The sequence below is a fragment of the Pseudomonas sp. LB3P14 genome (genome assembly GCF_054898045.1).
In genome coordinates this window covers 7,028,888-7,086,558 of sequence record NZ_CM142714.1, presented here as the reverse complement: position 1 = coordinate 7,086,558, position 57,671 = coordinate 7,028,888, and the positions used below count along the sequence as shown (strand labels likewise).

Below are 57,671 nucleotides of genomic sequence, written 5' to 3'. Positions count from 1 at the left end.
GAATCATTGGGCTTGAGGGTGCTGGCGTTCCAGAAGCCCGAAACCGAATTGCCCCACCCTCGCGTGCTGCAAGCAACCGTCAACGTTCTGGATATGATGACCTTCAGCGGGGATGCCAAAACACTTGTTGACCTGTGGCCGTACATTGCACTCAAACAGCGGCTCTGGCTACGACTGGAAGGCAAGACAACTTCGGGGGTCGATTACATCATCAAGCTGCTCGACGGCGTGGAAATTACCGCAGCGCAAGTCGCCATCGGCCTTGACGAAACGCTGCTCAGAACCGAATTGATGAAACTGGGCCACTCCACACCGGCGATAGTGGTTTGCAAAATCGCGTTCGATGGCGGTGAGAAAGAAGGCGAGGCCATCACCTTTCCACAGCTTCAATTGACGATCAGAACCCGCTACGACTACGTGACACCTAAGATCACCGGGGTGACCGACTCTCGTGGCGACGTCGATGAGGGCGGTAAAACCCGCGATAAAGAAGTCACCGTCAAGGGCACCGCAACCCGCGGAGAAACCGTCGAGCTGTTCGATGCACTTTTGACACCTCTTGGCACCGCCCGCGTGGGTGATGACAACGTCTGGACCCGCATAATCAGCGGCTTGACCGAAAAAACCTATAGCATCACCGCCAAAGCGCTGTATGACGCCGATCCGGTGACCAGCGACCCCAGAACCTTTGAGGTCAAGTTCGCTGAAACACCGGAGATTCTCAAAGTCAGCGACTCCAGAGGCATCGTCAAACCCGGAACAACTACTTACGACAACAGCGTTCAGATAGAAGGCATCGCGACACCGAACGAAAGGATTCGGCTTCTGGATAGCAAATCCCCGGTCATCGAGCTGCCTGTCAACGCCGACGGTAACTGGCGGCATACCCTGTCCGGGTTAACGGTAAAGCCTTATGTACTCAATGCCGAAGCGCTGTATGACATCGAGCCACCATTGAGTCCGCGCTACGCCTTCGATGTCGCCCAAGCCGTCACCCCGACGATTTCTCGTGTGGCCGACATCAGAGGCGATGTCGACGCAGACGGTACGACCTATTACAAGACCGTCACCCTGTACGGCAAAGCCAGTCCGAACGAAAAGATCACACTTAGGAATGGGGCCAGTCCGATAAATACGGTGGACGTCAAAGCAAGCGGTGACTGGGAATACGTCTTCAACAATCTGTTGCTACAACGCTACAGCGTGACAGCCAAGGGCGAGTACGGCAGCGAACCAGTGTCTGACCCGCCTCGGGTCTTCACGCCCGCCGCCCACATTTCCCCGACCATCACTTCAGTGAATGACTCGGTCGGGACGGTGGCTCCCAGTGGAACCACCTATGACACTACGGTGACCGTGCTGGGCGAGGCCACGCCGAAAGAACAGATCCAGATGTACAACAAAAGCGTAGCAGTCGGGCCACCTGTCACCGTCGATACCAATCGGCAATGGCGTGCTACCTTCACCGGTTTGGCTATTACCTCACACAGCATTGCTGCCAGAGCGCTGTATGTCGTGGATCCGGTCGAAAGCCAACTTAGAAACTTCACCGTCGCCGCGCACACCCCGGCGACTCTCACGTCCGTGCATGACGGTTTGAGAGAAGTGGGCCAGGAAACCAAAAGCACCTCGGTCACTCTGCGGGGTAATGTCACACCCAACCATGAAGTGCAGATCCACGACAACGGCGCCCCCGGACACACAGTCCGCGCTGTCGGTAACGCCTGGAGCACGACGCTGGGGGTCAGCCTGGGCAGTCACTCGATCACGGCAAAAGCAGTCAGTACCGGACAGTTCTCGAATGCGCGTGCCTTCAGGGTTATCTCGCCGATTCCGCCGCTGACTATCAATACGGCGACGATGAACCTCAGCGCATGGCACTTCAGGAGTGGCGATACACCGTCCAGTCCTGCCGCGGGTACCTTTGGCGACAGATCGGCCAGCGGCGGTGTGCCTCCGTACCGGTATTCCTCGAGCAACAGCAACATCGCAGAAGTTAACGCGTCATCCGGTCGCGTCATTTCCAGTGGCAACGGCTCTGCAACCATCACTGCCATGGACAATGTGGGTCAAACGGCCAGTTATAACGTGGCAACGTCGAACGTAGACAGGGAGTTTGGCACGGGCCACTTCAGTACGTACGTTCATTGCGCCAACACTGCCGCTTCCATGGGCGGAAGAATCCCTTCCCTGGCGGAATGGCGTGCATTGATCAATATCTACAGCGGTAGACCCAACTATCAGGGATGGTGCTGGGCATCTGACTCCGGCGGTATCGGCAAGAGGATGGTGATATACCCGGCAACCGGTCAGACAGATACCCGACTCGACCTCCCCTTTGGAGGCGGTACCGCCCTTGGCTATGGTATTCGACGCGCGTAAGAGCCAGGCACAAAAAAGCCGCTTGCTCAGCAAAGGAGCAGCGGCTTTTCGATCACAGGACTAACGACTTACCAGCTATACCTCAACCCCACATTCCCCCCCATCGGCTGTTCAATATGCTCACCCTTCGCGTAATCCAGATCGACATGCACCTGCCACTGCTCGGACAAGGCCACCGCTACACCGGCCCCGAACTCGGCGCGTGAACCCGACAGGTCGTTATTGAACACATTGTTGTTGACCCGCACCTCATTGTTTTTGGCGAACTCGTGGGCAATGGCCGCTCGCACATACGGTTGCGCGACACCGCCATTGCCGAACCCGATGTTGCGTCCGAAGGTGGCGCCCGCCTTGCCCAGCAACGAACGCGTGCGATCGCCGTCGGCGTCCAGGTCGTTATCCAGGCTGTAGCGTTTGCCCTGGATCTGCACTGCCGAGAACTGGGTGAACGGTTCGATGAAGTAACCATTGGCAAGTTTGATGTGCCGGCCGAACTCCGCCGAACCGCCGATGCCCCAGTTGTCGTAATCGCCCTTGGCGCGGCTGCCGTCGCTCAAGCTGACCTTGGACTCGTTGCGAAAGCGGTTGAACTTGAGCACACCGTCAAAGTAGTAGCCGGTGTCGCTGTCCAGCCAGGTGACGTAAGGCCCGACGTAGTAGCTTTTGACGGTGCCGGACGTGCCGTGATCAAGGTTCAGGTCGGATTCGCTGAAGCCACCCAGCACGCCGAGCAACACTTGGCTGTCACCCAACCGGGCATCGGCCCCCAGGGAAAGCCCCTGTTGGGTCTGCTGATAACCCACGCCAGAGCCATCGGCCACGTTGTATTTGTTGCCGTACGTGCGAATCCAGGCCCCCGATTGTCCACCGTTGAAACGCAACTCGCCCATACGACTGCGCACCGAGGCCAATTCGGCGGTCCAGACTGTAGACGCCGTATTGAACAGCGCCAACACCGATCGGGCACCGGGGCTGACGGTCTGGGTGGTCGGATCGAGAAACCATTCAGTGCCTGTTGCACCGTCGGAGCGCTGGGCCAGACCGTAAGACCAGGCCCCCTGATCCGATCGTCCGCCCACCAGGGAAAATTGCGCATCGCCGGCCGCCGCGTGCACCAGCGTCAGTTGCTGGGGATTGACCGCGTCCAGACCCGAAGCCGCCACCTGCAATCCGAACTGCCCTGTCGCACTGCCGACATTAAGGAAGTCGCGCTCGCCCGTTGCGAAGTTGCCCTTCATCACGAAAACACTTGAACCATCAGCAGAGTCGGCCAGCGTACCGACGTTCAACTGGTAGAACTTGCCCGGCGCGTCCGGCGCACCGAAACGGACCGTCCCGCCACTCATGGCCAGCGCACCTACGTTGTCATTGCCGGTCAGTGTCAAAACCGATCCGCTGTTGACGGTGACGCCGTTGACCTTATCGAGACGGCCCGTGAACTGCGAACTGTTCTGCAAGGTGACATTGGCCGCCGAGCCACTTTCGACCAGCACATCGCCGGTCATCTGGCCCTGATCGAAAGTGAGGTTGGCCGTGCTGCTGCCGGCGACGTTGATGTTGCCTTGCAGGGTGCTGTTGGCGACGGTCATGGCGGCGGTGGAAGCACCTTGGACGTCGAGCAGGATGTTGTTGCCGGCGAGCAGGCGAGTGTTGTTCAGCACCTGAATCTGCGTTGTCACGCCGGAGTCAGCGAGAATCGCCGATCCGCTCTGCCCTTGAACCTGGACATTGTCCAATGTCAGGTTGGCGCCGTCCCCGACACCTTCCGAGTCGGCTCGCAGCCGAACGCCGTTCGCGCCTCCGGTAATGCTGCCGCCCTTGGCCCTTACGTCGGCGCCGAAGGAGTTCAGACCGATGCCGGTCGTCCCGCTGGCGGTAACGTCGGTATCGGTCAGTTGAATCAGACTGCCGCCGCCGGTTTCAATCCCTGCGTTTACACCAGTGATCCGGCTGCCGCTGATCACTGCGCTCGAACCTGTCGTGGTACCACTGACGCGGTTGATGAGCATGCCCATGCGGTTTCCGGTCACAGTGGCATTACTCAAGTTGCCGCTGGCGTTGGTGATACTGACCCCGGCGTTACCCAGCCGCCCTGTATAGGTACCGCCCACGGCATTGAACTTCGCATCACTGTTGATCAATACCTCAAAAGTGTTCGCTCCATTGGAGTTCAACACACCTCCATTACGGCCGATGTAGTTGTCCATAGGGGTGTTTTGATCAATGTCCACGATTTGACCCGCATCAATGGGGGTCAATGCAACCACCACAGGGCTCGATAACAGGGTCGAAGGCAAGATCAGCCAGACCAGAGACTTTCTTATTGTCTGAAACGGAAACAACCGTAGACAGGCTTCCATGGTAAATCCTTCTAACGTATGAGCGAGACACGCCTTCGTCGGAAGACATGAGAAATTCCGGCGCAGAGTACAAGGAGAAAAGCTTTTGTTCTGTAGGACTAATCCTCAATGTGATGAGAATTTATCCGCGTAAATGTAGGAGTGAGAGAGGTGGGAAAGCGCCCCCACCTCCGAGCAAGATAAGACGTTAATACTTCTAAGTGCCTGGGCAGAAGCCACCATTAAAATCGATCATGACAACTCTTTCCTCTTGAAAATTGGAAGTATGGGTTTTTCCATTAATTGACGTGGAGTAAATAATTTTCCCTGTACCATCCTTGATTGGTTTAAGCGCGAGGGCGAACGGCAGATAAACATCAAATCCGTTGATATGTTCCCCATTTCCCAATGTTTTCTGAAATAGATAATCAGAAACAGGAGGACTGCCCGGTGCGCCCGTTACCCCGGACCATACAAAGTCCAGCACCATTGCATCTGCCAGTGACCCACCGCCGGCCACTCTCACGATCGCTGCCTTACCCACAACCGGTATATCTCGCAGCGAACTGCAATCAAGATACTTACGGCCAGCCGGATTGGTGTACAAATTCTGAAGGACAGGATCGGGCAGCGTCACGGGAAAGATATAAACATCGACGTCGGTGGGTGGTGACGGGTTTCTGTTTTCACCGTTGATAGGCGGATTGGTAATCACATAACGCGCTTGCCTAGTGCCGTTCCCGGTTGCTTCAAATACTGGCGAAGGGAGTGTGAAGGGGATTTTAAAATCTACAGCTTCGTCCCCTATCACCTCATAACGTCCCTCCGGAGGAGGTACGATCACTTTCTCCCATTCAAGGTCGACAATGTCGCCAGCCTTGTAACCGGCATAAATTGTCAGGTCTATATCGACAGTAGTGCCGACGTCGCCTTCCACCAGCGTGTCATCGGCGGTCGAGCCTTTCACCACAAGTTTAACCAGGTTCGGGTTACCCAAATCCGGATCGGGTTCAGGATTGACCGGACCCGCGAGATTCAAGTCGATGTCTACTTTTTCGCCCACCGGTTCTGGATACCGGTCCTTATCTCGTACGATCACATAGGTTACGTCGACTTTTTTCGGACCGTCACCCCCTGCCGCCACATCCGCAAACGGCACATCGACAATCACTTCGGCGGTGCCGTCTGTTGGTATGAGTGGCTGGGGAATGCTATTGAAGGTTACTTCAACCTTATCTCCCGGCAATCCGTTATCAAAAGTCGGAATGACCACCGCCACATCGGGATAAGCATCCTTCCTATTAACTAAGCCATCATCGTGTTCCGGAACTTCCGGAGGTTGTAATCCACTGGGCGCCGGGGTCAGACGAATGGAAAAGTTGAAGGGCATGGAAGAAGGGCCGATATTTCCCACACGGTCTGCATACTTGAAATAAGCAATAAACGGTCCGTCGCCAGCCGATAAAACCATATTTTTGGGAATTGTCACTTCAATCGGTAAAGTAAAATCATCCGTGACCGTAAATATTCCAACAACGGCGCCTGGATCACTTTTCCCGTAGTAACAGGTGTATATATCTCCCGCTTTCATGTCATCAGGAAAGTCGGAGGTCATTTTTATACCATCCAAAGCCTCCAGAATTTCACGAGTGACCACACCGTTGACCACTTCAGGTGGAGGAGTTGGTTCTGCGCCTGGAGCTCCGTGATTTGGCGCAAAGGGGTCGATGAAAAACTCGGACTCACCAGAGGTAACCGAGTTGCTCGCATAGAGAGTCTGATAACTCAAGCGGAATACTCCGGGAGTGGCTGTTTCTTTCCCGGGCAATATCATGGTGTAAGGATCATCAGGAGGCATTGGAAGTTCTAGATATTCCGTTATCGCTAATCCATCTTTCATCAACGCAATATACGTATCACCCGGCGTGGCTCCAGGAGGCGTTTGCACGCCTGTAATAATCACATCGCAATCTGCCCCCTGACGACTCGACTGGAGTTTTTCAATATCATCTCCTGGAATGGCAGGCAGTAGATTATCTACAATGGGTGCATCGATAACCTTGCGCTGCAATGATTCGCGGAAGATATACAACTTCCTGCGAGCGAGTTCTGCTGCGGATAACACGGTCAAATTGGTCATTGCCTTTTCTCCTTATCAATAGACGCGCCAGGCCATCTGCACCTACTGCTGACTATCAAGACAGACTCCGGACATTCTCTTCATTGTTACATCGAACGCCATTCAGTTTTCGTCACACAGATCATTTGTCGGCGAACATATTCTTCCGCTTGGCATCGTGCGATTGATCACTACAAAGTCCGGTCGGGATCGCCCACGACCGCCATTACTTTTTTCCAGTCTGTAATAAGCCAGCCCGGAGCCGTAATTCACCATGGGTGAAATCAACTTGTCGTAATCCTCTACGACGATATCGATATCTTCGCCGGGTACCAGGGACACGAGATGTTTAACAATTTCAGCGTAAGCCCCCGATATGGGATCAGTTCCATTTGGGCCCCTACAGCCCTGCCAGACCAGAACAATCCTGTCGCCTTGTTCAATACGGGGATCAGCAAGGACTCTGACCGTCACGCCCTCCCAAAGCCGCGGTTTTGCACAACAATGGAGTACGCCCTCTTTTCCGGCGTGAGGAAACACAGGTTCCTTCAGGTTTTCGATCAGGACAATGTTCACCTCGACCGGAGTCGGCAGCGACTGCTGCTCGTTTACGCCGTTGCTCGTCTTGCAATAAACAGGTAACGCCGGATTTTGTTTATCGGTGTCGATGACCTCCCATGGAACCGTAACCTCGATCGGCTGCCCCACCACATCGCCTGCCTTGACGTCATAGCGAGCGACTGGCCCGGGGTAACTTCCCCAGAAAAACTCCACCGTCTCTCCGTATTTTGGATCGTCGTGCAAGTCGAGCCGAATTTTGGCCGGGAAGCCGTGGTCTTCGGTCAACAAGGTGTCTCTGATGCCGGACTTTTCCCCGTACGCCTCCAGTCGCGCGAGTTGTTCATTGACCAGTGCCGGCGCCTTGTTGTGATCCTGACCCGCCAGCGTCAGGTTGACCGCCACCGAAATATCCGGCGAGGGCGGCCCATATGAGGAACCTTGGCGAATCTTGTAGTAAACCTTGGCCCGCAATGGCCCGTCGCCCTTGGCGTGCAGCGTTGGCCAAGGCACCGTGGCATCCAGCGGAAAGGCTGAAGGATCGACGGGGAACTCGGCAAGCGGGGTGTCATCCCAAACTGTGGCAACCCAATGCCCGGGATCCGCAAAATCGTATTTATCGATTAACACCTTCACACCATCGCGGGCCTGTTGTCGATCCACCAACCCTCTGGGTAGATCCACCCTGGGCGGAGGCAAGGCTCCCGGCGCGGGCGACAGGTCAACGTCAATCTCCGCCAGATAGGATTTGGGCCCGATATTTCCAGCCAGGTCCCTCAGGAAGTAGTAGAGGAAACGCTTACCCGAACCCCAGGCGCGAATTTCATCGGCATACACGGTGATGCGCAGTCGTTTGTCGGCAATATCCTGGGCGCTGAACTCCTGTTCCCGGATAGGTAATTCACTGTCGGGAGGCGTGTCTTTATCGGTCCAGAAATACGGCGCGCGATCTTTGGCTTCGGCGTCGATGTACCAAGGCACGTCGACTCTGACCTCGCCCTCCTGCGCGAGGTACGTTTCGGTGATCGTGCCGTTCAATTCGCTCGGAAACACTGCAGCGAGCGGTTGATTACCGTAGTTGGGCTTGGTGGTGTCGATGGTCAAGGTTTTCCGCGCGCCCTCGACCGGGTTGACGCCATAGATGGAGATCCTTACAGCCACTTCATAAACGCCCTGCACCAATCGATGCCGAGGCACTTTGAGGGTTTGCGGGAAATCGATGAGATCGCTCGTTGGATACCACCGCTCGGCGACGGGATCGAAGTCATCCCCTGTATGCATGAAACCCAACTCGACCAGATCTTCCTCGCCCGGCGTGGTCCCGCGGCCAAACTCCATGAACATTGCCGTCAGATCCTCACCCAATGCCGTCAGGGGCAGTAACCCCCGTGGATCAGCCGGATCAATGATTGCCGGGATATCAGGTTTCTCCATCGCAATAGCGGCGGGCGATACGTCATCGCCCTGCGGCTGATCTCCGGGTTTGTCAGACGTCGCCATTTCATACCTTCCTTGAGGAGGTGCTTGGGCAGCACCACTTTCGTGCTAACCGAATGGCATCATTTAATGCCCCCCTCCAGAAGCTGGCTACTGTCAGAAATAACAGGTATTGCTACCGCTCGTCTGAAATTGATACCGCAACCAGTCCTACGGCTCCCTTAAACAGAAATGTTTAACCTACGCGTACGCTTCAACACGAAACGGCCCATGACTGGCCGTTTTTTTGTGCCTGCACCAAAAGTCGCGCATCGACCGTTCGTCGCAAAACCCCTCGTACCTGTTATTTCTGACAGTAGCCAACCCTGCCCCCCTCGCATTAAATCACTCCATCGCCAGCCCTCGATCGGAGTCTCCAGCATGACCACCAACGGCCCATCCGGTGCAACCCCGCTCGTTCTCAAGGAACTCGACATTCCCGGCCGCACCGGCCCGGTGTCGGAAGCCCCCACGGTCTGGGGCCTCAACATCGCTGCCGTGAAGGACAACTTCCCCCAACAAGGCCTCCTGTGCCGCGCCGGGCCGTGGGGGGCCATGAACGTGGGCGACAAGCTGGTGATATTCAAGAGTCGTCAGCAGGTGGCTCAGGAAACCGTCGACGCTAACGAGGTCGGCACGACGCTGTCGATGTTCATTGCGCCGGCCCGTTTCAGCAATGGCAGGTCCGACCTGTCCTACGCCGTCACCCGGCTGGGCCAGGTGGCCGAGCCGTCCGAAGTGATGGAGGTGCTGGTCAAGCTCGACCGCCCCGGCGGCCATGATGGCAACGACGAACCGGGCCATTCGCAGCTGATCATGACCATCCCCAAGGAGATCCTCGAGGGGGGCATCGACAAGGACAACGTCGCCGCCGGTGTGCCAATCACGATCGGGCCCTCTGCCGACGGGTCGCAGCCCTATCCCAACGCGGCGGCCGGCGACGTGATCCAGGTGAGCTGGGGCGGCGTGTTCGTGGTCAGCGATCCGCTGACCCAGGATCAGGCCGACGGCAAGGCGCCGATCATCTTGCACGTTAGCGAGGAGGACATCCGCGAAGCTGGCGACTCGGACGACGCCGGTCTGGCCGTGGCCTTTGAGGTTTACGATCTGGTCGACAACCGGTCCGAGGACTGGAGCAAAGAGCAGCGCGTCGTGGTGGCGGTCGACGCGGAGCGGCTGGGCGCGCCGTTGCTCAAGCAGGCGGTGAACAACGTACTGGACGTCGACAAGCTGGGCGATGCCGACGGCACGGCGCAGATCCTCGCCGTGGACACCAGCAAGTTCCAGGTGGGAGACATCCCCTTCGTCCGGGTCAAGGGCACGCCGGTGGAAGGGCCGCCGATTGACAGCGAGTTTCCCGGCGCCGCCCTGACCAGTGTGCCGAGCATCCCCGAGATCAAGATTCCCAATGCCGCGCTGCGGCAACTGGCCAAGGCCCAGATCGCCTTTTCCGTTCGCCTGCAAAAAGCCGACAATTCCGCCGACCTGCGCTCCAAGACCCAGTTCATCAGCGCCATCGGCGAGGTCAAGCGATTGGCGGCCCCGATCGCCCTGGACGCGTTACAAGGGGCCATCGACCCGGAGCTTGCCCAGGCACGCATCCAGATTCCGTTTGATACAATTTTCGTTGCCGGTCAGGCGATCAAGCTGTTCTGGCTCGGCACCCGCCCCGATCTGAGCACCTACCTGCCCGATCTGGCGCTGCGCCCGATCACCCAGGGTGAAATCGATGCCGCGCTGCCCTTGATGATCAACGTCGCTGGCGTGCATCTCAAATCGATCGAAGGCGGTACGCTGGAGCTGTATTACCACCTACTGAACGATGACAAGGTGCTCGGTACGATGAACCGGGTCAACGCTACCCACGCCATCCGAGAATCGATTCACGCCGACACGCTGCGAGTCGGAGAAGCAAAAGCAGAACTGCCGGAGCCGAAGGTGCAAGGCGTGGTCAACGGGGTATTGCCGCCGGACACCGTCGGCACCACGCTGACCGTGGAATACCTGAACACGGTCAAGGATGACGAGGTGTTCCGCCTGTGGGAGGGCTCGAAAACCGGCCCGGATGAAGACTCGGTAAAACTGTCCTCGTTCACCGCCGGCCAGGAAGTACCGTTCACCATCAAGGCTGAGCTGATCAAGGGCAATGAAGGTGGCACTGTAGAGGCGTCGTACTCCATCGTATGGGCGGATGGACGGCCCACCAGTTATTCCGATGTGCTGGAGTTCAGGGTTGGCGTGGAGCTAGAGCTGACCGCACCGCGTATCAAGGAAGCGCCAAACGACACCACGCTTGTCCCGAATGCGGCAAAGGACGCCCTGACCGCCTTGGTGAATTACCCCGAAATTGCCCTCCTGGACGAAATCATTGCCACCTTCACCGGTGCGCCGGGCACGCCAGCGGCGGGCTCATACACCGCCCCACCAAAAATCGTGCAGAACCTCGGTGAGCAGGAAATTCCGCTCGACAATGGCGTGGTGGCCTTCAACCTGGATAAAGATGTGGCTTTGAGCTACACGGTAAAACGAGGCAATAACGCGCCTTTACCGTCGCAAATCCGCCCCCTGGCGGTACAGTCGCTGATTCTGGATCTTTCAAACGTACCGAAGATCCTCCAGGCGGCCAACAACGGTGACGGGCAGGAGCTGGACCTGAATGCGATCAGCACCAGTGCCACAATCCATGCGCCCATTTGGCCGCTGATTGCCCTGAGGCAATACGTGTGGCTGCGGATCAGAGGGACGTTGGCTAACGGCACGGCGTATGAAAAACTCCTCTGGCAACCGCCGACTTCAATAACCAGCCAGGCCTGGCTCACCACCGGAAAGTACGAGTACGCGATCCCGCCCGCGACATTGAACGAGCTCAAGGAGCTCAAGCATGCCACGCCATTCACCCTTGAATTCAAGGCTGCGTTGGGTGGCAGCCAGAATGAGCCCGAGGCGGTGACGTTCCCGCTACGCACCTACACCATCAATGCGGTGGAGGATGTGAAACCGGTCATTACCCGAATTGCAGACTCCAAAGATGTCGAGATCCTCCCCGGTGGAATCACCGTCGACACCACCGTGAACCTGACCGGCACCGCAAGCAAGGGCCAGAAGGTGGAGATCTTGGACGGCCGGACAAGCGAGGGCGAAGCCGATGTCCATCCGACCACCGGTGTATGGACCAAAGACGTCATGGGTCTGAGCCTTGCACTCCACACCTTCACCGCCAAGGCCAAGTACGGTTCAGAGCAGACTTCGGACCCACGCACCCTGACGGTGACAGCGGCCACCGCGCCGACCATCACCTCGGCCAAGGGTTTGCCGAGCAATGTCGAAATCCCTAACACCGGCTTCACCGTAGAAACCAGCGTGACCCTGATCGGGGTCGCCGCCAAGGGCCAGAAAGTCGACGTGCTTGATGGACAGACCTCCAAAGATCAGCCAACGGCCGATCTGGTTACCGGTATCTGGACGCTGGTGGTCGCGAGCCTGACCGCCGCACTCCACAGCTTCACCGCCAAAGCGTTGTATCTTCCAGGAGCGGTGTCAGTGCCCAGGACGCTGACGGTGACGCCGGCCACCACGCCGACCATCGCATCGGTCAAGGGTGCGAACGGCGTCGACATCCCCAACGGCAACAGCACGGTCGACACCACGCTGACCCTGAGCGGCACGGCCAGCGACGGCCACCAGGTGGAGATCTTCGATGGCATTGTGTCCAAGGGCACGGCGCCGGCGATCGGCGGCATCTGGACCAAACAGATCACCGGTTTGGAAGTAGGGGCGTACAGCTTCACCGCAAAGGGTCTCTACGGCAGCAACCCGGTGTCCACCCCGGCACGAACTATCACAGTGGTCATTGGACGCCCAATAGTCATGACACGGTGTTATGACGGGATAAAAATGAGAACGCTACAAGAGGGAGACCTCGCGAGCGGGCACTTCCAGTGGTCGGGCACATGTTCCCCGGGCCCAGCGCGGACCGGAATGGTGACATTGGCATACCCTGATGGACAACCCGGAAATAGCAGGTGGATAATCACCATCCCAGAGGGTGCTACAACTTGGTCCCTCGAAAGTTTCCACCTGTCAGCTCTCCGTCGTCAATCATACACATTTGAGGACTATGGTTTCCCCGGAGTCACCTCGCCATTCACCGTACGGGTAGTGGGCCCATGAACACCGGCGGGGAAATACCGACAAGCCCAACAGCGTCATAGCAAAAAAATGGGACGCAAAAAATGGGGAAAAAAATGGGGACGCAGTTATTTACCAGTCCCAACCATGAAAGCCCGCCTTCCTGTTAAACCGGGAGGGCGGGTTTTGTCGTTTCAGCTAATTCTGAGACGCTTGTTGAATAGTGTTTATGGAAAAAGGTGACGGATTTATTTAATCAGCGATCGGGTTTAGCGATCCGGCTCCATACAGACGCAACAATGCCCAGTCTCAATTAAAGTCTTCGTTGTCTGCACTTTGCGTAACGGTGGCTGTGCGTGGGAGACCTTCGGGTCTCCCCGGGGTTTCTGTAACCCGGATCGCTAACCTGCGTACAGCCGCCACCTTTACTTGTTTAGCAATGGTCGTGGCGGCTCAATCAATCACGGAGCTTTGCCAGCTGCTAGTCCGCGTACTAACCCGACAATCTGTCCTGCCTGGCTGAAAACACCGCCTAGACTTCAGGCATCTGCACCCGAGCGGCCAGACATGTCCCGCAGTCCGCGTAGTCCAGGATGGTCAACGCTCCGACTTCGGCTCGGTGGATGGCTGTTGCTGATCACTTTTCTATTGGCCGGGCTGGGCAGTGTCTGGGCCGACTGGGATTTTGCGCAGATTCTGCAAACCGCCGAAAACCGCTACGGCACCCTCGGCTCGGGACGGGGACGGATCGAGGCCTGGGGTCAGATGCTGCAAAGCGAAGTCAACGCCCCCGAGCGCGAGCAACTGAACGCGGTCAATCGATTCTTCAATCAGCAACTGAGCTTTCTGGACGACACCCGCATCTGGCATCAGACCGATTACTGGGCCACGCCCGTCGAATCCTTGATCAAGGGCGCCGCTGACTGCGAGGACTACGCACTGGCGAAATATTTCAGCCTGCGCCACCTCGGGATTTCCAGCGAGAAACTGCGCATCACCTACGTCAAAGCCCTGACCCAGAACCAGGCGCACATGGTGCTGACGTTCTACAACAGCCCCACGGCCGATCCGCTGGTGCTGGACAATTTGATCGGCGAAATCCGCCCCGCCTCCCAACGCAAAGACCTGCTGCCGGTGTACGCCTTCAACGCCGAAGGCCTGTACTTGCCGGGAGCCAATGGCAGTCAACGCAGCAGCGACTCGAAAAACCTGTCGCGCTGGCAGGACGTATTGAAAAAGATGCAGGCCGAAGGGTTCGCCGTGGGTGACGGCTAGCCACCATTGCAAGGAGCGTTTTATGTCACTGCGCAAACAGTTGTTTCTCGCCATTTGCCTGTTCTTGCTGGTGGCCTTCAGCGGCAGTTTTTTTGTCAGCCTGGAAAGCTCTCGCGACCAGATGCTCGGCCAGTTGCGCTCCCACGCCCAGGACGCCGCCACGGCGTTGGGTTTGTCGTTGACGGCGCAGATCGATGACCCGGCGATGATCGAGTTGATGGTCAGCTCGATATTCGACAGTGGCTATTTCAGCAGCATCCGAGTCATCAACATCGTGAATGAGCAGGTGCTGGTGGAGCGCAGCGTATCGGCGAAAATCGAGGGCGTTCCCACCTGGTTTGTCAGTTTGGTCAACCTGCACCCACCCGGTGGCGAAGCGCTGGTCATGCGTGGCTGGGTGCAGGCGGCACGGGTCGAAGTGCTGAGCAACCCGCAGTTCGCCCTGGCCAAACTCTGGGACAGCACCCTCGGCAGCTTGATCTGGTTACTGCTGTGCGGCCTGCTCAGCGCCGTGTTTGGTGGCTGGTTGCTGCGCCGGCAATTTCGTCCACTCGACACCATGGTCAAACAGGCCGAAGCCATCAGCAAACGCGAGTACCTCAGCCTGCCAAAACTGCCGCGCACACCGGAGTTGAAACGCGTGGTACTGGCCATGAACCAGATGGTCGAGAAGCTCAAAGCGCTGTTCGCCGAAGAGGTCGCGCGCAGTGAAATGCTGCGGGCCGAATCCTATCAGGACAGCCTGACAGGACTGGCCAATCGACGCTTGCTGGATGAACAACTGGACGACCAATTGCTGGTCTCCGAGCAGAGCAGCGACGGCCATTTGCTGATGCTGCGGATCAACGACCTTATCGGTCTCAACCAGCGTCTGGGCGGCCAGCGCACTGACGCGTTGATCAGCACCGTCGGTGAACTGCTCAAGCGTCTGACCCAACTGGCGGAGCGTCGCACCTGGCTGGCGGCACGCAATCGCGGTGGCGAGTTCAGCCTGCTGACACCAGGCCTCGACGCCAAGGACGCGGCACGCCTGGCCTCCGAAATCAGCGCCACCCTGGAAAACCTGCGCTTGACCGGCGCCAGCGATTGCATGCCGGTGGCGCACTTGGGGATCGTCGCTTTCCAACCCGGTGAGCCCGCCAGTGACGTGCTGATGCGACTGGATCAGGCGATGACCCAAGCCCAGCAACATCCCGAGCGCCCGTGGGTCCACTTGGCCTATTCCAACACCGCGCCGAACCCGTCCCAAAACGACTGGAAAACCTGGATCGACGACGCCCTGAACCTAGGCAAGATGCAGTTGTATTTCCAACCCGTCGTGCAATGCGCCGACACCAGCCAGGTGCTGCATCACAAAGTCCTCGCGCGCCTGCTCGACCCACGGGGCGAGGCGATAGCCGCCGGGCATTTCCTGCCGTGGATCGAACGCCTCGGCTGGTCGGCGCGGTTCGACCTGGCGATGCTCGAAGCGACCCTCGACTACCTCGTCGTCAACCGTTGGCCCCTGGCGTTAAGCCTGTCCGGCAGCACCCTGCGCGATCCCGCGCAGCTGCAACACATCCTCGACATGCTCGAATCGCTGCCCGAACTCGCGCCCCTGCTGATTCTGGAAATCGACGAACGCCAACTGCCCCCTCAGGAAGAACTGCAACGCCTGAGCCACAGCCTGCTCAACACCGGTTACCGCATCGGTCTGCAGCATTTCGGCGGCAGCTTCAGCCAGATCGGCAACCTGGCCCAACTGGGGCTGGCTTACTTGAAAATCGACGGTGCCTACATCCGCCACATTGATGAGCAGAGTGATAAGAAGCTGTTCATCGAGGCGATTTTTCGCGCGACCAACAGCATTGATTTGCCGTTGATTGCGGAGATGGTGGAGACCAAAGGAGAGTTGGAGGTGATCCGGGAGTTGGGGTTGTTTGGGGTGATGGGGCGGTTGATCGGGCCGCCGGAGCCGATGTAACGAGCCTGAGCTCGTTTCTTACCGATTGTCCACGTGGATCTGGCCGCAAAGCGGACACATTTATTTGTCCATCAAAGTGAGCATGAACGGCGATGTTTAATAGACACCTTCAGATACTCACTCAGGCTACACAGCCTTGCGCCATTGCCTACGACTGCGCCAGAATCCGCCGGCTTGTGCGCCTTGGGTCTGGGGCTCTATCGTTTGCCTGCCACTGCCCATCAGTGGTCGGGTTTCGCAGCCCAGGTCAATCAAGGCGCATAGCGCCACCGTTTCCTTTCAGCTGGCGCTTTTTTTCGTCTACTGCATTGCGTTATGGCGGCTGTGCGCGGGAGATCTTCGGGTCTGCCGGGTTCCTTGATTCCCGGCCTGCGAACCTGCGTACAGCTGCCACCCTCCTTCGTTTCGCAGCGAACCGTGGCGGCCCTATCAATCAAGGAGCATCACCATGTTCAAAGCCACACCCAATCCTCCGGAAACCGATGACGTTTCCCCCTACGATTCCCTCGACTCCAAAAAACTCCACGAAGCCGCCCACCGCTCCCTCGATCACTACCTCCACCTGGCCACCCACATCAAAGCCACCCCGCGCACGCCCGGCACCATGTTCACCGTCAATCCGGAGCTCGATACGGAAACCCTACTGGCCCACGCTTGCGAGTCGCTGGCCTCGGCCAATGTCATGACCATGGACCTGGCGGATCATATGGAGGGGCCGAGTCGCAACTCCCTGTTGGGTATTGCGCAAATCATCATGCTGGGGGAGCTGGCGGTGAATCGGGCGCTGGACAACATCGATCCGCAGGACTAGCGAGGGACTTGTGACGAGGGTGCTTGCTCCCTCGCCACAGGGATCGCGGTTCATCAGATGAACGGCGTAATCGTTCATCGCGAGCAGGCTCGCTCCCACAGGGGGAATGCGATCAGTGTGGGAGCGAGCCTGCTCGCGATAGCGATGCTACGGACAACAAAAAACCCGCCATTCCTTCAACAGGAATGACGGGTTTTGTCGTTTCAGGTCACACGGTATCTACCTTCAGCGAATGATCATTGAGCATGCCGTTGATGATGGTCGCCGTATCGTGTCCACCGGCAATCACCCCACCCGCCCCCGGCGTTACGCCGTAGTGGCTGGCCAGGTTCACACCCGCCAGGTCGATGGTCTGGTTCGGCGCGTCACCGGCCATGGCGCTGACGTCGATGCTGGTCATGACCGATGCACCACTGCCGATGACTTTGAAGTGCAGGTAGTCATCCAGCGACGCCGTGGTGCCGTTTTCCCCTTGCAGCAACTGTGACAGGTCGAGTTTGTCGGTGCCCGGCGTGAAGTCGGTGACCACGTCGTGGCCGCTGTTGCCTTTGAGCCACTGGAAGGTGTCGGCGCCACTGCCGCCGGTGAGGGTGTTGTTGCCCAGACCGCCAATCAGGAAGTCATCGCCGCCCCCGCCGTTGAGCATGTCGTTACCCAAGCCGCCGTTGATGATGTTGTTGTGGTTGTCGCCGGTGAGGGTGTCGTTGAAGTTCGAGCCGGTCAGGTTTTCGATTGCTGCCAAGGTGTCGGTCCCGGCGCCCACGGTGTTCTGCGGGGTGAGCAGGCTCAGATCGACGGTTACGCCGGCCGTGGCGTGGGCATAGCTCGCCGTGTCGACGCCGGTGCCGCCGTCGAGCAGGTCGTTGCCCGCGCCGCTGAACAGCACGTCATTGCCGGCGCCGCCGTGCAACTCGTTATTGCCGGAACCTGCGGTGAGCACGTCGTTGCCGTCGCCGGCATTGATAACGTTGTTACCGGCGCCCGCCACCAGTACATCATCGCCCGCCGTCCCGGTGAGGGTGTGGCCGTCCTGATAGGTGATGGTCACGGCGGCGCTATCGCTGCCGCCATGGCTGTCGCTGGCGGTGTAGGTGCCGTGGTAGTCCGGGGTGACATCGTGGGCCCCGGCGTAGTTGACGGTCATGGTCAGCTGGTAGTTTTCCGCCCCCTTCCCGCTGTGACCCGGGCCATCGTTGTCGATGTTGGTGATGTGGATCTGGTACGTGCCGTCCGCCGCGGCGGTGATGGTCTGGCCGTCGGCGATGGCAGTGAAGGCGCCACCGTTGACCGAGTACTCCATCGCGATGTGACCGGCCGCAAGGTTGTGATCCAGGTTAAGGGTTTCACCCTGTTTGAGGTTGACGGTGATGCGGTCCTCATCGTTGGCATTGGCAGGGGTGACGGCGCCCAGATAACCGCTGACGACCAGCAGCGCGGTCATGGTCGCGGCGTTGCCGGCAAAGGCGTTCCGCACATTCGCCAATGCCTGGTTAGCCGCGCTGTAGTTGCTGGTGCCGGCGAAATTGATCGCCCCGCTGCCGATGAAGTCCGCACCTTTGGCAATCCAACCGGTGTTGAAGGTGGTCGGCGATGCGCTGAGCGGATCGCCGTTGGGGTCGGTGTCGTTGGCCAGCAACAACTCGCCCGGTACCACGACACTGCCCGACAGCACGTTGGTGATGACGTGGTCATCGACCGCCACCGGTGGCGCGTTCGGAATGACGTTGACCGTCAACGTCGAGTCGCTGTCGCTGACCGCATTGATGCAGCTGTCGCTGACATCGATAGTAATCGTGGTGGTTCTTTCGTCACCGTCGCCATCGCGCAAGGTGTAGGTGAACGTGTCGGTCGCACCGGGACCGTTCACGGCGTCCGGATTGCTGTGATACACGGCGTTGCCCGCCGCATCCAGCGTCAGGTAACCGTAGGTGCCATTGATGTGGCTGTTCAGGCCGCCGATGGCCGAGGTCGAGGTGTCTGAACCGGCGCGCACGCCGACCACCCCACCCCCATCGGCATCGCCGAAGTCGTTCGCCAGCACGTTGCCACTGACGATGCCGCCCTCCGCTACCGAGGCTACGTCGGGGTTGGCGGTCGGCAGGTCATCGACGATGTTGACCACGATGGTGCTGGTGGTGGAATGGCCCAGGGCGTCGGTGGCTTTGTAAGTGAAACTTTCGCTGAGAGTGTTCGCGCCATCGTCGGCGTGCGGCGTGGTGCTTGGCGCCGACGTCAGCGTGTAGGTGTAGGTGCCGTCGGGATTGAGCAGGATTTGGCCGTAGGTGCCAGTGGCGCTGCCGACCAGCGTATAAGTGATCGCGCCGCTGGCGCCGCTGACCGAACCGACCAGGGTGCCACTGGCGGTTTCAACCGTGCGGTCTGGCTGGCTGCCGGTGACGGTGCCGGCGGCGAGGTCCTGGCCGTCCTTGTTCAGGTCGAGGGCTTTTTCGTAGACGGTCACGTCGTGGTCGCTGATCGCTGTGATGCCGCTGTTGATCACGTCGATGGTGATGGTGGTGGTGCTTTGGTCACCGTCGGCATCGCGCACGGTGTAGGTGAACACGTCGGTCGCACCGGGGCCGTTCACGGCGTTCGGGTTGCTGTGGTATTCAGCGTTGCCATTGGCGTCCAGCGTCAGGTAACCGTAGGTGCCATTGATCTGGCTATTCAGGCCGCCGATGGCCGAGGTTGAGGTGTCTGAGCCGGCACGCACGCCGACCACCGCCCCTGCGGCGAGGCCATCGGCGCCGCCGACGTCGTTCCACAGCACGTTGCCGCTGACGATGCCGCCTTCGGCGACCGAAGTCTCGTCGGCATGAGCGGTCGGCAGGTCATCGACGATGTTGACCACGATGGTGCTGGTGACGACGTTGCCCAGGGAATCGGTGGCGTGGTAGGTGAAGGTTTCGCTCAGGGTGTTGGTGCCATCGTTCGCATGCGGCGTGGTGCTGGCCGGCGAGGTCAGGGTGTAGGTGTAGGTGCCGTTGGGGTTGAGCAGGATTTGGCCGTAATTGCCAGTGGTGCTGCCGACCAGCGTGTAAGTGATTGCGCCGCTGGCGCCGGTGACCGAGCCAACCAACGTACCGGAGGCGGTTTCGCCGGTGTTGTCGGGCTGGCCGCCGGTGACGGTCCCCGCCGCGAGGTCCTGACCGTCCTTGCTCAGATCCAGCGCCTTTTCATAGACGGTCACGTCGTGGTCGCTGACCGCTCTGATGCAGCTGTTGATCACGTCGATGGTGATGGTGGTGGTGCTTTGGTCACCGTCGGCATCTCGCACGGTGTAGGTGAACACGTCGGTCGCACCGGGACCGTTCACGGCGTTCGCGTTGCTGTGGTATTCAGCGTTGCCGTTGGCATCCAGCGTCAGGTAACCGTAGGTGCCATTGATCTGGCTATTCAGGCCGCCGATGGCCGAGGTTGAGGTGTCTGAGCCGGCACGCACGCCGACCACCGCCCCTGCGGCGAGACCATCGGCGCCGCCGACGTCGTTCCACAGGACGTTGCCACTGACGATGCCGCCTTCGGCGACCGAAGTCTCGTCGGCATGAGCCGTCGGCAGGTCATCGACGATCTTGACCACGATGGTGCTGGTGGTGCTGTTGCCCAAGGCGTCGGTGGCTTTGTAGGTGAAACTTTCGCTGAGGGTGTTGGCACCGTCGTTCGCATTCGGCGTGGTGCTGGCCGGTGAGGTCAGCGTGTAGGTGTAGCTGCCGTTTGGGTTGAGCAGGATTTGGCCGTAGGTGCCAGTGGCGCTGCCGACCAGCGTGTAAGTGATCGCGCCGCTGGCGCCGGTGACGGCACCGACCAGGGTGCCACTGGCGGTTTCGCCCGCGTTGCCCGGCAGGCTCCCGGTAACGGTGCCGGGCGCCAGATCCTGGCCATCCTTGTTCAGGTCGAGGGCTTTTTCGTAGACGGTCACGTCGTTGTCGCTGACCGCTTTGATGCTGCTGTTGTTGACGTCGATGGTGATGGTGGTGGTGCTTTCGTCACCGTCGGCATCGCGCAAGGTGTAGGTGAACGTGTCGCTCGCACCGGGGCCATTCACGGCGTTCGGGTTGCTGTGGTAGACCGCGTTGCCATTGGCGTCCAGCGTCAGGTAACCGTAGGTGCCATTGATCTGGCTGTTCAGGCTGCCGATGACCGGGGTCGAGGTGTCGGAACCGGCGCGCACGCCGACCACACCGCCCCCTGCGGCAGGGCCATCGGCGCCGCCGACGTCGTTCCACAGCACGTTGCCACTGACGATGCCGCCTTCGGCGACCGAAGTCTCGTCGGCATGAGCCGTCGGCAGGTCATCGACGATCTTGACCACGATGGTGCTGGTGGTGCTGTTGCCCAAGGCGTCGGTGGCTTTGTAGGTGAAACTTTCGCTGAGGGTGTTGGCACCGTCGTTCGCATGCGGCGTGGTGCTGGCCGGTGAGGTCAGCGTGTAGGTGTAGCTGCCGTTTGGGTTGAGCAGGATTTGGCCGTAGGTGCCAGTGGCGCTGCCGACCAGCGTGTAAGTGATCGCGCCGCTGGCGCCGGTGACGGCACCGACCAGGGTGCCACTGGCGGTTTCGCCCGCGTTGCCCGGCAGGCTCCCGGTAACGGTGCCGGGCGCCAGATCCTGGCCATCCTTGTTCAGGTCGAGGGCTTTTTCGTAGACGGTCACGTCGTTGTCGCTGACCGCTTTGATGCTGCTGTTGTTGACGTCGATGGTGATGGTGGTGGTGCTTTCGTCACCGTCGGCATCGCGCAAGGTGTAGGTGAACGTGTCGCTAGCACCCGGGCCGTTCACGGCGTTCGGGTTGCTGTGGTAGACCGCGTTGCCCGCCGCGTCCAGCGTCAGGTAACCGTAGGTGCCATTGATCTGGCTGTTCAGGCCGCCGCTGACCGGGGTCGAAGTGTCTGAACCGAAGCGCACGCCGACCACACCGCCACCTGCCGCAGGACCATCGGCGCCGCCGACGTCGTTCCACAGCACATTGCCACTGACGATGCCGCCTTCGGCGACCGAGGTCGCGTCGGCATGGGCGGTCGGCAGGTCATCGACGATGTTGACGTTGATCTGTCCGGTCGCGGTGCTGCCATCCGTATCGGTGGCGACAACGTTAAAGTTCTCGGTGATGCTGTTGGCGCCGTCGGCGTTGGGGTGGGTGTCGCTGTCATTCAGGGTGTAGCTGTAGCTCACCACGCCCGTCGCCGGGTTGTAACCGGTGATGGTGAAAGTGGCGCCCGTGCCGGTGTCGGCCGATAGCGGGAAACCTGCCGCCACGCCACCGCTGACCACCGCGACGCCGCCCACGGTCAGGGTTTGCAAGCCATCCGGCGCGCTGACGGTGAAGGTGCCGCTCTGGGTCAGCGCCGGGGCGTCGGGGCTGGAGCCGTAGGTGAGGTTTTTCTCGTAGACCGTCAGCTCGCCGCCTTCGACGTTGAGGCCGCCAATCGTGACCGGGTCATTGTTGTTGTGGATGTTCAGTACCAGGGTCGCGGTGCTGGTGTCGCCGTCCGAGTCGGTGAGGGTGTAGACGAAGTTTTCCGTCCCGTTGCCACCCGCGTGCAAGGCTTTGAAGTCGGCATCGCTGGTGTTGAGGGTGTAGGTGTAAGTCCCGTTGGGATTGAGTACGAGGGTGCCGTATGTACCGGTGAAGGTGCCGCCAACCACCGGCCCGCTGTCGGGCCCGACGGGAATGCGGTCAGCGCCCTGAGTGTCGTTGGGCAGCACGCTACCGGTCAGGGTCACCAGGGTTTCCGAAGCGGTGCCGGCGTTGCTGTCATCGACCGCCTTGGGTACGTCGTCGGTGATATTGACGTCCAGGGAACCGGTGGCGGTATCGCCATTGCTGTCGCCGGCCACCACGGTGAAGTGTTCGCTGAGGTTGTTTGCACCGTCACCGACCGGATGGGTTTCATTGTCGTTGAGGGTGTAGCTGTAACTCACAACGCCCGTGGCCGGGTTGTAGCCGGTGACGGTCAGGGTGTTGCCCAACGGGGTGGTGATCGACTGCGGGAAGCCTGCGGCCACACCACCGCTGATCACGTTGATCCCGCCCATGCTCAGGCTGGTCAGCCCGTCGGGGGCAGACACGCTGAACGTGCCGGTCTGCGTCAGTGCTCCAGGGTTGGGCGCTGAACCGTCGGCCAGGTTGGCCTCATTGAGGCCCAGTTCGCCCCCCGCCGCCGACAGGCCGGTGAGGGTGACCGGGTTGTTCGGCGTATCAGGAACAACCGGTGCCACAGGAACAACGCCTGTCCCGCCTGTCCCACCAGCACCGCCTGCATCACCTGCATCACCTGCATCACCTGCATCACCTGCATCACCTGCGCCGCCTGCACCGTTGTCGCCGTTGTTCGGGTCTCCGGCCAGACGTTCGAGGGGGAATTCGGGAATGCCGTTGAAGCCTGCGGTAGGAAAACCAATGGTCGGTTCGACCCGCCCCCCCACCTCTTCGAGCATGACGAACGTGTGGCCGCCGCCCAGTGCACCACCGGGTGCGCCAGTCGAATCAGGTCCGGCCGCCGTGGCGTCAGCGGTCTGGGTCGGGTCGTCGCCGGCAGCGATCGCTTTTTGCAGTTGTTCGACATCGGTCAGTTGCGCTTGAGTCGGCGTCACCGCTTCAGCGGTGTCCACATGGGGCGCCTGATCGGCAAGTAACTGGGAAGTCATTTGCAGGCTGCTCTCACGCCCGACGGTCAGTTCCTGGCCATTTTGCAGATGCACCGCCACCGCACCTTCGGCCCCGGTAACGAGCTGATCGCCAGCGAATAATCGATCCCCCTCGACCAGCGCACGTCGGGTGCCATCGCTCGCGACCGCGAACACCTGACCAATGACCTTACTGACGATACCGATGAGCGTAGCCATGTGCACTTCCTCCGCTGCCAACCGCTGTCGGCATCCTGTTTTTGCGAAGAACGTGCTCATGGCTCCAACGGGTTGCCTGGCGCAATCGCCTGCTGGCAGCAGTTACCTAAAGTAAGCCGCTGCCCTGGCGCCGTTCTCGCCAAGCATGCCGCTCGCGGGCGACGTGTCTGCTGCGGGATAAAACCCTATGCAATCAACGGCATCGGGATCCACGTGCGCAACAAATTGCCCTTTGAGCGATGCGTAACAGTTTTGATCCACTAGAGCGACAAAAAACCGTCACTTCAAAACCGTTCGCTTCCCTCCCCTCCAGCACTTCCCCGCCCTATGTCGATATGTGAATTGGAACTTTCCTCAAGCCCTGAGGAGCTCCCTAACGCTCATAAATCAAGGGCTTTCGGAGTGAACAATGTGCTGGATTTTGCGGAGCACATAAGTTTTTTTTGGCATAAGTCTTATGAGAAATACTTCTTAGGTTCTTCCTAGAATGTTCTTAGCTCTGTTGTTACAAGAGTGAAACGGTTTCACCTATAAATGCCGTCAAATAATTGGCGACTAATAAGCACCATCAGGAATCAGGGAGAGGCACCCATGCGCGTATTAACCCCCCTATGCAGCGCAATTCTGCTGGCGATGGCCTGCACTTCTCAGGCTCAAGCCATGTCATTGACGGAGGCGATCCAGAGCACCATCGCGACCCACCCGGAGCTAGCGTCGCGCGTGGACAGCCGCCTTTCAGCCGATGAGCTGGTAAAAGTCGCCAAAGGGGGCTTTTATCCATCGGTTGATCTGAATGCCGCCTACGGGCGCGGGTACAGCGATAACACCAACACGCGGGCATTCGGCAATCACCACACCGAAATCCTGACCTACACCCAATCGGAATTGCGCCTGCGGCAGATGCTGTTCGATGGTTTCAACACCTCCAACGAAGTCCAGCGCACCAAAGGCGTGGTCAATTCCCGGGCCTATTACGCTCAGGGCACCGCTCAGGATCTGGCCCTGCGCACCATTGAGGTCTACCTCGAAGTGCTCAAGCGCCGCGAACTGGTGACCCTGGCCACGAACAACCTGCAAGCTCACCTGCGGGTCAATGATCAGATCGGCCTGCGCACCCAGCGCGGTATCGGCAGCACCGCCGACTCCGACCAGTCCGTCGCTCGTCGGGCACTGGCGCAAAACAACCTCGATACCGCTGAAGTCGATCTGGCGGATGCCGAGTCGAACTTCTACGCCGTCGTGGGGCGCCTGCCCGATGAACTCGAAGCACCGCCCTCGACCCGCGGTGAATTGCCCGCCACCCTGCAGGAAGCCCAGCAAAGCATGGTGGAAAACAACCCGTACCTGAAATCTGCCCAAGCCGATGTGCAATCGGCCGAGAGCCAGTACGAAGTGGCCAAGTCGCCGTTCTACCCTCGTTTCGACGCCGAAGCCGCCGTGGGTGCAAACAACAACGTGCAGGGCGATGAAGGCCACGACAACGAATGGCGGGTCGGCGTGGTGATGAACTACAACCTGTTCCGCGGTGGCAGCGACAAGGCTCGCCTGGCCTCCGATGCACACCAGATCAACCAGGCGATGGACATCCGCAACAATGCCCTGCGCCAGCTCAACGAGAACATTCACCTGGCCTGGAACGCCATGGTCAATGCCAAGAAACAAACCCCGACCGCCCGCGAATACGCGGATACCAGCCGACGCGTGCGCGTGGCGTATCAGGACCAGTTCGGCCTCGGCCAACGCACCCTGCTCGACTTGCTGGACAGTGAAAACGAGCTCTACAACGCCAACCGCCGCTACACCGAAGTGCGCTACACCGAGGAGTACTCGATGTACCGCGTGCTGGCGAACATGGGTCAGTTGCTGAGCAAACAACGGGTGGTGTTGCCCGCCGATGCCATCGCATCGACCGAAGTGAAAAACGAAGCCCGTTTGCCTGAACTGAAATAGCTCACTGGGAGCGATCAATGTGACCAGCATGGAATCCGGCAATATCGGTGTCGATCCGCGCCTGAGCTTCGATGACCCGCTTCTGGACGGTCTGTTGATCCTCTGCAAACTCCACGGCGCGACGGTCAGTCGCGCCAGCCTGAGTGCCGGCCTCCCCCTGCACAAGCAACGCTTGAGCCTGGACCTGCTGCCTCGCGCAGCGGCCCGGGCCAGTTTGCAGGCGCGATTGCTGCGTCGTGAACTGGCGGATATTTCCGCCCTCAACCTGCCTGTGATGCTGATCCTCAACAACGGCCGCACCGCCATTCTGCGACGCTTCGGCGATGACGGTCAGTTGCTGATTCTGCCCAGCGAAGCCGACGGCGGTGAACAATGGGTCAGCACGGCCGAGCTGGCCGAGAATTACAGCGGCCAGGCCTTGTTCGCGCGGCCACGGCATGAACTCGAAGACTTGCGCTCACCGCTGGTGCCACGCGTGGAGGCGTGGTTTCGCGACACCTTGAAGCTGTCGAAGTGGTTGTACAGCGACGCGATTCTGGCGAGTTTTTTGATCAACCTGCTGGGGTTGATGGTGCCGCTGTTCGTGATGCAGACCTATGACCGGGTGGTGCCGAACCAGGCCACGTCGACCTTGTGGGTGCTGTCCATCGGCTTGCTGATCGGCACCGGTTTCGAACTGGCGCTGCGAGTGGTTCGCGCGCACTTGCTGGACTCAGCCGGGAAGAAAACCGATGTGATCCTTTCCGCAACGTTGTTCGAGCGCATCACCGGCATGGCGATGAAAGCGCGCCCGGCGACCATTGGCGGCTTCGCCCAGAGCATCCATGACTTCCAGGGCCTGCGCGAATTCCTCACCGCGGTGACGCTGACCAGCCTGATCGACCTGCCCTTTGCCGTGTTGATGCTGGTGGTGATCGGCCTGCTCGGCGGCTGGCTGGTGGTGATTCCGCTGCTGGCGTTTCCGATCACGATCCTCTTCGCGATGGTGATTCAGGTGCGTCTGCGCGACACCGTGCAGAAAAGCCTGACCCTGGGTGCCGAACGCCAGGCGCTGCTGATTGAAACCCTCGGCGGCCTGGAAACCCTCAAGGCCTGCAGCGCCGAAAGCGAACGCCAGCACAAATGGGAAAGCACCCACGGCGCCCTCACCCGCCTCGACAGCCATGCGCGCAACCTCTCGGCGCTGGCCACCAACGGCACGCTGTTCATCCAGCAATTCTCCGGCATGGCGACCATCATCGCCGGGGTCTACAGCATCATTGCCGGCAACCTCAGCGTCGGCGCGCTGGTGGCGACCTACATGCTCGGCAGCCGGGTGCTCGCGCCGCTGGGGCAGATTGCCGGTTTGATCACTCGCTATCAGCAAGCGCAGCTGACCATGAAAAGCACCGATGCGCTGATGTCCTTGCCGCAGGAACGCGACGCCAAACAACGACCGCTGGAGCGCACACAACTGCAAGGTGCGCTGGACGTCAGCAGCGTGACGTTCCACTACAACGGCCAGAACGCTGCCGCCCTGGCCAACATCAGCTTCAGCGTGAAACCCGGCGAGCGGATCGGCATCATCGGTCGCAGCGGCTCGGGCAAAAGCACGTTGGCGCGGCTGGTGATGGGTTTCTACGCACCGGAAGAAGGCCAGTTGCTGCTCGATGGCCTGGACTTGCGGCAACTGGACGTCGCCGACCTGCGCCAGCAGATCGGTTACGTCGCCCATGACCTGCCGCTGTTGGCCGGCAGCCTGCGCGACAACCTGACCCTCGGCGCCCGCTACATCAGCGACTCACGGATGCTCGAAGTCGCCGAGCTGACCGGCGTCACCGAGCTGGCGCGTCAGCATCCGCAAGGCTTCGACCGGCCAGTGGGTGAACGCGGACAACTGCTCTCCGGCGGGCAACGTCAGGCGGTATTGCTGGCCCGCGCGCTGTTGCTGGATCCGCCGATCATGTTGCTCGACGAACCCACCAGTGCCATGGACAACAGCAGCGAAGATGTCCTGCGGCAAAAACTCCACGGCTGGGTCCAGGGCAAAACCCTGCTGCTGGTGACCCACCGCACCTCGATGCTCAGCCTGGTGGATCGGCTGCTGGTGCTGGACAACGGGCGGATCGTCGCCGACGGTCCGAAAGAAGCGGTCATCGATGCACTGCGCAAGGGCCGTGTCGGCTCTGCGGCTGTCTAGGAGCGACCCATGGCCCGTTCATCGTCGGACAAATCACAAGACCGGGGTTACTTCGGCAGTTTCAGCAAAAGCGCCGAAAGCGAATTCATGCCGGAAACCGCCGGTGCCTCGTTGCAGGATTCTCCACGCTGGTCGCGCATCACCGTGTGGCTGGCGGCAGCGCTGATTATCACGGCGGTGGTCTGGGCCAAGTTTGCGGTGCTGCAGGAAGTGACCATGGGCGAAGGCAAGGCGATTCCGTCGAGCAAAGTCCAAGTGATCCAGAACCTGGAGGGCGGCATCGTCACTGAGATCTTCGTTCGCGAAGGGCAAATGGTGAACAAGGGCGACACCTTGCTGCGCCTCGATGACACGCGATTCCTGTCGAATAAGGGCGAAAGCGAGGCGGATCGTTATGCGCTGACCGCGCAAGTCGAACGGCTGTCGGCCGAGGCTGAAGGCCGGCCGTTCAAGCTGTCCCCCGAAGTGATCGCCAAGGCGCCGCAAGTGGCCGAAGACGAGCGCTCGCTGTACGAACAACGGCAGCGTCGATTGGCCAGCGAACAACGCACGCTGAGTGAGCAACTTCGGCAGAAAACCCAGGAGTTGGCGGAGTTCCGCTCCAAACAGGGCCAATACAGTTCAAGCCTGGCATTGCTGCAACAAGAGATGAACATGTCCGCGCCGCTGGTGGGCAGCGGGGCCGTTTCGCCGGTGGAAATTTTGCGACTCAAACGCAGTGCAGTGGAGATTCGCGGCTCATTGAACGCCACGACGCTGGCGATTCCCCGTGCGGAATCGGCGATAAACGAGATCAAAAGCAAGATTGATGAGTCCGAACAATCCTTCCGCTCCGATGCCGCGAAAGAGCTGAATGAAAAACGCACCGACCTGTCGAAAATCACGGCATCGAGCATTGCTATCGATGACCGAGTGACCCGCACCACCGTGGTGTCGCCGGTTCACGGGATTATCAAAGTACTGAAGGTCAACACCATCGGCGGCGTGGTTCAGCCGGGCAGCGACATGGTGGAAATCGTGCCACTGGAAGACAATTTGCTGATCGAAGCCAAGGTCCGGCCACAGGACGTCGCGTTCCTGCATCCGGGGCAGAAAGCGATGGTCAAGTTCAGTGCTTACGACTACACGATTTACGGGGGGTTGAGTGCGAAGCTGGAGTTGATTGGGGCGGACACAATTACGGATGACAAGGGCAACAGCTTTTATCTGATTCAGGTTCGGACGGATAAAAACCATTTGGGTGGGGATGTGAAACCGTTGCTGATTATTCCGGGGATGGTGGCGACGGTGGACATCATTACCGGGGAGAAAAGTGTGTTGGATTACTTGCTCAAACCGGTGTTGAAAGCCCGGACCGAGGCGATGCGCGAACGTTAACCACCGATCGTTCCCACGCTCCGCGTGGGAATGCATCCAGTGACGCTCTGCGTCACATTCGGGAAGGGACGCGGAGCGTCCCGGGCGGCATTACCACGCGGAGCGTGGGAACGATCATTGTCCGTGATTACGCTGAAAAACCTCCTCCCCCATCGCCGCAATCTGCCCCTCGATCAAGGCTTCGAACGGCCGTAGCAATGGTTCGAAAGTGGTCGGTGCTTCAAGTGTTTGCAACGCCTGAACAATCGCTTCCACCGTCGACAACGCGCCCGGCCCCGGTGCCTTGCGCAATCGATACCTCGACACCCCGCCCTCCGCCAACGTCACCCTCGGCAACGCCGCCAACAACGGATTGAGGTGCAGCATCTTGCGCGCCTTGCGCCAGGTGCCGTCCGGGACGACCAGCAATAACGGTTGATCATTGGCGGTGTAAGTCTGCAACGGCTGCGCATCATCGGCAGGAAACAGCAGTCGCGCCTGATAGCCCGGCCGGTTCAACAATGCCGGCAAATCCTCGAACACTTCGCCCACAATCAACTCGGCATTCCTCAACCCCAACGCCGCCAACCGCGCGGTGTTCAGCGCATGGTTCACTTCACTGGGATGCTGCAACAGCAACACCCGAGTGCGGCTGTCGAGGCTCGGGATCAGCGGGCACAGGCAATGGGTTTGCGGACGTAGGCAGCGTGGACATTGGATTCTGGACATTGCTTCTTTTTCCGTTAAGCGGCCTGATTGAGCTGAGCTTTGAGCAAATCGCGAAAGGTCTGGATCAGCGGTTCGCGGCTGCGGCCACGGCGCACGATCATCGAGAACGGCGCCTGATAACCGAAGGTCGCCGGCAGCAGCACCCGCAAATCGCCCTTATCCGCCCACGCCTGGGCGTAGTGCTCCGGCAGGTAGCCAATATAGGCACCGGACAGCACCAGAATCAGCTGGGCTTCCATACTTTCCACGGTCGCGGCGCTGTGTTTGAAGCCGTGACGGGCCAGTTCGGCCTGGCTCCAGTAACCGCGGCCGACCATGCGCTGCTGGGTAATGACCTGCTCGGGAATGCGCCGCTCGGTGAACAGCGGATGACGACTGCTGCAATACAACCAGTGTTGTTCGCGGTACAGCGGCATGTACACCAGACCGCTCATGCGCGTGGAGAACGCGCCGATGGCCAGGTCGAGGCGGTTGTCCTGCACGCCGAGTTGCAGTTCGTAAGGGCTCATGACCGACAGGTGCAAATGCACGGCCGGGTGTTCCTGACTGTAGGCGCCGATGGCTTCGGCGAAGGGCAAAGCCTTGTCGCTGACGGTGGAATCGATCACCCCCAGATTCAGGGTGCCGCGCAGTTCGCCTTTGAGGGCGGCGGCGTATTGTTCGAAACCTTCGAGTTCGCCGAGCAGGCGCAGGGTTTCCTGATGGAACAGTTCGCCCTTGCTGGTCAGGCTGAAACCACCGCGGCCGCGATGGCAGAGGACCAGGCCGAGGGCAGCTTCGAGCTGGCTCATGTAGGTGCTGATGGCCGAGGTCGAGAGGTTGAGCTCTTGCTGGGCGCTGGCAAACCCCTGATGGCGAACCACGCTGACGAAGATGCGCAACAGTTTCAGGTCGGGTAATGCGTTGGCCATGGGGCACTCCGTAGATCGTTCCCACGCTCTGCGTGGGAATGCCGCCTCGGACGCTCTGCGTCCGCTTCGAGGGTGTGACGCGGAGCGTCACGGGATGCATTCCCACGCAGAGCGTGGGAACGATCGATATCAAGTCTATCGCCGTCATCGGCATTAGTTTAGAAAAATCTGAACTAAGTATTTGCCCGTAGCGATTCTTCCAGCCCACTACATTTCGCAGAATCGGCCCCTAATACAGCTCTTAATATAAAAAAGATGAGGCCTGAACCCGTGGACAAGATTCTTCACCAACCACTGGGCGGCAATGAAATGCCGCGCTTCGGCGGCATCGCCACCATGATGCGACTTCCCCATTTGCCAACCGCTGCCGGTCTGGATGCTGCCTTCGTTGGCGTCCCGCTGGACATTGGCACGTCTCTGCGCCCTGGCACCCGTTTCGGACCTCGCGAAATCCGCGCTGAATCGGTCATGATCCGCCCGTACAACATGGCCACCGGCGCTGCACCGTTCGACTCGCTGTCAGTCGCTGACATCGGTGACGTGGCGATCAACACGTTCAACCTGCTGGACGCCGTACGGATCATCGAAGAATCCTACGATGCCATCCTCGAACACAACGTGATCCCGCTGACCCTGGGCGGCGACCACACCATCACCCTGCCCATCCTGCGTGCGATTCATAAGAAGCACGGCAAGGTCGGTCTGGTGCACATCGATGCTCACGCCGATGTGAACGATCACATGTTCGGCGAGAAAATCGCCCACGGCACCACCTTCCGTCGCGCTGCCGAAGAAGGCCTGATCGACTGCGATCGCGTGGTGCAAATCGGTCTGCGCGCTCAGGGTTACACCTCTGAAGACTTCAACTGGAGCCGTAAACAGGGCTTCCGCGTGGTTCAGGCTGAAGAGTGCTGGCACAAATCCCTGGCACCGCTGATGGCCGAAGTTCGCGAGAAAGTCGGCGGCGGTCCGGTGTACCTGAGTTTCGATATCGACGGCATCGACCCAGCCTGGGCACCCGGTACCGGCACCCCGGAAATCGGTGGTCTGACGACCATTCAGGCGATTGAGATCATTCGCGGCTGCCAAGGCCTCGACCTGATCGGTTGCGATCTGGTAGAAGTCTCGCCCGCGTACGACACCACCGGCAACACCTCGCTGCTGGCCGCCAACTTGCTGTACGAAATGCTCTGCGTACTGCCTGGCGTGGCCCACCGCTGAGGATCGGTCATGAACGAACGTGATCAGGTATTGAAAGCTGCCGCCGATCTGGTGACAGCCTTTGCCGGTAATGATCGCGAAGCCTACTTCGGCGCGTTCAGCGCCGACGCCAGCTTCGTGTTCTACACCCTCGAGCAGCCCCTGCTGTCGCGCGATGCCTATCAGGCGTTGTGGGACACCTGGCGCTCGGAGGATGGCTTCGAGGTGCTCTCGTGCACCTCGAGCAACGCCTTCGTCAGCCTGCAGGGTGACGTGGCGATTTTCATCCATGACGTGGCCACCGAGCTGCGCATGCAAGGGGAGCAACACTTCAGCCAGGAGCGCGAGACGATTGTTTTCAAGAAACAAGCGTCTGGCCTAGAACAACAAGGCCTATGGCTGGCCTGCCACGAACATTTGTCCGCGATGCCGGAAGGGCTGCCAACCCCTTAGCCAAACAGGTGACGCTCACACACGATGAGCGCGCCTTTATGATCGGAGCTGATCATGAATAACAACAACAAAGACCAAAGTCTTACGCACATTGAAACCTACGGGGTCGAACAGATCCCGGACAGCGAACGCACCGCAGGCCCGACGGATTTGTTCCGGATGATCTTCGGTGGTTCCAACACCTTTGCCACCGCCGTGCTCGGCAGTTTCCCGGTACTGTTCGGCCTGTCTTTTCAGGCGGGCGTCTGGGCGATTGTGCTCGGTGTGCTGCTGGGCTCGCTGATCCTCGCGCCAATGGGCCTGTTCGGCCCGATCAATGGCACCAACAACGCCGTGTCTTCCGGTGCGCACTTTGGCGTGCACGGGCGGATCGTCGGTTCGTTTCTGTCGCTGTTGACCGCCATCGCCTTCTTCTCGCTCTCGGTGTGGAGTTCGGGTGATGCGTTGATCGGTGGCGCCAAACGCCTGATCGGTCTTCCGGAAACCGACCTGACCCTGGGCCTGGCCTACGGCCTGTTCGCGATCCTGGTGCTGACCGTTTGCATCTACGGCTTCCGCTTCCTGCTGTGGGTCAACAAGATCGCGGTGTGGAGTGCCAGCCTGTTGTTCCTGCTGGGCATCTTCGCCTTCGCCGGCCCTTTCGATGTGAACTTCGCCGGCACCGTCAGCATGGGTCAACCGGGTTTCTGGGCGGCCTTCATCGGCGCTGCGCTGGTGGCGATGAGCAACCCGATTTCCTTCGGGGCATTCCTCGGTGACTGGTCGCGCTACATTCCGCGTGACACCTCCAAGCGCCGGATCATGGCCGCCGTGGTGATCTCGCAGATCGCCACCTTCATCCCGTTCCTGTTCGGCCTGAGCACCGCGACCATCGTGGCGATCAAGGCACCGGACTACATCGCCGCCAACAACTACGTGGGTGGCCTGCTGGCCGTCTCGCCGAGCTGGTTCTTCCTGCCGGTGTGCCTGATCGCCGTGATCGGCGGCATGTCCACCGGCACCACCTCGCTCTATGGCACCGGGCTGGACATGTCCAGCGTGTTCCCTCGTGTGCTGTCGCGAGTCAAGGCAACGCTCCTGATCGGCGTGATGTCGATTGCTTTCATCTTCATCGGGCGCTTTGCTGCGAACCTGGTGCAGAGCGTGTCGACCTTCGCCGTACTGATCATCACCTGCACCACCCCGTGGATGGTGATCATGATCATCGGTCTGCTGGTGCGTCGCGGCTTCTACTGCCCGGATGACCTGCAAGTGTTCACCCGCGGCGAGAAAGGCGGTCGTTACTGGTTCACGCATGGCTGGAACTGGCGTGGCCTGGGCGCCTGGATCCCGAGCGCACTGGTGGGTTTGTGCTTTGTGAACCTGCCGGGGCAGTTTGTCGGTGTACTGGGCGATCTGGCTGGCGGTATCGACATCAGCCTGCCGGTCACCCTGGGCCTGGCCTCGCTGGTGTACCTGGCGCTGCTGAGTCTGTTCCCGGAATCGGCAGCGGTATTCGGTCCAAACGATGCACGCAGCAAGAGCGCGGATTCGCTCGCTAAACCGGCTATCAGCCAACCAGCTTGAACTGTAGGAGCGAGGCTTGCCCGCGAAGAACGATAACGCGATCGACCTGACCGACCGCGGTGCTTCCTTCGCGAGCAAGCATCGCTCCTACACAAAAGATTGATTTTCGCCTCACCATAAAAAAGACAATCGGAGACACGCCATCATGGCTTTGGATTTATTCGTCGTACTCATCTACGCCGCCGCGATGCTGATACTCGGCTACTACGGCATGCGCAAGGCCAAGACCAACGAAGACTTTTTGGTCGCCGGTCGTAACCTCGGCCCGAGCCTTTACATGGGCACCATGGCCGCTACCGTTCTGGGCGGCGCATCTACCGTCGGCACCGTGCGCCTGGGCTACGTCCATGGCATCTCCGGTTTCTGGCTCTGCGCCGCACTGGGTTGCGGGATCGTGGCGCTGAACCTGTTCCTCGCCAAACCGCTGCTGAAACTGAAAATCTACACCGTTACCCAGGTGCTGGAAAAACGCTACAACCCGATGGCCCGCTCCGCGAGCGCGGTGATCATGCTGGCGTATGCGCTGATGATCGGCGTGGTCTCGATCCTGGCCATTGGCACCGTGCTGCAAGTGCTGTTCGACCTGCCGTTCTGGCTGTCGGTATTGGTCGGCGGTGGCGTGGTGGTGATTTATTCGGCGATCGGCGGCATGTGGTCCCTGACCCTGACCGACATCGTCCAGTTCGTCATCAAGACCGTGGGCCTGATGTTCATCCTGTTGCCAATATGCCTGTACCGCGTCGGTGGTTGGGACGAGTTGGTGTTGAAACTGCCGGCAACCGCCTTCAGCTTCACCACGATTGGCTGGGACACCATCATCACCTACTTCATGATCTACTTCTTCGGGATCCTGATCGGCCAAGACATCTGGCAGCGTGTGTTCACCGTCAAGAGCGCCAAAGTGGCCCAGGTCGCCGGTACATTCGCAGGCTTCTACTGCATCCTTTACGGACTGGCCTGCGCACTGATCGGCATGGCCGCTCATGTGCTGATCCCAGACTTGGACAACGTCAACAACGCCTTCGCCGCCATCGTCAAACTGTCCCTGCCGGACGGTATCCGTGGCCTGGTGATTGCGGCTGCCCTGGCGGCCATGATGTCCACCGCAAGCGCCGGCCTGCTCGCCGCCGCCACCACCCTCACCGAAGACCTGCTGCCGAAACTGCGCGGCGGTAAACAGTCGAGCCTGGGCATCAACCGCCTGTTCACCCTGCTGACCGGCATTGTGGTACTTGGCATTGCGTTGGTAGTGAACGACGTGATCAGCGCGCTGACCCTGGCGTACAACCTGTTGGTGGGCGGCATGCTGATCCCGCTGATCGGTGCAATCTTCTGGAAACGCGCAACCACCGCCGGCGCCATCGCCAGCATGGGCTTGGGCTTTGCCACCGCGCTGGTGTTCATGATCAAGGACGGTATGGACGCCAACACCCCGATCTACTACAGCCTCGGCGTGGGTCTGGTGAGTTTCGTCGTGGTCAGCTTGCTGTCCCGTCGCCCTGCAGTGGTGGCCAGCGCCGCCTAAGCTGAACATAACGACTTGATGCTTTCTTCGACGGGTGTGGCGTCGGTTGCCACACCCGTTTTTTTTCGTCTGGAGAAAACCTTTGATGAAGATTGTTTCTCGCGATCAGTGGTTCGAGGTCAAGCAGCTCAGTGATGGCATTCGGCTGATTCACGAGCCTTACATCCGGCCCTTCTATCGCTGCAACCTCTGGCACATTCAGGGCCGCGAAAAAGACTTGCTGTTGGACAGCGGTTCCGGGCTAGTGAGCCTGCGCGAACAACTGCCGTGGATCACCGAGCGGCCGCTGGTGGCGGTGGCCAGTCATTGCCATTTCGACCACATCGCCGGCCATCACGAATTTCCCGAACGCTTGGTACATCCAGCCGAAGCGCAGATTCTCGCGTCGCCGGACGGCGAAAACACACTGAGCAAGGCGTTTGTCGGTGACGAGATGTTCGAGGCTCACCCTGACTGCCCGTTGTGCTATGCCGAGTATCGGGTCAAAGCGGCCCCTGCCACCGGGTTGATTGAAGAAGGCGACGTGCTGGATCTGGGTAACCGCACGCTGCAAGTGCTGCACACGCCGGGGCATTCACCGGGCGGCATCAGCCTGTACGAAGCGGCGACCGAGACCCTGTTCAGCGGCGACATCATCTACGACGGGCCGCTGATCGAAGACGCCTACCACTCCAACCTCGACGACTACGCCCGCAGCCTGCAGCGTTTGCGCGAGTTGCCTATCCGCACGGTGCATGGTGGGCATTTCGGGAGTTTTTCCGGGGAGCATTTGCACACGATGATTGACGAGTGGCAGCGCTCACACGCCTGAAGCCTGCTGTACTCAAGCGCAGGGACAACAAACAATAACGCCCTCGAAGAATGCCCATGAAAAGAGCTGCCGTTCGTGCCGTCGTGCATCGTTTCATCAGCCGCCTGCTGGAGGGTCAGCATGACTTCGACGACAACGCCAGCCTGGCGCAATTGGGATTGGATAAAGAAGATGTCGAAGAGCTGATCTTCCGTCTGGAAGATGAACTGGGTTTGACCGCGTTTACGGCGGAGGAAGACCAGATGCTCAAGACCGCCAGGACGGCGAATGACTTGAGTCGGTTTTTGATCGAGATCGGAAGGCATTGACCTATAGACCGCCAAGATCGTCCGAACGCGGCCCGAGCCTTCGGCAGCTCCTACAGGTACAGGGGCAATCGCAGCATTGGCGCTACTCCCTGTAGGAGCTGCCGAAGGCTGCGATCTTTTAGGCCTTGACGCGTTACCGGCGGCGCTGCTGGCGTCGGCGTTGTTCGTCGTCAGTGCGAATGGGCACAGGTTGCAGAGGCGGTTCGATCAAACCGAGTGCGACACCCAAGTCGTGCAGCCAGTTTTGGATTTTCTCTTTCATGGTGCCCCCTTCAGGGTAGTGCCGAGTGGCCAAAATTCTGTAGCCACTTCGCACTGATAATAGTCCGAAGTCCTACGCAATGCTCGCCCAAAGTCGCAATGATCTGTTACTGAATTGATCAAAATACCTGACCGATAGTTCAAGCCATCGCCCGAGCCTGGCTTGGCGCTGACGGATAGGCCAATTGTTGCTGCTCAAGCCACGCGTTCAAATTCGCCCCGACCATGCCTTTGCGCCACATCAGCCACGTGGTGGCACTGGCAAACGGCTCGGCCAACGGATGCACCGCCACGCTTTCGCGGCCCGGCAGGCTGGCAAGCATCGATTCCGACATCAGCGCCACGCCTGAGCCGGCGATCACGCAGGCGAGCATCCCCGGATAAGACTCGATCTCCATCGCCCGGCCCATGGCCGCATGGTAATGGGCAAACCAGGCTTCCAGGCGCATCCGGTAGGAACAACCCTGCCGAAAGGTGAACACCGACCGCCCTTCCACATCCAGCGCACTGAGGATCGGCGGGTGATCGGCCTCGCTGATCAGCACCAGCCGTTCGTCGCACAACGGCACGCCGTCCAAACCGGCCAGCTCCAGCGGTCCGTCCACCAGCGCCGCATCGAGACGCCCGGTGAGCAGACCTTCCAGCAATTCACCACTGGGGCCAGTCTGCACTTGCAGGTTCACCGCCGGGTAAGTGCGGTGATAACGCGCCAACAACCCCGGCAGATGAATCGCCGCCGTGCTGTACATGGTGCCGAGCACGAAGTCACCGGCCGGTTGCCCGCCCTGCACCGCCGCTTGAGCTTCGTCGTGCAGATTGAACAGCTTGGTGGTGTAGTCCAGCAGGACTTTTCCCGCAGGCGACAACTGCAAACGCTGACGTTCACGCAGGAAAAGTTCGACACCGAGTTGCTCTTCCAGCTGTTTAAGCCGGGTCGACAGGTTCGACGGCACCCGGTGCAGGCATTCGGCAGCGCGGGTGATGGAACCCTCCTCCGCAACCGCCTGGAAAATCCGCAATTGGCTGAATTCCACACCTTTCTCCAAATCAGAACAAGTTACTCACTATTATTCATTTTAAAAGAAAGTCAATCAGTCCTAGCCTGACGGTCATTGATCCTCTGCTGGAATTCAGACTATGTCCCCTCTGATTCGCTTACTCGCCAGTTTCATCGCCCTGATGATGGCCATGGGCATCGGGCGTTTCGCCCTGACGCCGCAATTGCCGCACCTGCTCAGCGAAGGTCAGATCGACCTGACCGCCGCCGGTCTGATTGCGGCGGCCAACTACCTCGGCTACTTCGTCGGTGCGGTGGACGCGATGTTCTCTCGCCGCCCCGAGCAAGTCCGCCGACGTCTGCTGGGTGGCTTGTGGCTGTGTGTGCTGCTGACCCTGGCGTCCTTCTGGGCCAATGGGTTTTGGTCGCATCTGGTGCTGCGTTTCGGCACCGGCGTGGCCAGCGCCTGGGTGTTGGTGATGATCACCGCGTTGAGCCAGCCACTGGCCGCGGCGGCCGGTCGTCCACGGCTTGGCGCACTGGTATTTGCCGGACCGGGTCTGGGGATTTTTCTGACGGGGTTGTTGGCGTTGGTATCGAACCTGCTGGGGCAAACCTCCGCAACCTTGTGGCTGATATATGCCGGCGTCGCTCTGGTGATGCTGTTGGGCATTCTGCCGTTCCTGCCGCAACCGACCGCCACGGTGGTAGCAGCACCGACCGTTACTACGCCAGGTAACCAAGGCATCGGCCGTTTAGGTGTGATCTACGCCTTGTACGGTTTGGGCTACATCATCCCGGCCACTTTCCTCTCGCAAATGGCCAACGCGCAGTTTCACGGTCAATGGATGGCGGATCTGTTCTGGCCGTGCTTCGGCCTGGCGGCCGCTTCCGGCGTGGTGCTGGTGAGTTTGCGTCGACATAACCCGAACGCTACCCGTCATTGGCTGATCGCGACGTTGTGGCTGCAAGCCGCCGGGGTATTCGCCTGCCTGTTGGGCAGCGGTCCTGGCCTGGCATTGGGCGTGATCCTCTGCGGCACGCCGTTCCTGGCCTGTATGCAACTGGTGATGCAACGCTCCAGGGAACTGGCGCCCCACGCCACCCAGCGCAACGCCGGGCTTTTGACCGCGTGCTTTGCCGTGGGCCAGCTAGCGGGCCGTTGCTGGCGGCATTGAGCAGCCACTTCAGTGGCGAATTGCAGCCAGCGCTGGTGTTCGCCGGCAGCGGTTTGATTGTCGCCGGAGGTCTGTTGTTGCGTCCGGTCAGCTCTGCCCGAGGGCTTTGCGCAAGCGACGGCGCACCCACTGCTCAGCGCTGACAAACGTGATACCCAGCAGCACCAGCACCGCACCGATGACAAAGTTGAAGCTCAGCGCTTCGCCCAGCAGCACCACACCGAACGTGACACCGAACAGCGGCGTCATGAACGAAAACACGGCCAGGTTCGCCGCCAGGTAACGACGCAACAGCCAGAACCAGGTCAGGTAACTGAAGAACGACACCACCAATCCCTGAAACAACACACTGGCCACCGCCACGGTGGTCAGGCTGACATGGGTGACCTGGCCGCTGAGGATCGCGATCAGCAACAGGCCTACGAAACCGACAATCAATTGATAGAACAGCGTCAGGGTCACCGGCGCTTCCGACAGGCGCGAAGCGCGCACCACCACGGTGGTCGCACCCCAGGACGCGCCGGCCAGTACGCCCAGCGCATCGCCCATCAACATACGGTGGTCGAGGTTGTCCCACGACACCCCACCGGCAAACGCAATGGCGATCCCGACGAAGGCGAGGAAAATTCCCAGCCACTGGACCGGCCTTAAACGCTCACTCGGCAACAACCAATGAACGCCCAATGCGGTGAAGATCGGCGCTGTGTAAAGGAACACTGACATGTGCGCGGCCGTGGTCAGTTGCAAGCCTTCGGAAATGAAGAAGAACTCCAGGCCAAAAAGCGCGCCAGCCAGTAGTCCACCGCGCCAGGTGTTGCCCACTTGATCCCAGCCACCCTTCCAGCAGATCAACAATCCTACGAGCAACGCGGAAATACCCGAACGCCCGGCGGCCTGCATGACCGGCGCGATGTCTGGCGCCGCCCACTTGATCATCACCTGCTGAATACCCCAGATCAGGCACAACCCAATCATTACTTGCAGGGCAAACCCATCGGCGCTGCGCCGGGTGGCGCTCACAGGAACACCTCGACAACACAAAACATGGCAGTACTCGCAACAGGGGGCCGGCGCGAGGTTAGCTCAGTTCAATGCGATCGGCATGAATGACGATCTGGCCGTTCTTGTACAACGCACCAATGGCCTTTTTGAAGTTGCCTTTGCTCACGCCAAACATACTGCTGATCACCGTCGGGTCGCTCTTGTCGCTGACCGGCAGGCTGCCATTGTTGTCGCGCAACTTGGCGAGGATCTTCGAGTTCAGGCTGGTGGCGGCTTCTTCGCCGACCGGTTGCAGGCTCAGGCTGATCTTGCCGTCGGCGCGGACTTCTTTGATAAAGCCCTTCTCTTCTTTACCGGCGCGCATGAACTTGAAGATTTCGTTCTTGTGGATCAGGCCCCAGTGCTTGTTGTTGATGATCGCCTTGAAGCCCATATCGGTGGCTTCGGCAACCAGCAAATCAACTTCCTGGCCAGGGGTGTAGTTGCCCGGGGTCTTGTCGAGGTAGCGGTCCAGACGTGCCGTCGCGGTGATGCGGCGGGTGTGCTTGTCGAGGTAGACGTGCACCACCACATACTCGCCGGCGGTCATCTGGCGCTTTTCTTCGGAGTACGGCAGCAACAGATCCTTCGGCAAGCCCCAATCCAGGAAAACACCGATGCTGTTGACTTCAACGACTTTTAAACTGGCGAACTCACCGACCTGAACTTTCGGCTTTTCGGTAGTTGCGATGAGTTTGTCATCGCTGTCCAGATAAATAAAAACGTTGAGCCAATCTTCATCTTCGCTGGGAATATCTTTGGGAATATAACGATTAGGCAGGAGGATTTCGCCATCCGCGCCACCGTCCAGATATAAACCGAAGTTAGTGTGTTTAACCACTTGCAAACTGTTGTAGCGCCCGACTAAAGCCATTTCCAATACCCTCATTGCGTGGGCGGCATTCTACCCGGTTTTGCGGGCCGCGTTCGCTGGCCAGCCCGGTGGCGCAAGAAAATCCTCTGAAGGGCTTAATTTTCCTGGGTTTTACCGCGTGCGCCTGGCCGCTCGTCAGGCCGATCCGGCGACTTGCGCACCTGCTCGCCAGGCAGAAAACTGTCTTTTCACGATCGTTCTTAGTTAAAACAGCAGCTTAGGGGCCTATCCAGAATAATAACTTGCGTTTAATTCTTCATTTGCCCTGTGTATTTCGGGGGGATATTTACCAAGCAATTGTCAAGTATTTCCTGTACGATGCCTGGCCAAGTTAATTTTCTATAGGTTAATGGCCGCCATGCGTGTAAAAGCATCCAACAGCAAAGCAAAGCCAGCTCCAGCCGTTGAAACCAGCGAATCGATCAACAACCAGATTGCTGCGTTCCTCAAGTCCGGCGGCGAGATCCAGCAAATTGCCAAAGGCGTCAGCGGCCAGACGTTCGGCCCGTCCAAGCAGATCACTCTGGGCAAGAAGTAACTTCCCCAAGATCCGCCGCGTCACCTGGTCCCTAAGCGCTTTGAGCTTCGAAGCGCTTGGACTGGAACCCTCCCGCAATACCCCATCAAACAAATCAGTATTTCAAAAATCGACGAACGGCCCTCGATGCCGAGCATTCGCCGGTATGCTTGCACACGTCTAGATCAAGCGTTTCAGTAGGTTTTAGTGCCTGCTCCTCGCTGTCATGGAGTGACGCATGCTCAAACCCTCCTATTTATTGCTCGGCACCCTGCTGTCGTGTTCGGTCGCCAATGCGCAAATCTTTCAGCGTGAACTGGGCGACTTCGATCTCAAACTCGGCACCACCCCCAGCCGCAGCATGGCCCAGGGGCTGGTCAAACCTTCCAGCACCGGCTCGTTCCACGGTGGTCTCGACCTGAGTCACGACAGCGGTTTTTACGTGGGCCAATGGGCACCGAGCATGGGTTTAACGCCAGGCGCCAACCTTGAAGTCGACTCCTACATGGGCTTTAAACAGCCTTTCGATAATACCCTCGGGTACGAAGTCGGCATGATCCGTTACAGCTATCCGAAAGTGGACACCCTCGACAGCCAGGAGCTTTTCGGTGGCCTGACCTTTCTGGGCAGTCGTTTCGGCGCAGCCTTCAGCAACGACCCGGACAAACAGAACAGCACCGTGTTCGCCGACCTGGGCGGCAATCAGCCGTTCGGCATCGGGATCAGCATGAAATACACCACCCACCAGCTCAACACGCCGGTGTCCGTCGACGGTGGATATGTCGGCAGTTTCACCGACTGGTCCGTGCAACTTTCCCGCCCGTTCATGGGCGTCGATCTGGACCTGATCTACAGTGACTCCAGCTTGAGCGGCAACAGCTGCTCCGCCTATTCCGGGCACAACAGCCAATGCGACGGGCTGCTCACCCTCAAGGCCGAACGCGCCTTTTATTGATCGGCTGAACTGCGAGGCTCATCCTGCGTTCACATAGAGAAGCCCATTAAAAAAGCCAGGCCTTCGCAAAGGATTAGCCCATGTCGCACTGGTTGAAGTATCTCGCGGTCGTTATCACCCTCAGTCTCGCCCTCGGTGCGTGCAGCCGCGTGGGCCTGGCCTATCGCAACCTCGACGTGATTATTCCGTGGACGCTCAGCGACTACCTGGACATGAACGGCGAGCAGAAAGACTGGTTCAACGAGCGCCTCAAGGAACACCTGAGCTGGCACTGCACCACGCAACTGCCGGGCTACCTCGATTGGCTGGATCGCTTACAGGTCATGGTCGAGACCAACCAAGTCACCGACGCTGCGCTGCAAACTCGCACCCAGGAAGCCAAACAGGCCATCGCCCAGACCGCCCGGGAAATTACTCCGTCAGCCATTGAGCTGTTACAGGGGCTGGATGACAAACAAGTCGCGGAGATGAACGACGCCTTCGCCAAGGACCAGCACAAACGCCAGGAGCAATACCTCAAACCGTCTCTCGATCAACAGATCAAGGCGCGCAGCCAGCGTATGGAAAAACGCCTGAACGACTGGCTCGGCCCGCTCAGCGCAACCCAGCAGCTACGCGTTGTCGCGTGGTCCAACGCCTTGGGTGACCAGAATACGCAATGGATCGCCAACCGCGCCCATTGGCAGAAACAGTTCAGTGCGGCGGTTGCGCAGCGCCAGAGTCCAGAATTCCCACAGAGAATCGAGACGCTTCTGGTGAATAGAGAGAGCTTGTGGACGCCGGCGTACCGTCAGGCCTACGCAAGCACCGAAGCGCAGGCACGAGGATTGATGGTGGATTTAATGGCCGAGAGCACGCCGGCCCAGCGGCAGCGGCTGTTGAAAAAGATTGAAGGGGTGCGCAAAGACTTCAACGATTTGAAATGCCTGAAAGCCGCCCAACAAGGCTAAGCCCAACACAAATCCCATGTGGGAGCGAGCCTGCTCGCGAAGACGGAGTGTCAGACAACAATGATGTCGACTGACACTCCGTATTCGCGAGCAGGCTCGCTCCCACAATGGGTTAGGGGGTGATCTTCAGGCAATCTGCGCCTTCGACGCCACCCCATCAAACGTCACCTCATCCAGCGCATCTTCCTGCTCATCCAGCACCTGCCGCGGATGGTCATTGCCCGGAATACTGCTGTCGATCAGGCTCAATAAACTCGAGCCCCGAGGCGTCAAAATGTAGTTCGATCCAGTGCCACCCTGTTCCTCAGGCCGAGGCTCGATATAACCGCGCGCCAACAGTAACTTTTCATACTCACCGGCCACCGCTTTCAGGTGATCCAGGTTCTCAATAGTCTCGCCCTCCGCCGCTTTCTCCGCTGCGTACTGCTCGGCATAGGGCCGTGGCGTGAAGCTGCTTGCACCGTTCTGCACCTCGTGCAGCAAGCGTTCAATCAAATCCCAGTTATAAGTCGTCATCCTGATCAACCTCCAGTGCCCGCGAGTGAAATGGCCGTCATAGGTTGTGACCGGCGCGGTTCGTAGCCGTTCAGCCGAGGTTTTTGCTTGTACCGACCGGCGGCATGTCGAATTGGGCGCAAGCCAAACGACTAGGCTGTGTAAGTCACCTCCCAGCACTCCGCAGGAGAATCCCAATGAACATTCAGAATCATCCCGTCGTGTCTCGAGAAGAATGGCTCACCGCCCGTAAGCAACACCTGGCCCACGAAAAAGCCTTCACCAAAGAACGAGACAAACTCAGCGCCGAACGCCGCGCCCTGCCCTGGGTGAAAACCGACAAGGACTACCATTTCCAGGGCCCGAACGGCGAACTAAAATTGGCTGACCTGTTCGGCGGCCGTAGCCAGTTGGTCATCTACCACTTCATGTTTGGCAAAGGTTGGGACGAAGGTTGTTCCGGCTGCTCGTTCCTGTCCGACCACATCGACGGCGCCAACCAACACCTGGCCCATCATGACGTCGCCGTAGTGGCGGTTTCCCACGCACCGTTCGCCGAATTCCAGGCCTTCAAAAGGCGCATGGGCTGGAAATTCGATTGGGTGTCATCAGAAGGCTGCGACTTCAACTACGACTTCGGCGTCTCGGCCCGAGCAGAAGACGTCGCCGCCGGTAAAGCCACCTACAACTACGAAAAATCCGACGGTGCTGAAGAAGAACTGCCCGGCCTGAGCGTGTTTTATCGCAATGAAGCTGGAGAGATTTTCCACACCTACTCCACTTATGCCCGAGGCCTGGATATGTTAGTCGGGGCCTATAACTACCTAGATCTCATGCCCAAGGGGCGTAATGAAGAGGAAATCATGGAGTGGGTAAGGCTTCACGATCGGTACGAAGACAAAACCTCATCCAGCTGCTCCCACAGCTGATCAATCCGTAGGAGCAAGGCTTGCTCGCGATGACAGTAAGGCTCGTGTGGCAGTGAGAAATAGCTAAAGCTCCTACACCAACCTCGGAATCAGGCGCCTTGCACCGTTGGAACAATGAAGCTTATAGTCCGCCCGTCGCTCCAATGGCGACCAGGTTTGGCGACCTGATTTTACGAGTGCGAGAGCTGTCTGCTTATTTGCAGGCGCCTCCGCATCCGCAAAGCCGCTTTGTCTATGGCGGCTGTGCGCGGGAGACCTTCGGGTCTGCCGGGTTACTCGTTTCCGGTTCGCCAACCTGCGTACAGCTGCCACCCTTTTCGTTTGGCGACGATCTGTTGGCAGTCTCAACAAACTAAACGAGGCTTCACCTATGGATAGATACATGCCCCTCACCGGAATCGACCTGATCCCGGCCTCCCTGCTCATCGACACCCAAGCCCCGCTAGACGTCCTTCAAGCCATGGCTGACTACCGAATCCGCACAGTCACCCAAGTGCTAGAGAACATAGCCTTCCGCGCAGAAATCGGCTGCGACACGGTCGTGCTGTCCGACTTCTCAAAATTGCTGGCCATCCCCTTGCGCGATGGTTGTGATTTGATGGATGTAATCGGCAGACGCTTGCGAGCGCAGGCGGTGGCGTAAATGAAAACGGGCGCCCTTCACGGTGCCCGTTCCTGCCTCTGAACTTTTTACACGCTTAAACCCTCAACCGGATAACTTGCCTTAACCGGAACCGAGGCCCACCCCAATGAAAACCCTGCTCAAACTCACCCTCGCCGCCACCCTCGCCTGCGCCCTCCCCATCTGGGCCTGCACCCCCGAGGAAGCCACCGCCAAACGCGAACAACTGGCCAAGGAAGTCACCAAACTCACCCAGCAAAACCCGGCCAAGGCCAAGGAAATCAACGATGAGTTACAGAAGATGGATTTGGGTACGGCGAGCAAGGATTTGCCCGATAAGTGCCAACTGATCGATCAGCGACTCAAGGAGTTGGACTCGGCGGAGAAAAAAACCGAGGGTTGAACCAGCTCAGGAATCCCAGGCATAAAAAAACCGGACATTGGTCCGGTTTTTTTATGGGATCGCGACGCTGCTTTATTCAGCAGCCGGTGCTTCCGGCTTGCGGCGTTTCAGCGGGGCCATGCCGTCCTTGCTGACCAGCGACAGGGCGTCGGTCTTCGGGCGGTTGGCGATCTTGCGCTTAGTGGGCGCCTTGGCGCCGGTTTTCTTCTTGTCGCCTTTGGCGTCGACTTTTTTCTTCTTCACGCCAACGGCTTTGCCCGAGGCCTTGACCTTTTTCGGTCCGCCGTAGGTGCCTTTGACTTCCTTGATGGTGCGGCGCTCGAAGCTCTGCTTGAGGTAGCGCTCGACGCTCGACATCAGGTTCCAGTCGCCGTGGCAGATCAGCGAGATGGCCAGGCCATCGTTGCCGGCGCGGCCGGTACGACCGATGCGGTGAACATACTCGTCGCCGCTGCGCGGCATGTCGAAGTTGATCACCAGGTCCAGGCCATCCACGTCGAGGCCGCGAGCGGCGACGTCGGTGGCGACGAGGATTTTCACGCCGCCCTGCTTCAGGCGATCGATGGCCAGCTTGCGATCCTTCTGGTCTTTGTCACCGTGCAGCACGAATGCTTTGTATTCCTGCGCCACCAGGCGGCCGTAGATACGGTCGGCCATGGCCCGGGTGTTGGTGAACACGATGGCCTTCTGATAGGTCTCGTTGGCCAGCAGCCAGTTCACGATCTGTTCTTTGTGCTGGTTGTGGTCAGCGGTGATGATCTGCTGACGGGTGGTCGCATTCAGATCGCTGACGTTGTTGAGCTGCAGGTGCTCAGGGTTGTTCAGCACCTTGGCGACCATCTCGCGCAGGCCCGAACCACCGGTGGTGGCAGAGAACAGCATGGTCTGCTGGCGGTTGGTGCACTCTTCCACCAGACGCTGGACGTCTTCGGCAAAACCCATGTCGAGCATGCGGTCGGCTTCGTCGAGGACCAGGACTTCGACTTCTTTCAAGTCGAGGTTGCCGGCGTTCAGTTGCTCGATCATCCGGCCCGGCGTACCGATCAAGATGTCCGGCACCTTGCGCAGCATGGCGGCCTGGACCTTGAAGTCTTCACCGCCGGTGATCAGGCCGGACTTGATGAAGGTGAACTGAGCGAAACGCTCGACTTCCTTGATGGTCTGCTGGGCCAGCTCGCGGGTTGGCAGCAGGATCAGGGTCTTGATGCTGACGCGGACTTTAGCCGGGCCGATCAGACGGTTGAGGATAGGCAAAACGAATGCAGCGGTTTTGCCGCTGCCGGTTTGCGCTGTCACCCGCAGGTCACGCCCTTGGAGCGCCAGCGGAATAGCCGCTGCTTGCACAGGCGTTGGCTCGACAAATTTAAGCTCGGCCACGGCTTTGAGCAGGCGTTCGTGCAGGGCGAATTGGGAAAACACGGGTGCTACCTCGAAGAAATACAAAAAAACAGCTGCATAGGGTAACGGTTTCGAGCGCCGAGGCCGAGTTTCTTTATACAAACGGCGCTAAACAATGGTTTTTTTGTTGCGTCTTTTGTCCTCAAACGTCATCCAAAGCGTCTTAAATGCTCTAATCGCCCCGTCGCGTCCTACAGAAGAACCGTTTTCGCCCATGGATATCAAACAGCTCTGGCTCAACGTCCAAGACCTTTGGGGGGCGCTCGATCAGCACCCGCTCCTGCATTCCAGCCTGGCGCTGATGGTGTTGCTGGTGATTGCGCTGGTCCTCGGACGAGTGGCGCGCTACCTCATTCTTCATGCGACCAAAATGCTTGGCCGCCAACCGGCGCTGCACTGGGTCAACGATTTACGCCACAACAAGGTGTTTCATCGCCTGGCGCAGATGACGCCGTCGCTGGTGATCCAGTTCGGCTTGCACCTGGTGCCGGAGCTGGGCAAGACCAGCCTGATCTTCCTTGGCAATGTGGCGCTGGCGTTCACCATTCTATTTCTGGTGCTGGCCATCAGCGCCCTGCTCAACGCCCTGCTGGACATCTATGCGCGCACTGAGCATGCCCGCACCCGCTCGATCAAAGGCTACGTGCAACTGGCGAAAATGGTCTTGTACGTGTTTGGCGCGATCATCATTGTCGCGACGCTGATCGACCGTTCGCCGCTGTTGCTGCTGTCGGGTCTGGGCGCCATGTCGGCGGTGATTCTGTTGGTTTACAAGGACACCCTGCTGTCGTTCGTCGCCAGTGTGCAGCTGACCAGCAACGACATGCTGCGGGTCGGCGACTGGATCGAGATGCCGCAAGTCGGCGCCGACGGCGACGTGGTCGACATCACGCTGCACACGGTCAAGGTGCAGAACTTCGACAAGACCATCGTTTCGATTCCGACCTGGCGCCTGATGTCCGAGTCGTTCAAGAACTGGCGTGGCATGCAGCAATCCGGTGGGCGACGGATCAAGCGCAGCCTGTTCATCGACGCCAGTGGCGTGCGGTTCATTCGCGATGACGAAGAGCTGAAGCTGTCCCAGGTTCATCTGCTGACCGATTACATCAGCCGCAAGCAGGCTGAACTCAAGGCCTGGAACGAAGCCCAGGGCAATGTGGCAGCGATGTCGGCCAACCGTCGGCGGATGACCAATATCGGGACTTTCCGCGCCTATGCGCTGGCGTATCTGAAGAGTCACCCGGAGGTCCAGCCGAACATGACCTGCATGGTTCGGCAAATGCAGACCACGGCCCAGGGTATTCCGCTGGAAATTTACTGCTTTACTCGCACCACCGCGTGGGCCGATTACGAGCGGATTCAGGGGGATATTTTTGATTACCTGCTGGCGGTGTTGCCGGAATTTGGGTTGAGTCTTTATCAGCAGCCCAGTGGCGGGGACTTGAGGGCCGGGTTGCTCCCGGCGATGCTCGGGGCAAGCCACATTCCCGAACCCGAAAAACACGTCATGTAGTACCTCACACTGATCGTTCCCACGCTCTGCGTGGGAATGCCGCCCGGGACGCTTCGCGTCCCTTTGCGGATGTGACGCAGAGCGTCACTGGATGCATTCCCACGCAGAGCGTGGGAACGATCATGCGATGGCAGGCCTGCGTACACCCAACCGACTGATCCACACCGCCATCAGAATCACCGATCCACCCAGGAACAACCGCCCCAGCGCTTCATGCTGATTCCAGATCAGCAGATTGATCAGCAACCCCACCGGCACATGCAGGTTGTTCATCACCGCGAGCGTCCCGCCATTCACCAGGCAAGCGCCCTTGTTCCACCAGTACAACCCGAGCGCAGTCGAGACCAGGCCGAGGAACACCAGCACGCCCCATTGCAGCGGTGCTTCGGGCAGGAAGTTCTGTTTGCCGAACAGCAGAAACGCTGGCAACGCCACCGCCAATGCGCCGAGGTAGAAGTAACCGAAGCGCCGGTAATGCGGTAGATCGCTCGGATGACGGGCGACCAGATGCTTGTAGAGCACCTGCCCGGCGGCGTAGGTGAAGTTGGCCAGTTGCAGCAGCAGGAACCCCATGAAGAAATCCGGATTGATCCGGTCGTAGCGAATCACCGCCGCGCCCATCACCGCCACCAATGCTGCGATCAATGCCCATGGGTTGAAGCGCCGGTTCAGCGCGTCTTCGATCAAGGTCACGTGCAGCGGCGTGAGGATGGTGAACAGCAACACCTCCGGCACTGTCAGCACCCGAAAGCTCAGGTACAGGCAGACGTAGGTCACGCCGAACTGCAACGCGCCGATCAGCAGCATGCCGCGCATAAACACCGGTTCAACAGAACGCCAGCGAGTCAACGGAATGAACACCAGCCCCGCCAGCACCACCCGCACCAGCACCGCAAAATAACTGTCGACATGACCGGCCAGGTATTCGCCGATCAGACTGAAGGAAAACGCCTGAATCAGCGTGACAAAAAGTAGATAGCCCATGCTCGCCTCATTTTAAATGGCGGCGACGATAGCGGGTTTCGCCTGTTATCGCGACAGCCAGGCAACACCCACAGGGGTTATGTGTCCATTCAACAAATCCCGGGCAAAAAAAAGCCCGATCTCGCTAAAGCGTTCAATCGGGCTACAGCACTCAGGAGCAACAAGTGCAAAGGGAGGTTCGATGCGCGTAAAGCATTGAAGGGGTTGCGCCAGGCCACTTGAACATCAAGGGATTATCTGGCGATTAAAGCCTCAAGCGACCTGGGCAAGCTTGGCGTTGGCCTGGTTCAGACCCTTCTCCTGGAAGTCGCCACCCAGGTTCATGCCTTCGGCGTGAATAAAGGTCACGTCGTGGATCCCGATGAAGCCCATGACCTGACGCAGGTACGGTTCCTGGTGATCCGCAGTGCTGCCGGCGTAGATCCCGCCGCGAGCGGTCAACACATAGGCACGCTTGCCGCTGAGCAGACCTTGTGGGCCGGTGTCGGTGTACTTGAAGGTCACGCCGGCACGTAGCACGTGATCGAGCCAGGCTTTCAACGTGCTTGGGATCGCAAAGTTGTACATCGGCGCAGCCATGACCAGCACGTCAGCAGCCAGCAGTTCGTCGGTCAGCTGGTTGGAGCGTTCCAGGGAAGCCTGTTCGATGTCATTGCGTTGTTCGGCAGATTTCATCCAGCCGCCCAACAGGTTGATGTCCAGGTGCGGCACCGGGTTGACGGCCAGGTCACGCACCGTGATCTGATCGGCCGGGTGAGCCGCTTGCCACTGGCTGATGAAGGTTTGGGTCAGTTGACGGGAAACCGAGTCTTGCTGACGGGCGCTGCTTTCGATGATCAGAACGCGTGACATGGGATGTAGTCTCCATCTGAGAATGCTGTAAGGCGATGGAGTGAAGGTTAAACAGAGTCATATCGATGAAAAAGCGCAAATAACTGCTATAACCCATCAATAAATTCGTTTATAAGCGGAGCGTGCCTGGCGGGCGTGCTCCGCTCGAGGTCATTTGGGGGTGCAGGTCAGTTTGATACGCATCTTGATGATGCTCCGGTTGAACTTGGCGGTGGCATTTTTGTGTTTACCAGCGGCCACTTCGATATTGCGGGTGCGTGGCGCTTCCGGGCCATTGTTGAAAACTACCTTACAGGCCGCATCGGTGGTGCCGTAGTTGTTCACCTGAATGGAGGCGATGTCGCTATCCGTGTCATACGCGTTGTAGTCGATGCTCAAGCCGTTCAGCTGTTTTTCAACGTCGATCGGATAGGCAAACGCCGTCAGCGGCAGCATTGCCAACAGCACACAACCCGATACCACACAACAAAGCTTTTTCATTCAGCAGTCTCCAATAAGGACTGCCAGCTTAGGACAAGAGGAGCTATTCATGAAAGCGCCCCGCGTGACCCTTGATCAATGGCGAACGTTACAGGCCGTGGTCGACCACGGCGGTTTCGCCCAGGCCGCCGAAGCGCTGCACCGCTCGCAATCATCGGTGAGCTACACCGTGGCGCGCATGCAGGACCAGCTCGGCGTGCCGCTGTTGCGCATCGACGGCCGCAAAGCGGTGCTGACCGAAGCCGGCGGCGTGCTGCTGCGCCGCTCGCGGCAACTGGTGAAACAGGCCAGTCAACTGGAAGACCTGGCTCATCACATGGAACAAGGCTGGGAGGCGGAAGTGCGGCTGGTGGTCGACGCTGCGTACCCGAGTGCCCGCCTCGTCCGCGCCTTGACCGCGTTCATGCCGCAAAGCCGTGGCTGCCGGGTGCGTCTGCGTGAGGAGGTTCTATCGGGCGTAGAGGAAGTCTTGCTCGAAGGCGTGGCCGACCTGGCCATCACCGGCCTGAGCATTCCCGGTTACCTGGGTGCGGAATTGAGCGACGTAGAGTTTGTGGCTGTCGCTCACCCCGAACACCCACTGCATCGTCTGAACCGCGAACTGAACTTCCAGGATCTGGAATCTCAGATGCAAGTGGTGATTCGCGACTCCGGTCGCCAGCAACCACGGGACGTTGGCTGGCTCGGCGCGGAACAGCGCTGGACCGTCGGCAGCCTCGCCACCGCGGCGACTTTTGTCAGCAGCGGCCTGGGTTTCGCCTGGTTGCCTCGGCACATGATCGAACGAGAACTCAAGGAAGGGCTGCTCAAGCTGCTACCGTTGGACCAGGGCGGAAGCCGCAACCCGAGCTTCTACCTCTACTCAAACAAGGACAAACCCTTGGGTCCGGCCACGCAGATTCTCATCGAACTGCTGCGCACTTTCGACACCGCGCCGCTGGATGCACCTTTCGCCGCCCCTGAACAAGCCTGACACGGAGTGTAAACATGGCCTATTTCGAACACGAAGGTTGCAACCTGCACTATGAGGAATATGGCCACGGCACGCCGTTGCTGTTGGTTCACGGGCTGGGCTCCAGCACCCTGGACTGGGAAAAGCAGATCCCGGCGCTGTCGGCCCACTACCGGGTGATCGTCCCGGATGTGCGCGGCCACGGTCGCTCCGACAAACCCCGCGAGCGCTACAGCATCGCCGGGTTCAGCGCCGACCTGATTGCCCTGATGGAACACCTGAACCTGGGCCCCACTCATTACGTGGGCTTGTCCATGGGCGGCATGATCGGTTTTCAACTGGCCGTGGATCAGCCGCAATTGCTCAAAAGCCTGTGCATCGTCAACAGCGCGCCCGAGGTCAAACTGCGCAGCCGCGACGATTACTGGCAGTGGTTCAAGCGCTGGAGCCTGATGCGCGTCCTCAGTCTGGGCGCCATCGGCAAGGCCCTGGGCGGCAAGCTGTTCCCGAAACCCGAACAGGCTGACCTGCGACAAAAAATGGCCGAGCGCTGGGCAAAAAACGACAAACATGCTTATCTCGCCAGCTTCGATGCGATCGTTGGCTGGGGGGTTCAGGAACGACTTTCGAAGGTCTCCTGTCCAACCCTCATCGTCAGCGCCGACCGTGACTACACACCGGTCTCGCTGAAGGAGACCTATATAAAACTGCTACCCGATGCGCGGCTGGTGGTGATCGCCGATTCGCGCCACGCCACCCCGCTCGATCAACCCGAACGCTTCAACCAAACCCTGCTCGAGTTTCTCACCGCAGTCGACACCACCCCACTCAGGATCACTGACCCATGCTGAAAAAAATCGCCCTCGCCGCTGGCTCCGTTCTGTTTGCCGCCAACCTGATGGCCGCAACGCCCGCCAAGGCGCCGCACGTGCTGCTGGACACCACCAACGGCCAGATCGAAATCGAACTGGATCCGGTCAAAGCACCGATCAGTACCAAGAACTTCCTTGAGTACGTCGACAGCGGCTTTTACAACAACACGATTTTTCACCGTGTGATCCCGGGCTTCATGGTCCAGGGCGGTGGTTTCACTCAACAAATGCAGCAGAAAGAAACCAAGGCACCGATCAAGAACGAGTCCAAAAACGGTCTGCATAACGTCCGTGGCACGCTGTCCATGGCCCGCACCTCTAACCCTGATTCGGCCACCAGCCAGTTCTTCGTGAACGTCAAAGACAATGACTTCCTCGACAGCGGTGACGGCTATGCGGTCTTCGGTAAAGTCGTGAAAGGCATGGACGTGGTGGACGTCATCGTCAACTCGCAAACCACCACCCGTGGCGGCATGAAGGATGTGCCAGCCGACCCTGTGTTCATCAAGTCGGCCAAGCGCATCGACTAAGCTGCACAGGGAGTCTTGAGCGGCTGCAGGAGTGCGCCGCTCACACTGTTCAAAGGAGAGCCCGTGCGCGGGCGGAGAACTGATGCTTTATCGCCGTTTTGAGAAACTGATCGACATTTTCCGCGATGCCCCGACGGCCGCTCCGCCGGATCGGGTTCTCCCTTTTTATACCTATTATCTGAAGCAGGTCTGGCCGAGTTTCGCCGTCCTGCTGATCGTCGGCCTGTTCGGCGCACTGATCGAAGTCGCGCTGTTCAGCTACCTGAGCCGCATCATCGACCTGGCCCAGGGCACCCCGAACGTCAATTTCTTCAAGGATCACGGCATCGAGCTGGCCTGGATGGCCGTGGTTGCGCTGGTTCTGCGCCCGGTGTTCGTCGGCCTGCATGACTTACTGGTACACCAGACCCTGAGCCCCAGCATGACCAGCCTGATCCGCTGGCAGAACCACAGTTATGTGCTCAAACAGAGCCTGAATTTTTTCCAGAACGACTTCGCCGGGCGCATCGCCCAACGCATCATGCAGACCGGCAACTCGCTGCGCGATTCCGCCGTGCAAGCGGTGGACGCGCTGTGGCATGTGCTGATCTACGCGATCAGTTCGCTGGTGCTGTTCGCCGAAGCCGACTGGCGCCTGATGATCCCGCTACTGACCTGGATCGTCGCCTTCATCAGTGCCCTTTATTACTTCGTGCCACGGGTCAAGGAACGCTCGGTCGTGTCCTCCGATGCGCGCTCAAAACTCATGGGGCGGATTGTCGATGGCTATACCAACATCACCACGCTGAAGCTGTTCGCCCACACCAACTTCGAGCAGCAATACGCTCGCGAAGCGATCAAGGAACAAACCGAAAAAGCCCAACTGGCCGGCCGGGTGGTCACCAGCATGGACGTGGTCATCACCAGCATGAACGGCTTGCTGATCGTCGGCACCACCGGCCTGGCGCTGTGGCTGTGGACACAGTCGCTGATCACCGTAGGCGCCATTGCCCTGGCCACCGGCCTGGTGATTCGTATCGTCAACATGTCCGGCTGGATCATGTGGGTGGTCACCGGCATTTTCGAAAACATCGGCATGGTCCAGGACGGTTTGCAGTCCATTTCTCAACCGGTTAGCGTCACCGATCGCGAGCAGGCCAAACCGCTGACGGTCACCCGTGGCGAAGTGCGTTTCGAGCACGTGAATTTCCACTACGGCAAGAAGAGCGGGATTATTGGCGACCTCAATCTGACCATTAAGCCTGGCGAGAAAATCGGCCTGATCGGTCCGTCCGGTGCCGGCAAGTCGACCCTGGTCAACCTGCTGCTGCGCCTCTATGACGTGGAGGGCGGAGGCATCCTCATCGACGGGCAGAACATTGCTGAAGTCGGCCAGGAAAGCCTGCGCGAGCGTATCGGCATGATCACCCAGGACACGTCCCTGCTACATCGCTCGATCCGCGACAATTTGCTTTACGGCAAACCCGACGCCACCGACGCCGAACTCTGGGAGGCGGTACACAAGGCCCGAGCCGACGAGTTCATCCCGTTGTTGTCGGACGCCGAAGGCCGCACCGGTTTCGATGCGCATGTCGGTGAACGCGGAGTGAAACTCTCTGGCGGCCAGCGCCAGCGGATTGCGATTGCTCGCGTGCTGCTCAAGGACGCGCCGATCCTGATCATGGACGAGGCGACCTCGGCGCTGGACTCGGAGGTCGAAGCGGCGATCCAGGAAAGCCTCGAAACCCTGATGCAGGGCAAAACCGTGATCGCTATCGCCCACCGGCTCTCGACCATCGCCCGGATGGACCGACTGGTGGTGCTGGAAAACGGCAAGATCGCCGAAACCGGCAGCCACGCCGAACTGCTGGCCCATGGCGGGTTGTATGCGCGGTTGTGGCAGCACCAGACAGGTGGGTTTGTCGGGATCGATTGAATCTACCTGCCTGATCGTTGCCTGATCGTTCCCACGCTCTGCGCTCATCGTTCTACATAACTCTGTTTTCAAGTATTTTTGAAACTCGAAGAAATGGAGAACGAAGATTGAATTGGGCACAGGACGAAATGAAAACCGCCGACTTGGGTGATGGCCGTTTAAATGCCAGGCTCGCCAGCTTTTTAGGACGCCTAGCCGATCATCCCGGCAACAGCATCCCGACCGCTTGTCGAGGGCTGGCAGAAACCACGGCGGCCTATCGATTTCTTGATAATGAGAAAGTCACGTTCCAGAAGGTGTTGCGGCCCCATCAGGACGCGACCCTGCAACGGATGCAAAGCAGTCCCGTGGTGCTGTTGGCGCAAGACACGACCGAGATGGACAAATGGGTCAATCTCGGTCCCAAAGGGATGGGCACGATCAAGGCGCAGAAGAAGTTTTCTCGACGTCTGCACCCAACCATTGCCTTTACCCCCGAACGTATTTGTCTGGGCGTCGTCGATGCTCAGTGGTGGAGCCGCGATAAACCGAGCCCCCGCCATGAGCGCCGAGATAAAGGGATTGATGAGAAAGAGAGTCAGCGCTGGATTGACAGTTATCAAACCAGTTGCGCGATTCAGGGGCAGCTACCGCAGACCCTGGTGGTCAACCTCGCCGATGCTGAGGGCGATCTGTACGAATGGTTTGTTGATCATCAAGAGTTCAGTCCAGACACCCGGGCCCAATGGATCGTGCGGGCGGCTCAAGACAGGCGCTTGCTGGGGGCTGACAACGGGAAGTTGTGGTCGGCACTGGATCAGGCACCGTCCTTGGGAACACTCAAGGTTGAAGTCAAAGCTCGTCCCCAGCGCCCCGCCCGACTGGCTGATGTCACCTTGCGCGCGGCAACCGTGACCCTGCGTGCCCCCGACAGGCCGGGTTATAAATTGCCCAGCGTCTCGATCAATGCTGTGTTGGCCCGTGAAGAAAACGCCATAGACGGTGTTGAACCTCTGGAGTGGCTGCTGCTGACCAGTCTGCCGGTCACTAGCCTGGAGCAGGCGAGCACCGTGGTTGAGTGGTACGGGGTACGCTGGTCTATCGAAGTGTTTTTCAATGTGCTGAAGAATGGTTGTCAGGTCAGTCGATTGCAGCTGGAGACCGAGGAACGGTTGTTGCCCTGCATTGGTTTGTACCTGATCACGACCTGGCGTGTGCTGTACAGCCTGATGCTGGGACGTGCTTGTCCCGATCTAAGCTGCGAGATGGTGTTTGAGGCTTCGGAGTGGAAAGCAGCCTATATCGTGGTCAAACGGTGCCAACCGCCCACTGCGCCCCCTTCTTTAGGAGAAATGGTTTTACTGGTCACGAGCCTGGGAGGCTACTTGGGGCGTAAAAATGACGGACCTCCCGGCCCCAAGGCCATGTGGATAGGGATGCAACGAATACGTGAGTTTGTTATCGCATTAGACGCCCAGCGTGCGCTCATCGAGAGTTGTGTAGAACGATGAGCGCTCTGCGTGGGAATGCCTCAAGGGACGCTCCGCGTCCAGTGACGCGGAGCGTCACGGGTTGCATTCCCACGCAGAGCGCGGGAACGATCAGGCCCCCATCAGTCTTGCCGGTAAGGCAAGGCCGTCCTCGCTTCCTCGGCATACGCCAGCACGCCAACGCGCTCCTGTTGCAGGAAGTCTTTGACGGCGGCTTTCAGGCCGGGATGACGCAAGTAGTGCCATGAATGAGTGATCACGGGTTCAAACCCGCGAATCAACTTGTGCTCGCCCTGGGCACCGGCATCGAATCGCTGGAAGCCGTTGGCAATCGCGTAGTCCATGCCTTGATAGAAACAGGTCTCAAAGTGCAGACGGTCGAACTCTGCCAGGCAGCCCCAGTAACGGCCGTAAAAACTGTCTCCGCCCACCAGACTGAACGCCATGGCCACCGGTCGTGAGCCTTGCTTGGCCAGCACCACGCGAATCGACTCAGGCATGCGCTCGGCCAGCAGACTGAAAAACTCCCGCGTCAGGTAGGGCGCTTGCCGACGCACTGCGTAGGTGTTGGCGTAGCAGGCATAGACAAAATCCCACTGCG

Annotated in this window: 41 protein-coding genes and 2 pseudogenes (2 of these 43 running past the window's edge); 27 read left to right on the top strand and 16 right to left on the bottom strand. The window is 59.3% G+C overall.

Annotation, left to right across the window (positions count from 1 at the left end):
• A protein-coding gene (locus ACYZT5_RS32525; RefSeq protein WP_462048940.1) for a hypothetical protein crosses the window boundary here: on the top strand, nt 1-2,382 show its 3' portion. The gene continues 2,133 nt to the left of window position 1, outside the view; 2,382 of the gene's 4,515 nt are visible here — the last part of the coding sequence; the start codon falls outside the window, past its left edge; the stop codon is at nt 2,380-2,382.
• Nucleotides 2,383-2,450: 68 nt separating this feature from the next.
• Here ACYZT5_RS32525 and ACYZT5_RS32520 read toward each other — a convergent pair whose 3' ends face one another.
• From ACYZT5_RS32520 to ACYZT5_RS32510, 3 genes are all read right to left on the bottom strand, one after another.
• Nucleotides 2,451-4,742 carry an autotransporter family protein gene (locus tag ACYZT5_RS32520; protein ID WP_462048939.1) on the bottom strand — a complete coding sequence of 764 codons (2,292 nt, stop codon included), beginning with the start codon at nt 4,740-4,742 and terminating at the stop codon, nt 2,451-2,453.
• 196 nt (nt 4,743-4,938) lie between these two features.
• Nucleotides 4,939-6,861 (bottom strand): hypothetical protein, encoded by a 1,923-nt coding sequence (locus ACYZT5_RS32515; RefSeq protein WP_462048937.1) that lies wholly within the window; start codon nt 6,859-6,861, stop codon nt 4,939-4,941.
• A 102-nt stretch (nt 6,862-6,963) separates the two neighbouring features.
• Complete coding sequence (locus ACYZT5_RS32510) at nt 6,964-8,898, bottom strand: hypothetical protein (protein ID WP_462048936.1); 1,935 nt, start codon at nt 8,896-8,898, stop codon at nt 6,964-6,966.
• Between the two features lie 357 nt (nt 8,899-9,255).
• Between ACYZT5_RS32510 and ACYZT5_RS32505 the strand changes: the two genes are divergently transcribed.
• The 4 genes from ACYZT5_RS32505 to ACYZT5_RS32490 all read left to right on the top strand — a co-directional run bounded on the left by ACYZT5_RS32505 (nt 9,256) and on the right by ACYZT5_RS32490 (nt 17,051).
• Nucleotides 9,256-13,044, top strand: a complete 3,789-nt coding sequence (locus ACYZT5_RS32505) for a hypothetical protein (RefSeq protein ID WP_462048935.1) — start codon at nt 9,256-9,258, stop codon at nt 13,042-13,044.
• 525 nt (nt 13,045-13,569) lie between these two features.
• Nucleotides 13,570-14,277, top strand: coding sequence for a cysteine protease LapG (lapG, locus tag ACYZT5_RS32500; protein WP_462048934.1), 708 nt, complete (start codon nt 13,570-13,572; stop codon nt 14,275-14,277).
• 22 nt (nt 14,278-14,299) lie between these two features.
• Nucleotides 14,300-16,240, top strand: a complete 1,941-nt coding sequence (gene lapD, locus ACYZT5_RS32495) for a cyclic di-GMP receptor LapD (protein WP_462048933.1) — start codon at nt 14,300-14,302, stop codon at nt 16,238-16,240.
• 448 nt (nt 16,241-16,688) lie between these two features.
• Nucleotides 16,689-17,051: a DUF6124 family protein gene (locus ACYZT5_RS32490; RefSeq protein WP_462048932.1), complete on the top strand. Its 363-nt coding sequence runs from the start codon at nt 16,689-16,691 to the stop codon at nt 17,049-17,051.
• Between the two features lie 208 nt (nt 17,052-17,259).
• On the opposite strand, the gene ACYZT5_RS32485 is transcribed toward ACYZT5_RS32490, so the two are convergent.
• Entirely contained in the window at nt 17,260-23,895 is a 6,636-nt protein-coding gene (locus ACYZT5_RS32485; protein ID WP_462048931.1) for a retention module-containing protein, read from the bottom strand.
• A 591-nt stretch (nt 23,896-24,486) separates the two neighbouring features.
• Here ACYZT5_RS32485 and ACYZT5_RS32480 point away from each other — a divergent pair.
• The 3 genes from ACYZT5_RS32480 to ACYZT5_RS32470 are packed head-to-tail and all read left to right on the top strand — an operon-like array spanning nt 24,487 to nt 29,401.
• A complete protein-coding gene (locus ACYZT5_RS32480; protein WP_462048930.1) occupies nt 24,487-25,845 on the top strand; it encodes a TolC family outer membrane protein in 1,359 nt (452 codons plus the stop codon).
• 19 nt (nt 25,846-25,864) lie between these two features.
• Nucleotides 25,865-28,024, top strand: coding sequence for a type I secretion system permease/ATPase (locus ACYZT5_RS32475; protein ID WP_462048929.1), 2,160 nt, complete (start codon nt 25,865-25,867; stop codon nt 28,022-28,024).
• 9 nt (nt 28,025-28,033) lie between these two features.
• A complete protein-coding gene (locus tag ACYZT5_RS32470) occupies nt 28,034-29,401 on the top strand; it encodes an HlyD family type I secretion periplasmic adaptor subunit (RefSeq protein WP_462048928.1) in 1,368 nt (455 codons plus the stop codon).
• A gap of 114 nt (nt 29,402-29,515) precedes the next feature.
• On the opposite strand, the gene ACYZT5_RS32465 is transcribed toward ACYZT5_RS32470, so the two are convergent.
• Together ACYZT5_RS32465 and ACYZT5_RS32460 are read right to left on the bottom strand one after the other, a co-directional pair.
• Entirely contained in the window at nt 29,516-30,109 is a 594-nt protein-coding gene (locus ACYZT5_RS32465; protein ID WP_462048927.1) for a tRNA-uridine aminocarboxypropyltransferase, read from the bottom strand.
• 14 nt (nt 30,110-30,123) lie between these two features.
• Nucleotides 30,124-31,020 (bottom strand): LysR family transcriptional regulator, encoded by an 897-nt coding sequence (locus tag ACYZT5_RS32460; RefSeq protein ID WP_201119066.1) that lies wholly within the window; start codon nt 31,018-31,020, stop codon nt 30,124-30,126.
• A 270-nt stretch (nt 31,021-31,290) separates the two neighbouring features.
• On the opposite strand from ACYZT5_RS32460, the gene speB reads away from it, so the two are divergent.
• The 6 genes from speB to ACYZT5_RS32430 all read left to right on the top strand — a co-directional run bounded on the left by speB (nt 31,291) and on the right by ACYZT5_RS32430 (nt 36,883).
• Complete coding sequence (speB, locus tag ACYZT5_RS32455; protein ID WP_131062549.1) at nt 31,291-32,241, top strand: agmatinase; 951 nt, start codon at nt 31,291-31,293, stop codon at nt 32,239-32,241.
• 9 nt (nt 32,242-32,250) lie between these two features.
• Nucleotides 32,251-32,673, top strand: a complete 423-nt coding sequence (locus tag ACYZT5_RS32450) for a YybH family protein (RefSeq protein WP_462048926.1) — start codon at nt 32,251-32,253, stop codon at nt 32,671-32,673.
• 54 nt (nt 32,674-32,727) lie between these two features.
• Complete coding sequence (locus ACYZT5_RS32445) at nt 32,728-34,239, top strand: purine-cytosine permease family protein (RefSeq protein ID WP_462048925.1); 1,512 nt, start codon at nt 32,728-32,730, stop codon at nt 34,237-34,239.
• 145 nt (nt 34,240-34,384) lie between these two features.
• Nucleotides 34,385-35,764 (top strand): sodium:solute symporter family protein, encoded by a 1,380-nt coding sequence (locus ACYZT5_RS32440; protein WP_462048924.1) that lies wholly within the window; start codon nt 34,385-34,387, stop codon nt 35,762-35,764.
• Nucleotides 35,765-35,849: 85 nt separating this feature from the next.
• Complete coding sequence (locus tag ACYZT5_RS32435; protein WP_462048923.1) at nt 35,850-36,575, top strand: MBL fold metallo-hydrolase; 726 nt, start codon at nt 35,850-35,852, stop codon at nt 36,573-36,575.
• Between the two features lie 56 nt (nt 36,576-36,631).
• Complete coding sequence (locus ACYZT5_RS32430; RefSeq protein ID WP_462048922.1) at nt 36,632-36,883, top strand: acyl carrier protein; 252 nt, start codon at nt 36,632-36,634, stop codon at nt 36,881-36,883.
• Between the two features lie 133 nt (nt 36,884-37,016).
• Here the strand turns inward: ACYZT5_RS32430 and ACYZT5_RS32425 are convergent, their stop codons facing one another.
• Together ACYZT5_RS32425 and ptrR are read right to left on the bottom strand one after the other, a co-directional pair.
• The gene (locus ACYZT5_RS32425) at nt 37,017-37,145 is read right to left on the bottom strand and encodes a PA1414 family protein (RefSeq protein ID WP_007914492.1); all 129 of its coding nucleotides are present in this window, start codon (nt 37,143-37,145) and stop codon (nt 37,017-37,019) included.
• Nucleotides 37,146-37,284: 139 nt separating this feature from the next.
• Nucleotides 37,285-38,178 (bottom strand): putrescine utilization regulator PtrR, encoded by an 894-nt coding sequence (ptrR, locus tag ACYZT5_RS32420; protein ID WP_462048921.1) that lies wholly within the window; start codon nt 38,176-38,178, stop codon nt 37,285-37,287.
• Nucleotides 38,179-38,281: 103 nt separating this feature from the next.
• Here ptrR and ACYZT5_RS32415 point away from each other — a divergent pair.
• Nucleotides 38,282-39,462, top strand: a pseudogene (locus ACYZT5_RS32415) (MFS transporter).
• Here the strand turns inward: ACYZT5_RS32415 and ACYZT5_RS32410 are convergent.
• Entirely contained in the window at nt 39,407-40,339 is a 933-nt protein-coding gene (locus tag ACYZT5_RS32410; RefSeq protein ID WP_462048920.1) for a DMT family transporter, read from the bottom strand. The pseudogene ACYZT5_RS32415 and the gene ACYZT5_RS32410 overlap by 56 nt on opposite strands.
• Nucleotides 40,340-40,397: 58 nt before the next feature.
• Nucleotides 40,398-41,234 carry a CvfB family protein gene (locus ACYZT5_RS32405; protein WP_149630945.1) on the bottom strand — a complete coding sequence of 279 codons (837 nt, stop codon included), beginning with the start codon at nt 41,232-41,234 and terminating at the stop codon, nt 40,398-40,400.
• 349 nt (nt 41,235-41,583) lie between these two features.
• On the opposite strand from ACYZT5_RS32405, the gene ACYZT5_RS32400 reads away from it, so the two are divergent.
• From ACYZT5_RS32400 to ACYZT5_RS32390, 3 genes are all read left to right on the top strand, one after another.
• Nucleotides 41,584-41,772, top strand: coding sequence for a hypothetical protein (locus ACYZT5_RS32400; RefSeq protein WP_017337097.1), 189 nt, complete (start codon nt 41,584-41,586; stop codon nt 41,770-41,772).
• A 217-nt stretch (nt 41,773-41,989) separates the two neighbouring features.
• Nucleotides 41,990-42,706 (top strand): TorF family putative porin, encoded by a 717-nt coding sequence (locus ACYZT5_RS32395; protein WP_462048919.1) that lies wholly within the window; start codon nt 41,990-41,992, stop codon nt 42,704-42,706.
• 80 nt (nt 42,707-42,786) lie between these two features.
• Nucleotides 42,787-43,656: a DUF6279 family lipoprotein gene (locus ACYZT5_RS32390; RefSeq protein ID WP_462048918.1), complete on the top strand. Its 870-nt coding sequence runs from the start codon at nt 42,787-42,789 to the stop codon at nt 43,654-43,656.
• A gap of 126 nt (nt 43,657-43,782) precedes the next feature.
• Here ACYZT5_RS32390 and ACYZT5_RS32385 read toward each other — a convergent pair whose 3' ends face one another.
• Entirely contained in the window at nt 43,783-44,172 is a 390-nt protein-coding gene (locus ACYZT5_RS32385) for a transcriptional regulator (protein WP_462048917.1), read from the bottom strand.
• 176 nt (nt 44,173-44,348) lie between these two features.
• Here ACYZT5_RS32385 and ACYZT5_RS32380 point away from each other — a divergent pair, with 176 nt between their 5' ends.
• The 3 genes from ACYZT5_RS32380 to ACYZT5_RS32370 all read left to right on the top strand — a co-directional run bounded on the left by ACYZT5_RS32380 (nt 44,349) and on the right by ACYZT5_RS32370 (nt 46,105).
• Nucleotides 44,349-45,080 (top strand): DUF899 domain-containing protein, encoded by a 732-nt coding sequence (locus ACYZT5_RS32380; RefSeq protein ID WP_462048916.1) that lies wholly within the window; start codon nt 44,349-44,351, stop codon nt 45,078-45,080.
• Between the two features lie 370 nt (nt 45,081-45,450).
• Complete coding sequence (locus tag ACYZT5_RS32375; RefSeq protein ID WP_462048915.1) at nt 45,451-45,723, top strand: hypothetical protein; 273 nt, start codon at nt 45,451-45,453, stop codon at nt 45,721-45,723.
• 106 nt (nt 45,724-45,829) lie between these two features.
• The gene (locus tag ACYZT5_RS32370) at nt 45,830-46,105 is read left to right on the top strand and encodes a hypothetical protein (protein WP_462048914.1); all 276 of its coding nucleotides are present in this window, start codon (nt 45,830-45,832) and stop codon (nt 46,103-46,105) included.
• Between the two features lie 72 nt (nt 46,106-46,177).
• Here ACYZT5_RS32370 and ACYZT5_RS32365 read toward each other — a convergent pair whose 3' ends face one another.
• Nucleotides 46,178-47,524 (bottom strand): DEAD/DEAH box helicase, encoded by a 1,347-nt coding sequence (locus ACYZT5_RS32365; protein ID WP_150745821.1) that lies wholly within the window; start codon nt 47,522-47,524, stop codon nt 46,178-46,180.
• 193 nt (nt 47,525-47,717) lie between these two features.
• Here ACYZT5_RS32365 and ACYZT5_RS32360 point away from each other — a divergent pair, with 193 nt between their 5' ends.
• Nucleotides 47,718-49,016: a mechanosensitive ion channel family protein gene (locus tag ACYZT5_RS32360; protein WP_462048913.1), complete on the top strand. Its 1,299-nt coding sequence runs from the start codon at nt 47,718-47,720 to the stop codon at nt 49,014-49,016.
• A gap of 120 nt (nt 49,017-49,136) precedes the next feature.
• On the opposite strand, the gene ACYZT5_RS32355 is transcribed toward ACYZT5_RS32360, so the two are convergent.
• The 3 genes from ACYZT5_RS32355 to ACYZT5_RS32345 all read right to left on the bottom strand — a co-directional run bounded on the left by ACYZT5_RS32355 (nt 49,137) and on the right by ACYZT5_RS32345 (nt 51,332).
• A complete protein-coding gene (locus tag ACYZT5_RS32355; protein ID WP_462048912.1) occupies nt 49,137-50,000 on the bottom strand; it encodes a carboxylate/amino acid/amine transporter in 864 nt (287 codons plus the stop codon).
• Nucleotides 50,001-50,252: 252 nt separating this feature from the next.
• Nucleotides 50,253-50,852, bottom strand: coding sequence for an FMN-dependent NADH-azoreductase (locus ACYZT5_RS32350; RefSeq protein WP_462048911.1), 600 nt, complete (start codon nt 50,850-50,852; stop codon nt 50,253-50,255).
• Between the two features lie 150 nt (nt 50,853-51,002).
• Nucleotides 51,003-51,332: a hypothetical protein gene (locus ACYZT5_RS32345; RefSeq protein ID WP_056742660.1), complete on the bottom strand. Its 330-nt coding sequence runs from the start codon at nt 51,330-51,332 to the stop codon at nt 51,003-51,005.
• 49 nt (nt 51,333-51,381) lie between these two features.
• On the opposite strand from ACYZT5_RS32345, the gene ACYZT5_RS32340 reads away from it, so the two are divergent.
• From ACYZT5_RS32340 to ACYZT5_RS32320, 5 genes and pseudogenes are all read left to right on the top strand, one after another.
• Nucleotides 51,382-52,305, top strand: a complete 924-nt coding sequence (locus ACYZT5_RS32340; RefSeq protein WP_046048083.1) for a LysR family transcriptional regulator — start codon at nt 51,382-51,384, stop codon at nt 52,303-52,305.
• A 14-nt stretch (nt 52,306-52,319) separates the two neighbouring features.
• Nucleotides 52,320-53,125, top strand: a pseudogene (locus ACYZT5_RS32335) (alpha/beta fold hydrolase).
• A 3-nt stretch (nt 53,126-53,128) separates the two neighbouring features.
• Nucleotides 53,129-53,686, top strand: coding sequence for a peptidylprolyl isomerase (locus ACYZT5_RS32330; RefSeq protein WP_462048910.1), 558 nt, complete (start codon nt 53,129-53,131; stop codon nt 53,684-53,686).
• A gap of 82 nt (nt 53,687-53,768) precedes the next feature.
• The gene (locus tag ACYZT5_RS32325) at nt 53,769-55,601 is read left to right on the top strand and encodes an ABC transporter ATP-binding protein (RefSeq protein ID WP_462048909.1); all 1,833 of its coding nucleotides are present in this window, start codon (nt 53,769-53,771) and stop codon (nt 55,599-55,601) included.
• A gap of 128 nt (nt 55,602-55,729) precedes the next feature.
• The gene (locus tag ACYZT5_RS32320) at nt 55,730-57,091 is read left to right on the top strand and encodes an IS4 family transposase (protein ID WP_462047420.1); all 1,362 of its coding nucleotides are present in this window, start codon (nt 55,730-55,732) and stop codon (nt 57,089-57,091) included.
• Between the two features lie 101 nt (nt 57,092-57,192).
• On the opposite strand, the gene ACYZT5_RS32315 is transcribed toward ACYZT5_RS32320, so the two are convergent.
• Nucleotides 57,193-57,671: the final stretch of a GNAT family N-acetyltransferase gene (locus ACYZT5_RS32315; protein ID WP_462048908.1), read on the bottom strand. 646 nt of this gene lie beyond the right edge of the window; only the last 479 of its 1,125 coding nucleotides appear in the window; its start codon lies beyond the right edge, outside the window; the stop codon is at nt 57,193-57,195.

Coding starts and splice junctions, on each gene's coding strand:
- ACYZT5_RS32485 (WP_462048931.1), bottom strand. CDS start 23,895: ATGGCTACGCTCATCGGTATCGTCAGTAAGGTCATTGGTCAGGTGTTC.
- ACYZT5_RS32395 (WP_462048919.1), top strand. CDS start 41,990: ATGCTCAAACCCTCCTATTTATTGCTCGGCACCCTGCTGTCGTGTTCG.
- lapG (WP_462048934.1), top strand. CDS start 13,570: ATGTCCCGCAGTCCGCGTAGTCCAGGATGGTCAACGCTCCGACTTCGG.
- ACYZT5_RS32375 (WP_462048915.1), top strand. CDS start 45,451: ATGGATAGATACATGCCCCTCACCGGAATCGACCTGATCCCGGCCTCC.
- ACYZT5_RS32490 (WP_462048932.1), top strand. CDS start 16,689: ATGTTCAAAGCCACACCCAATCCTCCGGAAACCGATGACGTTTCCCCC.
- ACYZT5_RS32340 (WP_046048083.1), top strand. CDS start 51,382: ATGAAAGCGCCCCGCGTGACCCTTGATCAATGGCGAACGTTACAGGCC.
- lapD (WP_462048933.1), top strand. CDS start 14,300: ATGTCACTGCGCAAACAGTTGTTTCTCGCCATTTGCCTGTTCTTGCTG.
- ACYZT5_RS32345 (WP_056742660.1), bottom strand. CDS start 51,332: ATGAAAAAGCTTTGTTGTGTGGTATCGGGTTGTGTGCTGTTGGCAATG.
- ACYZT5_RS32330 (WP_462048910.1), top strand. CDS start 53,129: ATGCTGAAAAAAATCGCCCTCGCCGCTGGCTCCGTTCTGTTTGCCGCC.
- ACYZT5_RS32470 (WP_462048928.1), top strand. CDS start 28,034: ATGGCCCGTTCATCGTCGGACAAATCACAAGACCGGGGTTACTTCGGC.
- ACYZT5_RS32510 (WP_462048936.1), bottom strand. CDS start 8,898: ATGGCGACGTCTGACAAACCCGGAGATCAGCCGCAGGGCGATGACGTA.
- ACYZT5_RS32370 (WP_462048914.1), top strand. CDS start 45,830: ATGAAAACCCTGCTCAAACTCACCCTCGCCGCCACCCTCGCCTGCGCC.
- ACYZT5_RS32355 (WP_462048912.1), bottom strand. CDS start 50,000: ATGGGCTATCTACTTTTTGTCACGCTGATTCAGGCGTTTTCCTTCAGT.
- ACYZT5_RS32520 (WP_462048939.1), bottom strand. CDS start 4,742: ATGGAAGCCTGTCTACGGTTGTTTCCGTTTCAGACAATAAGAAAGTCT.
- ACYZT5_RS32430 (WP_462048922.1), top strand. CDS start 36,632: ATGAAAAGAGCTGCCGTTCGTGCCGTCGTGCATCGTTTCATCAGCCGC.
- ACYZT5_RS32425 (WP_007914492.1), bottom strand. CDS start 37,145: ATGAAAGAGAAAATCCAAAACTGGCTGCACGACTTGGGTGTCGCACTC.
- ACYZT5_RS32325 (WP_462048909.1), top strand. CDS start 53,769: ATGCTTTATCGCCGTTTTGAGAAACTGATCGACATTTTCCGCGATGCC.
- ACYZT5_RS32465 (WP_462048927.1), bottom strand. CDS start 30,109: ATGTCCAGAATCCAATGTCCACGCTGCCTACGTCCGCAAACCCATTGC.
- ACYZT5_RS32435 (WP_462048923.1), top strand. CDS start 35,850: ATGAAGATTGTTTCTCGCGATCAGTGGTTCGAGGTCAAGCAGCTCAGT.
- ACYZT5_RS32390 (WP_462048918.1), top strand. CDS start 42,787: ATGTCGCACTGGTTGAAGTATCTCGCGGTCGTTATCACCCTCAGTCTC.
- ACYZT5_RS32440 (WP_462048924.1), top strand. CDS start 34,385: ATGGCTTTGGATTTATTCGTCGTACTCATCTACGCCGCCGCGATGCTG.
- ACYZT5_RS32445 (WP_462048925.1), top strand. CDS start 32,728: ATGAATAACAACAACAAAGACCAAAGTCTTACGCACATTGAAACCTAC.
- ACYZT5_RS32320 (WP_462047420.1), top strand. CDS start 55,730: ATGAAAACCGCCGACTTGGGTGATGGCCGTTTAAATGCCAGGCTCGCC.
- ACYZT5_RS32350 (WP_462048911.1), bottom strand. CDS start 50,852: ATGTCACGCGTTCTGATCATCGAAAGCAGCGCCCGTCAGCAAGACTCG.
- ACYZT5_RS32515 (WP_462048937.1), bottom strand. CDS start 6,861: ATGACCAATTTGACCGTGTTATCCGCAGCAGAACTCGCTCGCAGGAAG.
- ACYZT5_RS32385 (WP_462048917.1), bottom strand. CDS start 44,172: ATGACGACTTATAACTGGGATTTGATTGAACGCTTGCTGCACGAGGTG.
- ACYZT5_RS32480 (WP_462048930.1), top strand. CDS start 24,487: ATGCGCGTATTAACCCCCCTATGCAGCGCAATTCTGCTGGCGATGGCC.
- ACYZT5_RS32450 (WP_462048926.1), top strand. CDS start 32,251: ATGAACGAACGTGATCAGGTATTGAAAGCTGCCGCCGATCTGGTGACA.
- ACYZT5_RS32400 (WP_017337097.1), top strand. CDS start 41,584: ATGGCCGCCATGCGTGTAAAAGCATCCAACAGCAAAGCAAAGCCAGCT.
- ACYZT5_RS32505 (WP_462048935.1), top strand. CDS start 9,256: ATGACCACCAACGGCCCATCCGGTGCAACCCCGCTCGTTCTCAAGGAA.
- ACYZT5_RS32405 (WP_149630945.1), bottom strand. CDS start 41,234: ATGGCTTTAGTCGGGCGCTACAACAGTTTGCAAGTGGTTAAACACACT.
- ACYZT5_RS32460 (WP_201119066.1), bottom strand. CDS start 31,020: ATGGCCAACGCATTACCCGACCTGAAACTGTTGCGCATCTTCGTCAGC.
- ACYZT5_RS32360 (WP_462048913.1), top strand. CDS start 47,718: ATGGATATCAAACAGCTCTGGCTCAACGTCCAAGACCTTTGGGGGGCG.
- ACYZT5_RS32380 (WP_462048916.1), top strand. CDS start 44,349: ATGAACATTCAGAATCATCCCGTCGTGTCTCGAGAAGAATGGCTCACC.